The sequence below is a fragment of the Curtobacterium sp. 179-B 9B NHS genome, assembly GCF_045370965.1.
GTDB lineage: Bacteria > Actinomycetota > Actinomycetes > Actinomycetales > Microbacteriaceae > Curtobacterium.
The window spans coordinates 1-55427 of sequence record NZ_JBIQDQ010000019.1 but is presented as its reverse complement, the minus strand read 5'-3'; the positions used below and the strand labels follow the sequence as shown (position 1 = coordinate 55427).

Here is a 55427-nt window from a genome sequence, read left to right as displayed (position 1 = left end):
GGTGATCACCCCCACGACCGAGACCGACGACGAGGTCCGTGCCACCCTCGGGACCATGCACCGGCGGATGATGTCGATCGCCGAGGGGCTGTCCGCCTCCGACGCCCGCGTCGTCGCGACGTTCCTCGAGCGGATGCGCGACGCCGTCGACCAGGTGGACCCCGCGCTCGAGCACTGACCTCGGTGCCGTCCGCGCGTCCGACCACCCCGCGGGGGACGCCAGGGTGCACGCGCACTGGGAACGCCGAGCACGCGACCGCGTAGACCAGAAGGGTCACCGACCGCGAAAGGAGCCGATCATGCACGCATCGGACAAGCTCGCCGCCAACCTCCAGGCCGTCCTGGTGGACCTCGTCGACCTGCACCTGCAGGGCAAGCAGGCCCACTGGAACATCCTCGGACACAACTTCCGCGACCTGCACCTGCAGCTCGACGAGATCGTCGACGCCGCGCGTGAGTTCGCCGACGACACCGCGGAGCGCATGCGCGCCCTCTACGCGATCCCGGACGGCCGCTCGGCCACGGTCGCCGCGGGGACGCACCTCGACGCCTTCCCGGACGGGGAGATCGACACGCACGACGCCATCGACGCGATCACGCTCCGGCTCTACCAGGCCACCGGCACCATGCGCGACGTGCACGACGAGGTCGACGACGAGGACCCGACGACCGCGGACCTGCTCCACGGCTTCATCGAGCGCCTCGAGCAGCTCGCCTGGATGGTCTCGGCCGAGAACCGCGAGCCGCGCACGCCGCTCGCCGCCGCCACGACCCCGGCCGTCGCCGAGGCCTCCGAGCACGAGTAGGGGACGCGACGTGGACCTCGGCATCACCGGCAAGGTCGCGCTCGTCTTCGGTGGCGACTCCGGCATCGGCTGGAACACGGCTCGCATCCTCCTGGCGGAGGGTGCGACCGTGGTCGTCACCGACCTCGACCAGGGACGACTCGACACGAGCGCCGACCAGCTCGAGGCGCCGCACGGCAAGCTCTTCGCCTTCGCCGCGGACGTGACGGAGGCCGAGTCCCTCGCCGCGCTGCACGGCAAGGTGCGCGACGCCGTCGGCGAGATCGACATCCTCGTGCAGTCCTCGGGCATCACCGGTGCGCAGGGCATGTTCCACGAGATCGACGAGCAGGGCTGGCTCGACACCATCGACGTCGACCTGATGGGCCCGGTGCGGATCACGCGCGAGTTCATCGGCGACCTGCGCAAGGGCGGCTGGGGTCGCATCGTCTACCTCGTGTCCGAGGACGCCTCGCAGCCCTACGACGACGAGCTCCCCTACTGCGCCGCGAAGGCCGGTGTCCTGTCGTTCGCGAAGGGCCTGTCGCGGTCGTACGCGTCCGAGGGCCTGCTCGTGAACACCGTGAGCCCGGCCTTCATCCACACCCCGATGACCGACGCCATGATGGACAAGCGCGCGAAGGAGCAGGGGACCTCGTTCGACGAGGCGATCTCGAACTTCCTCGACGAGCAGCGTCCGTACATGGAGCTCGGCCGCCGCGGGGAGCCCGAGGAGGTCGCGAACGTCGTCGCCTTCCTCTGCTCCGACCTGGCGAGCTTCGTCAACGGGTCGAACTACCGGGTCGACTCCGGCTCGGTCGCCACCATCTAGGAGGACCATGAGCGACTTCCGCTACCTGATCGTCGGAGGCGGGATGGTCGCCGACGCTGCCGCCCGCGGGATCCGCGAGATCGACGCCGACGGCTCGATCGGCATCGTCAGCGAGGAGACCGACCGTCCGTACGCCCGTCCGGCCCTGTCGAAGAAGCTCTGGACCGACCCGGACTTCAGCTGGGACGAGAAGGTCGACCTGCACACCGAGGAGACCGGGGCGACGTTCGTGCTCGGGACCGTCGTGACGGCGATCGACCGCGAGGCGGGGACCGTCACGACGGACGACGGCCAGACCCACGGCTACGAGCGCCTGCTGCTCGCGACCGGTGGGAAACCGCGCAGCCTGCCCGGCCTGTCGCCCTCGTCGCGGGTCCTCGACTTCCGCAGCGCGGACGACTACCGCCGACTCCGCGCCCTCGCGGACGCCGGAGCGCACGTCGCCGTCGTCGGCGGCAGCTACATCGGCACCGAGATCGCCGCGGGCATCGTGCAGAACGGCGCCAGGGTGACCCTGGTGACGCCCGACGAGGTCCTCGGCGGGCACATGTTCCCGGACGACCTCGCCCGGGCCTTCCAGCAGCGCTTCGTCGACCACGGCGTCGAGCTCCGCACCGGACGACGGGTCGACCAGGGCACGGAGTCGGAGGGCGGCGTCAGCCTCACCCTCGACGACGGGTCGGTCCTCGAGGCCGACGCGGTCGTGGCCGGACTCGGCATCGAACCGCAGACGCAGCTCGCCGCCGACGCCGGTCTGACCGTGCGCGACGGCATCGTGGTGTCGTCGACGCTGGTGACGGACGACGAGTCGGTGTTCGCCGCCGGCGACGTCGCCGAGTACCCGGACCGCATCCTCGGCACGCGCCGGGTCGAGCACGTCGACAACGCGAAGCAGCAGGGCCGGCAGGCAGGCCGGAACCTCGCGGACGCGGACGAGACGTACGACCACACGCCGATGTTCTACTCGAACGTCTTCGACACGGGGTACGAGGCCGTCGGCCAGGTGTCCACCGAGCTGCAGACCGTCGAGGACTGGCAGGAGCCGCTCACCACCGGCGTCGTCTACTACCTGGACGACGACGACACGGTCCGCGGGGTCCTGCTCTGGAACGTCTCCGACAAGACGGACGAGGCCCGCGGGGTGCTCGCCGACGCCAACGGGCTCACCCGGGACATGCTGCCGGGCCGCATCACGCCGTGACCCGCGGATCCTGACGCCGGCGGCCTGGAGGCGCGGCCCGACCTGACGGGGTCGGGTCGCGCCTCCGGGCCGTCGCCGTGTTCGCGGTGCCCGGGTCAGGACCGGTCGCGCACCTCGGGTGCGACGTCGTCGACCACCTCGCGGCGGTCGTCCGGGTCCACGGGGATGCCGTCGCCGTCGGCCATCGCGACCGCGTGCGCGGACTTCGCCCGCTCCAGCTGCTCGTCGTCGCCCTTCGCCATGCCGAAGAGCTCGATGAAGCGCGACTTCACGACCAGCCAGGCATCCTTCGGACCCAGCCGGGCCAGGTCGGACGAGGTCGTGTCGTCGCGCACCCGCTGCAGCGAGCCGACGCCACGGTCGGTGATCTGCCCGTCGACGAGGGCCACCGCGAGGCGGGCCACCGCGTCCGCCTGCGCGTGCATGACCGAGTGGGCGCCGCCGACCACCTCGCGCAGGACCGCGTGCGGGAACACCCGGGCGAGGGACCGCACCCAGTCACGGGGCACCATCGCGTCGTGCTCACCGCGGACGATCAGGGTGCGCGCCCGCACCTCGGCGGCGCGGTCCTCGATCGGGAACGCGATCATCTCCGGCAGCACCTTCCGGAACCAGTGCCAGCCGCAGAGCGCGTAGGCGGTGACCCCGTGCCAGCGGACGGCCGCGGGCTCGTGCAGCGCCGACCGCAGGAAGCGGAGCGCCGAGATCGGGATGCTCCGGGCGCGGCTGTCGACGACCGGACTGATGAGCACGAGGTCGCGGATGTGCGGGTTGCGCGCGGCGACCTCGGTGACGACCTGGGTGCCCATCGAGTGCCCGACGAGCACCGGGTCCTCGAGCCGCAGCTCGCGGATGACCTGCTCGACCGCGTCGGCGTAGCGCTCGATCGACACGGCACCACGGAAGCGCGGGACCCCGGCGAAGCCCGGCAGGTCGAGGGCGTGCACCGGGCCGTTCTCGTTGAGGTGCGGCGCGAGCCGCTCGTAGTAGGTGGCGGCGATGCCCAGACCGGCGACGAGGACGAACGCACGGTCGCCCGGCTGCCCGATCGAGCTCACCCGGACGTAGGTGCCGTCGACGGCGATCCGGTCGACCTCGACCTGCACGTCGGCGTCCTCGGCACGCGCGAGCGCACCGGCGGGGTCGGGTGCGGGCGGCGGGGTCCGGTCGTCCTGGTCGTCCTGTTCGGTCACGGGGCCTCCTGGGATCGGCGACCTCCCACCGTACCCGCCGTTCAGCCGCCGAACGCGGAAGCGGGCGCGCCGTGCACCCGGGTGGGGACCGCGAACACCGCCCCGGAGTGCGGGTACTGCTCGAGCTGTTCCTCGGTGCTGTTCTCGCGCGCCGTGGCGACGAAGAGCGTCGACGCGTCCGGTCCGCCGAAGGCCACGGAGGTCACGTTCGGCGCGGGCACCTCGACGGTCTCGAGGTGTCGGCCCTCGGCGTCCCAGCGCTCCACCCGGCCGGCGCCGTAGACCGCCGTCCAGAAGCAGCCCTCGTCGTCGCGGACCAGCCCGTCGTGTGCGGCGCCGCTGACGAAGGGCTCGAGTTCGCCGAGCACGCCGTCGGGGCCGTACGAGCCGCGGTAGATCGTCGAGGTGCTCGTGTCCGTGACGTACATCACGCTGCCGTCCGCCGACCACTCGATGCCGTTGGTCACGCCGAAGCCCCCGCGGAGCACGCGCGTCGTACCGTCGGGCTCGACCGAGTACAGCGCTCCCGCCGGGTCCTGGTCGGAGAGGTCCATGCTGCCGACGAGGAACCGACCGAAGGGGTCGCACTTGCCCTCGTTGAACCGCATCTCGGTGGTCGCGTGCTGCACCCGCACCAGCTCGCGCTCGACGACGCCGCGCTCGTCGGTGAGCACGACCGTGTCGCCCAACGCCGCGACGAACCCGCCGGCGGCGCGTGGCTGGAAGCTCGCCAGGGGCGGCGGCAGTGCGACGCTCGACTCGACCGTGCCGTCCGCGCGGGCGGTGGTGAGCAGGCCCAGGGTGATGTCGGTCCAGCGGAGCCGTTCGGCGGTCGGGTCCCAGACGATGCTCTCGGCGAGGACCGCCTGCTCGTCGCAGAAGACGGTCACGGGCCCGGTCACGGCGTCGGTGTGCATGTCCTCCCGTCTACCGGGGCCGGCGTGCACGACCTGCCAGCGAGACGCGGCGGACTCGGTCGGACCGCGGGCGCCGGAGACCGCCCGAGACACCGGCGTCGGACGGAGACGCCTTCATCCCGGCGAGACGCCGTCGGATCCGGCGGCGCCTCGACGACTCGGGTGCGTCCGGTACCGACGCCGGCGTCTCACAGCGGTCCACACGGACCGATGCCGACGGCTCGCAGTGGTCCGCACCGACCGACGCGGGCTCGGGTCAGAGGCGCGCGAACCGGGCGCGGAAGAAGCTGTAGACGCCGTACGCCAGGAACCCGATGCCGACCGCGACGAGCACCACCGATCCGGCGGGCAGGTCGCGCAGCGCGTCGAACGCCCCGTCGAGCCCCGTCGCCTGGTCCGGGTCGCTCCGGACGCCGGCGACGACGATCAGCACCCCGACGACCGCGACGGCGATCCCCTTGCCGACGTACCCGACGGTCCCGAGCACGGTCACGGCACGGTCGAGGGGCTGCCGCGGCCGGACGAGCTGCTTCCAGAAGGAGCGACGGCACCCCTGCACGACCAGGGCCGCACCGATCGCGATCGCCACCGCACCGACGGCGATCAGCAGGAACACCCCGCCGGGCGTCGCGAGGGCCTGGGCCGCCGCGCTCCGGGTCGACCCGCTGGAGCTCGTGCCGGCCCCGAGCGCGAACGACCCGGCCGAGTACGAGACGACGCCGTAGACGACCGCCTTGCCGAGGTCCTTCGCCCGTGCCGCCCACCCGCGGGCGCTGTCGGACCGGCCGCCGACGACCGCCTCGAGCAGGAGCCGCAGGGCCAGCGCCGCGGTGCCGACGGCGACGACCCAGAGCAGGGCCACGCCTCCGGGGACCTCGGCGAGCTGCCGCAGCGCTCCGGACTGGTCCGTCTCGCTGCCCCCGGATGCGTTCCCGATCCCGAGGAGCACGACGAGGTACCCGATCAGCAGGTGGACCACACCGCTGCCGACGTACCCGGCCCGCGCCGTCAGCTCGAACCACCTGCTGTCGGCGACACGCTTCGCCTGTCGTCCGGTCTCGCGTGCTGCTCGTTCCGCCTGGTCGCTCATCCCTTCGAGCGTGCCCGACGCACGGACCGCTGTCCGCAGCGGAGCGCACCGCGTGTCGGGACGAAGGCCGGACGGGAGGCGCGTGGCGGACGGCCACGCGCCTCCCGTCCGATGTCAGTCACCCTTCACGTTGACGACCTGCCGCAGCGTGTGCCGGACCGTCACCAGGTCGACGGCATCCGCCATGACCTGGTCGATGGGCTTGTAGGCCGCGGGGATCTCGTCGAGGAACGCGTCCGTGTCGCGGAACTCGATCCCCGCCATCGCCTCGCGCAGCTGCTCGTGGGTGAAGGTCCGCCGGGCAGCGGACCGCGAGAACAGCCGACCGGCGCCGTGCGGCGAGGACTCGAGCGACGGCTTGTCACCGAGCCCCTCGACGACGTAGGAAGCGGTCCCCATCGATCCCGGGATGAGACCGGGCTGCCCCGCCTTCGCCTGGATGGCACCCTTCCGGGACACCCACACGCTCTTGCCCCAGTGCGTCTCACGCTGGGTGAAGTTGTGGTGGCAGTTGATCCGCTCCTGCTCGTCCACCGGCTGGCCGAGCACCTCGGACAGCTGCCGGACGACCCGGTCCATCATCTCCTCGCGGTTGAGGAGCGCGAAGTGCTGCGCCCACCGGAGCTCGGCGATGTAGCGGTCGAACTCCGGGGTGCCCTCGACGAGGTAGGCCAGGTCGGGGTCCGGCAGCTCGATCCACCAGCGCTGCATCATCCGCTTGGCGACGGCGATGTGCCGCTGGGCGAGCTTGTTGCCGACGCCGCGCGACCCGGAGTGCAGGAAGAGCCAGACCCGGTCCTGCTCGTCGAGCGAGACCTCGATGAAGTGGTTGCCCGAGCCGAGCGTGCCGAGCTGGTTCCGCCAGCCGCCGTGTGCTCCGGCCGGGTCGAACCCGGCGGCCGCGGCCATCGCCTCGAGCTCGGCGATCCGCGGCTCGGCGGTGGCGACGACCTTCCGGTTCGACGCCCCGGCGGACAGCGGGACCGCGCGCTCGATCTGCTCGCGGAGGGGCTGCAGGTCGGCGGGCAGGTCCGCGGCAGCGAACTGCGTGCGCACCGCGATCATGCCGCAGCCGATGTCGACGCCGACGGCCGCCGGCATGACGGCGCCGAGGGTCGGGATCACGGAGCCGACGGTGGCGCCGAGACCGAGGTGCGCGTCGGGCATCAGCGCGAGGTGCGGGAACACGAACGGCATCCGGGCCGTCGTGCGGGCCTGCTGCTCGGTGTTCTCCTCGAGCATCGAGGCCCAGCTGAGCAATCGGTCGTTGATCTTCTCCACGGTGTTCGTCCTTCGTCGTGACGGTCATCGACGGCCGGGCGGCCGTCGTGGTGACGGCCGGGCGGCCGTCGTGGTGACGGCCGGGTGGCCGTCGTGGTGACGGTCCGGGGCGGACGGATCCTGCGCCTCCGGCTCGGTGCAGTGCACCTGTGGAGGAACGGCGGGAGGGACGCCCCGGGCCGGGTGGGCACGGGACGTCGGGGACGGCGCGTGCCTACGCGGGTTCGCGGAGGGACGGGTTCGCGTACTGCACCGCGGGCAGCACGACGAGCGCATCGAGCTGGCGCTCGAGGCGGCTGCTGTGCTGCTGGGCGTGCATCGCGGTCCCTCCGTGGGCGCCCGGGGCGGGCGATCCTGCCCGACGGGCAGGAGGACCGACAGTAGTGCGACACGCCCGGGCCGCACAACTCACCCGGGCGTGTCGCGGTTCTCTCGGCCGTTCCTGCACGGTCGGGAGGCACACCACGACCGTCCACAGCGGGGTACGCCCGGCTGATGGTCGCCCCGCCGGGCCGGGCAGGCTGGTGGTATGACCGAACGGACCCGCGACACCCCCGACGCGAACGACAACGAGGAGCGCACCGACGGCTACGTGCCGCTCCGCTCCTACGGAGCCATCGGTGACGGCCGCACGGTCGCGCTCGTCGCACGCGACGGCCGGATCGACTGGCTGCCGATCCCCTCGATGGACTCCCCACCGGTCTTCGCGAGCATCCTCGACGCCGAGCACGGGGGGCACATCGCACTCCGTCCCACCGGCGACGCCAGCGTCGAGCGCGAGTACCTGCCGGGCACGAACGTGCTCGTCACGACGTGGACGACCGACAGCGGGTCCTGCACGGTCACGGACGCGATGGTCACCGGCGTCGCCGGTCGGCTGCCGTGGGCCGAGATCGGCCGCTGCGTACAGGGTGTCTCCGGCACCGTCGAGATGGAGTGGGCGGTCGTCCCCGGCACCCTGCTCAACACGGCGGAGCCGCGACGCATCGACACGGCCAACGGCACGGTGATCGGCATCGACGGCGTGACCATCGGCATCGTGCAGCACGGCTTCGAGCCCGTGCACGACGACGGGCCTCGGTTCTCCGGACGCTTCACCACGAACGAGGGGTCGAAGTCGATCCTGACGATCGTCGGTACCGAGAACGAGCCGATCTTCATGCCCGAGCCGGAGCGCACGCTCGACGCGGTCGACCGGACGATCGAGAACTGGTCGACCTGGTCGGAGACCTTCTCGTACGACGGCCCGTGGGCCGACGCCGTGCAGCGCAGTGCGCTCGCGCTGAAGCTGCTCATCTACTCGCCCACGGGTGCGATCGCGGCGGCGCCGACGACGAGCCTGCCCGAGGACCGCACGGGCGGCAAGAACTGGGACTACCGGTTCGCCTGGGTCCGCGACCTGTCGTACACCGTGCACGCCCTCACCCGCTTCGGGCTCCGCGAGGAGACGCACGCGGCGGTGTCCTGGGTGATGCGGACCATCGCCGAGCACGACGAGACCATGCCGATCTTCTACGACCTGAACGGCGAGAAGACCGACGGCGTCGAGGAGCGCGACGTCCCCGGGTGGAACGGCATCGGTCCGGTGACGATCGGCAACCGTGCGGGCGACCAGCTGCAGCTCGGTGTCTGGGGTGACGTCTTCGAGATCCTCCGTCAGTACGTCAAGGCGGGCAACGTGCTCGACCGCCAGACCGCGAGCGTGCTCGAGCGGCTCGCGGACGACGCCTGCCACCGATGGCCCGAGCAGGACTCCGGTATGTGGGAGCTCCAGGAGGCGCAGCACTACGTGTCGAGCAAGGTCGGGTGCTGGCAGGCGCTCGACGCTGCGGTGGAGCTCCACGACGCCGGCATGATCGACGGACCGCGCGAGAAGTGGATCGAGAACCGCGAGCTCATCGAGCAGTGGGTCGCCGAACACGGGTGGGACGAGGAGCGCGGGTACTACGTGATGTACCCGGGGTCCGACGCGATCGACACCTCGATCCTGCTGCACGCGATGTCGTCGTTCGACCGCGGCCCGCGCATGGCGTCGACCATCCGCGCGATCGAGGAACAGCTGCAGCACGGCCCCCTGGTCTACCGGTACTCCGGCATGGACCAGGAGGAGTCGCCCTTCGTCGCGTGCTCGTTCTGGCTCGCGGCCGCCATGGCGTGCACCGGTCGGGTGGACGATGCCCGTTCCCTGATGGACGACATGGTGGCGCAGGCGAACGACGTCGGCCTGTTCAGCGAGATGCTCAGCGCCGAGGACGGGGCGTTCATGGGCAACATCCCGCAGGGGCTGTCCCACCTCGCGCTCATCCAGGCGGCGCTGACGATCGAGGAGGTCGCCGCCGAGTCGTGAACCGGGCGCGGACCCGGTCGGGCGGGTCGGTGGTGCCCGCCCGACCGCGACGGTCGTACGCTGCTCAGCCCAGGGTGATCGCCACGAGACCGGCGACCCCGACCAGGTAGAGCACGACCACGACGAACGAGTCGACGCCCATGCCGATGATCCGCCGCCCCGGCCGGAACACCAGGCCGACCGCGTAGACCAGCGTCAGCAGCGCGGCGAGGGCCGTCAGGTACACGTCACTCGCGTTCGCCTGCGGCAGCACCGCCTTGCCGGACAGCACCGTGGCGACCAGGAACAGCACCGGCAGGAACGCGTTGCCGCCGAAGATGTCCGACATCGCGAGGTTGTCGTCGCCCTGCCGGACGGCCTGGATGCCGGTGGAGATCTCCGGCAGGCTCGTGGCGAGGGCCAGCACCGTGGCGCCGAAGAGCACCCCGGACAGCCCGATCTGCTCCGACGCCGCATCACCCGCACGTTCGAGGACGACACCGGCGACCAGCGTCGCGAGGGCCGACACCGTGAAGACGACCGCCGCCTTCCGGGTGCTCATCCGCGGTGGGTCCTGCTTCCGTGTCCGGTGCCCCGACGCGTGCGGTGACGCGTCGGGCGCCCGGCCGTCCTGGTGCCACGGCAACCCCTTGCCGGCGCGCTGCACGAGCAGGAGCCCGACGACCCAGATGGCTGCGATGAGCACCACGTCCGGTGTGAGTCGTGCGACCACGAGGTCGGGCGGGAGCTGACTGCCGGCCACGACCACGGCGAGCACCGCGACGACGACGACCGCCTCGAGCACGAGGGTCAGCGACGCAGCACGGTGGGTGAGCGGCCGCACCCCCTTGCCCCGTCGGCCGAAGGCGTCGAGGATCGCGATCACGACGGTCTGCAGGGCGATGCCACCGAGGATGTTGCCGGCAGCGACCTCGATGTTGCCGGACAGGCCCGCGCTGACCGTGATGGCGATCTCGGGCAGGTTCGTCGCGACGGCCAGGACGATGAGCCCGCCGAGCGCGCTCCCGAGGTGCAGTCGGTCGTCGAGGACGTCGGTGGCCTTCGAGAGCTGGATGCCTGCGACCCAGATCACCGCGGCACCGGCCACGAAGATCACGACGAGCATCCAGAGCGGCAGGGATCCCATGCCCTCACCGTGGCCCCCGGCGGCCGCGACCGCTCCGAGGTGTGCGCCGAACGGCTCGACGGCGACCGGCCAGCGTGGACGGCCGCTGAGCACACCGTCGGCGGTGCGGCGCATGATGGACGGGCGATGAACGACGTCGATGCACGGATGGACCGGCTGCGGCGAGCCGCCCGGTACCGGTACCAGCAGCTCGTGGACAGCGAGATCGAACGCGGCTCCCTCGACCCGGACGAGGTCCGCGAGGAACGACGCCTGCTCCGGCTGCAGGACGTCGAACGGCACGCTCGTGCCCGCATCGAGGAGGCCGAGCGCCGCGGGGTCTTCGAGGGGAACCCGTACCACGGCAAACCGCTGCCGGGGAACGACGGACGGCACGACCCCGACTGGTGGATCAAGGCGAAGATCGAGCGTGAGGACATCCGCGGCATCGCCCCGCCGGCGCTGGCGCTGCGGACCGAGGACGCCGAGCTCGACGACCACCTCGACGCGCTCACGACCGAGGACGACGTCCGCGCGGTCCTCGTCGACTTCAACGCCCGCGTCAAGGAGGCCCGACGGCAGCTGCTCGGCGGACCGCCGGTCGTCACGCCGATGCGCGACGTCGACGTCGAGGTGGAGCGGTGGCGCGAGCGGCGGGACGCCCGCCGCGCCGCGGACGAGCGGGCGGCCGCCGACCGTGCGGCTGCGGAGCAGGCGGCACGGCCGCGTCGGTGGTGGCGTCGGGCGTGACCTGGGCAGCACGAGGCGCGCACCGTGTCCTCGTCCGCCGTGCCGGACCGCGGCCGGTGTCGCGGCGCTGGGCCGTGCCTCCAGGCCGACCCGATCGACCGCACCCGCCTGCGCTGCCGGCCCGGACGTGCAGAAGGCGCCGCTCCCGTGGTGGGGAGCGGCGCCTTCTCGTGGTGGTGCCGGTGCGGTGGTGTGCCGCGGGGTGTTACTTGATCTGCGCGGTGATGGTCGCGGTGCCGACGAGCAGCCCGCCCTTGACGGCGTCGGTCTTGAAGGTGCTGTTGAGCAGCTTCGCGGCGTCGTCGGAGACGTGGACGGTGGTGCCGGTCAGGATGGCGTTGTCACCCTCGAGCTGCAGCGGCTTGAGCGTGCCACCGTGCAGCGAGAACAGGTAGGCGTTCGAAGCGGCGACCTCGCCGTTGACGAGGACGTCACCGTAGAGCTTGGACGAGCCCGGGTTCACGACGAAGTTCTCGAGCGTGACCGTGGTGTCGCCGGCCTTCAGGGTCAGACCCGAACCGTTGTGGTCCAGCAGGCCCTGCACGTAGGGGCGGTAGTTGCCGTCCGGGCTCCAGTAGGTGACCGAGCCAGCGGTGATCGGGAACGACACGGAGCCGTCCTCGAGCTTCGCGTCGCCGGAGACGCCCGGGGTCAGCCCGAGGGAGGTGAGGGCGTCGGTGAAGCCCTTGTCGAGTGCGACGGCGGTGTTGCCACCCTTGACCTCGGGGACCGATGCGACCGGGGCGGGGATCTTCGAGGCCTCGGACGAGGAGGAGACCGTCTGCACGTTCGGGGTCGCGGCGTTCGCCGTGCTGATGCCGAACGCGGCACCACCGAGGACGAGGGCGCCGGTGGTGGCGAGGGTGATCGAGGTCTTCATGGACTTGCGCATGAGTGGGTTCCTTCCGTTGTCGCGCTCGGCGCGATTCCCTGTGTGCGCGCCGAACACACCCCGAAGAGGGGTGGAGAACCAGCTACTTGCGGCTGGTGAGCGCTCCGGGTGTTTCCCGGCTGATGCAAGGGATTCGGGGCCCTCGCCCGATCGGATTGGACGAAGTTCCTGGGGAACTCCGGCCCCCTGCTCCGTAGCGTGGAGACATGGCCCCCGTACACATCCCGAGCACCGACCGGATCCGGGCGATCGACGCCTGGTGGCGCGCCGCGAACTACCTCACCGTCGGGCAGATCTACCTCCTCGACAACCCACTGCTCACCCGTCCCATCGACCCGGACGACGTGAAGCCGCGCCTGCTCGGGCACTGGGGCACCTCCCCCGCGCTGAACCTCGTCTACGCGCACTGCAACGCGCTCATCGCCGAGACCGACCGCGACCTCCTCTACGTGTGCGGGCCCGGGCACGGTGGCCCCGCGATGAACGCGAACGCCTGGCTCGAGGGGACCTGGGGCGAGCTGTACCCGGACATCACGCCGGACCCCGAGGGGCTCCGGAAGTTCTTCAAGCAGTTCTCGTTCCCGGGCGGCATCCCGTCCCACGCCGCCCCGGAGACGCCCGGATCCATCCACGAGGGCGGCGAGCTCGGCTACTCGCTCGCGCACGCGTACGGCGCGGCGCTCGACAACCCGGACCTCGTCGTGGCGTGCGTCGTCGGTGACGGCGAGGCCGAGACCGGTCCCCTGTCCGGCTCCTGGCAGGCGCACACCTTCCTCGACCCGGTGTCCGACGGGGCCGTGCTGCCGATCCTCAACCTCAACGGCTGGAAGATCGCGAACCCGACCGTCCTCGCGCGCATCCCCGACGAGGACCTCACCGCGTACTTCCGTGGCCTCGGGTACGAGCCGATCGTCGTCGACTCCGCACGCGTGGACCACGACCCGTTCGCGGTGCACGCGCTGTTCGACGGTGCCCTCCGCCGCGCGCTCGCGAGCATCGACGACATCCAGGCCGCCGCTCGGGCCCAGGCCGAACGGGCCGCAGCCGGACAGCCGGCAGGCGCAGCCGACCTGCGTCCGCGCTGGCCGATGATCGTGCTCCGTACCCCGAAGGGCTGGACCGGCCCGCAGGAGGTCGACGGCGAGCGCGTCGAGGGCACCTTCCGCGCCCACCAGGTCCCGCTGCCGGCCGTGCGCGAGGACGCCGGACACCGCGAGCAGCTCGAGGAGTGGATGCGGAGCTACCGCCCGGACGAGCTGTTCGACGCCGACGGCCAGCCGACCGGGATCCTCACGACCATCCGGCCGCAGGGCGACCTCCGCATGAGCGCCACGCCGCACGCCAACGGCGGGCGCATCCGCACCGCGCTCGACCGTCCGCCGCTCGAGCCGTACGCGGTCCCCGTCGGCGAGGACGCCAGCTCGACCGCGACCCTCGGGCCGTGGCTCGCTGAGCTGACCTCGCGGAACGGGTCGTCCTTCCGCCTGTTCGGTCCCGACGAGACGGTGTCGAACAAGCTCGACGCCGTGTTCGACGTGACCTCCCGGGTGTGGCGTGCCCGTCGCGCGGCCGGTGACGAGCACCTCGGCGCTCGTGGCCGGGTCATCGAGGTCCTGTCGGAGCACCTGCTCGAGGGAGTGCTCGAGGGCTACGTGCTCACCGGCCGCCACGGACTGCTCAACACCTACGAGGCGTTCGCGCACATCATCGACTCGATGGTCGGGCAGTACGCGAAGTGGCTCGAGTCGTCGACCGACATCGACTGGCGCGCGCCCGTGTCGAACCTGTCGATCCTGCTGTCGTCGCACGTGTGGCGGCAGGACCACAACGGCTTCTCGCACCAGGACCCGGGCTTCCTCGACGTCGTCGCCTCGAAGCAGCAGGACCTCGTGCGCATCAAGCTCCCGGCGGACGCGAACACCCTGCTCGCCGTGGCAGCGCACGCGTTCGAGACCACGGACCGCATCGAGGTGATCGTCGCCGGGAAGCACCCCGAGCCGGTCTTCCTGTCCCTCGAGGACGCCGTCGCGCACGCGGCTGCCGGGCTCGGCGTCTGGGACTGGGCCGGCACCGAGCAGACGGTCGGACGCGCCGACGTGCTCCTCGCGAGCGCCGGTGACGTGCCGACGGTCGAGGCCGTCGCCGCCGCGGACATCATCCGGAAGCACGCGCCCGAGGTCGGGGTCCGCTTCGTGAACGTCGTGGACCTGCTGTCCCTCGGCGACCCGCGGAAGCACGAGCACCCGGTCAGCGACGAGCGCTACGACGAGGTCTTCCTGCCCGGCACGCCGACGGTGTTCGCCTTCCACGGCTACCCGTCGCTCGTGCACCAGCTGACGTACCGCCGGAACGGCCACGACGACCTGCACGTGCACGGCTTCCTCGAGCAGGGCACCACCACGTCGCCGTTCGACATGCTCATGCTGAACGAGATGGACCGCTTCTCGCTGGCGCACGACGCACTGTCGCGGGTCGACGCCGACGCGCACGCTGACCTGCTCGCGAAGCTCACCGAGGCGCGGGACGCCGCGCGGACCTTCGCCTACTCGAAGGGCGAGGACCACCCGTCGCTGTCGGGCTGGGAGTTCCGAGGGTGGCCGCAGGACGAGCCGACCGACGGCGGGACCGGGGGCGACCCGGGCGCCGGCGAGACGGAGGGCGCGGCACCCGGCAACTGACGTCCCGCGTCTCCTGCACGCTCCTCCTGCACAGCCTGGAGGCGCTGCGAACCGTCCACAGGACCGGTCACGCCCGTCGCGTGGCCGGTCCTGTGCCGTGAGGCTCGGGGCACGGACGTCGGATGGGTGAGCGCGGTGTCACCGACGAACCCGACGACCTGGTCAAGCGACGGCTCGCCAGGGTCGAGCGCGCTGTCGAGATCCTGCTCGCGGACCCGCACTACGGCCCCCTCGTGGAGCCGGAGGGGCGGCTGGAGTTGCTCGAGGACCTCCGGCAGGAGTCGCGGGAGCGCCAGGAGCGGGCACGCGCGCGGGAGCGGCACGATCTCCACGAGGACGCCTCGCTCGCCGGGAGTCGACGTGCCAGGCTGGGCACGTGCAGGACCTCGTCATCTCCGCTCCGGACCAGCCCACGCTGCCGACCACGGCCGGCGGTCGGTTCCCCGTCCGTCGGGTGTACTGCGTCGGTCGCAACTACGCAGCCCACGCCCGGGAGATGGGCCACGACCCTGACCGCGAGCCGCCGTTCTTCTTCACGAAGCCGGCCAGCGCCCTGGTCACCGACGGCGCCGACACCCCCTACCCGCCGGGTACGGACCGTCTCGAGCACGAGGTCGAACTCGTCGTCGCGCTCGGTCGTGGCGGGTCGGACGTCGCCGTGACGGACGCCCTCGACCTGGTGTGGGGCTACGGCGTGGGCATCGACCTGACGCGTCGCGACGTGCAGGCCGAGGCCAAGCGGCTCGGTCGGCCGTGGGACCTGGCGAAGGGCTTCGACGCCTCGGCCCCGGTCGGGACGCTCGTCCCGGCCGCCGGGGTCGACCCGACCACCGGTGCGATCGGCCTCCGCGTGGACGACGCACTGCGACAGTCGGGCGACCTGGCCGACCAGGTCTGGTCGGTGGCCGAGACGATCGCCGAGCTCTCGCGGTGGGTGACCCTCGCCCCGGGTGACCTGCTGTTCACCGGGACCCCGGACGGCGTCGGGCCGCTGCAGCGCGGCCAGGTCGTCACCGGCTTCGTCGCCGAGGTCGGAACGGTGACGACCCGTATCGTCTGACCTCCGGGCGCGGTCGGACGGTGCGCGACCACGCACCGCTGGGAACGTCCGCAGGCCCGAGGCGTACACCGGTCGGTGACGCCGGGGGACCATCGGCGCCAGACCACGGGACACCGCGAGCGTGCTCGACGCCGAGCGCGCCGGGGACGGGTGCGTGTCCCGACCGAGGAGGTGCGCCGTGCAGGAACACGACCTGCTCGCGACGTCCTGGACCTGGGCGGGCGACGAGCCGATCGCCGACCGGGTCCGAGCCGTCGGGGATGCCGGGTTCTCCGGCCTGTCACTGTCGCTCGCCGACCTCCACGAGGTGCGGGCGACGACCGGGTTCACGGCACTGCGACGTGCCCTCGACCGAGCCGGGATCGTCTGGGTGCAGCTCGGCCCCCTCGACCGCTGGTGGAGCCACGGCGGACGCTCGACGGACGACGAGGCCGACCGTGGGGTCGTGCTCGAAGCGGCAGCGACCCTCGGCGCCTGGCAGGTCGTCGTCCGTGCCGACACCGGTGTCCACCCGGTCACGCCAGCGGCGATGACCGCTGACTTCGTCGACCTCGCCGCGCAGGCCGAGAAGGTCGGTGCCCGCCTGGTCCTCGAACCGGAGCCCTGGTCGAACCTGCCCACCGTCGAGCGGGCATCGCGCTTCGTCGCCGCGGCCGGCCACCCGAACGCCGGGCTGCTCCTGGACGCCATGCACACGCTGCGCGGCGGCTCCACACTCGCCTCGATCGCCCAGGGCGTCGCGCCGGAGGTGCTCGCCGCGGTGGAGCTCAGCGACGGCCTGCTGCACACCCCGTCCGGACTCACCCTCGCCGAGGAGTCCCGCAGTGCCCGACACCTGCCGGGATCGGGCGCATGGGACCTGCCCGGGCTCGTCCGCGTGCTCCGGGGCCTCGGACACGAGGAGCCCTGGGGTGTCGAGGTCCGGACGGCCGCGCACCGGGCGATGCCCCTGGCCGACGCGCTCCGGACCGCAGTGGCCGCGACCCGGGCCGTGCTCGACGCCGCGGACGCCGCGGACGAGCCCGCTGCCCCGGCGATGCCGACCACGCCTGCCCCGACCTCCGCCGTCGACTTCGACGCCGCCGCACCTCCGCTCGATCGACCGGCACCCCGGACCGACGCGGGTACAGGCGCACCCGCGTAGCGTCTTGCGCATGACGGATCACGCAGCAGACGACGACCTCCTCCGGCGCTCGCAGGAGTCCATCGACGAGGCCGAGGCGGCAGCCGCCGAGGTCGACCTGCCCGAGCAGGAGGACCTGATCGACGAGGACCTGCCCGCCGCGGACACCGCGAAGCCCGCCGACGGTCCCGCGCCGGCCGCCTGAACGGGCCCGCCGAGGACCACAGGAGACCGTCCGGGAGCCGAGCTCCCGGACGGTCTCCTCGTGTCCGCAGCGGCTCTGCAGGAAGAAATCCGACGAACGGCGTGACGAACCCCGGAGTCGACCCGTCACACCAGTGGGCCCCGGAACCGTGGGGGTTCCGGACGCCCGGGTTCTGGTGATCCCGGGCCGCGGACGCGCCGTGGTCGGCCACCCCTGATCGCCGACCGCGGTGCACCGGCGGCGGTCCGTGCGTCCCCTGATCCGGCGCACGGACCGCCTTCGCCCGCGATCGCCGAGGCCGACCGGTCAGGACTCGCGGACGACGTCCTCGGGCCCCTTGTCCGGCCGCCACCCGCGCCACGACGGCTGTCGGAGCCGACCGTCCGCCGTCCACTCGGCGAACTCGACCTCACCGACCCGACGAGGTGTGATCCAGTGGGCGTCGCGGGCATCCGGGCGAGGGACCTCGACGAACGGCGAGGTCTTCCGCTCCGTCTTCCCGAGGGCCTCCCCGATCTCGTCCAGGTCGCGGTCGCTGAACCCCGTCCCGACCCTGCCGACGTACTCGAGTCCGTCCGGGCCGGGTACGCCCAACAGCAGCGATCCGACGCCACCGGCCCGGCGCCCCCTGCCGGGTCGCCACCCACCGACGACGACCTCCTGCGTGGCGTGGTGCTTGATCTTCACCCAGGCCTCGGAGCGGCGGCCCTCGGCGTACCGCGACGACCGTTTCTTCGCGACGACGCCCTCGAGCCCCCGCTCACGCGACGCCGCCACGGCATGGTCCAGGTCACCGTCGACCGCCTGGGGCACGTCGATCACCCCACCCGGCTCGACGACGGTCAGGAGCGCCTCGCGCCGGGCGTCGTAGCCGAGCCGGGTCAGGTCGTGTCCGTCGGCCTCGAGCACGTCGAAGAGCAGCAGGCGCACGGGTGTCCGGCGCCGAGCAGCCTCGACGTCACGAGCCCCGGTCAGTCCCATGCGGTCCTGCAGCAGGCCGAACGACGGACGCCCGCGCTCGTCCAGCGCCACGACCTCGCCGTCGAAGACCCCGTCGACCCCGGCCCGCTCACCCAGCTCCTGCAGCTCCGGGTACTGCGCGGTCAGGTCGTTGTCGTTGCGGCTGCGCAGGGTGACCCGTCCGTCGCGCACGGTCGCCAGGGCACGGACGCCGTCCCACTTCATCTCGAACGCCCAGGCCGCCGGGTCGAGACGCGGCTCCCCCTGCACGGGGCTCGCGAGCATGGCCCGACGCTCGGCGGGCGACGTCCTCGCGGGCGCGGCACGTCCGATCCGCTGCCGCTCCGCAGCGCTCGGCGTCGGTGTCCGGGAGGCTCGACCCGCATCCGCCTCGCCACCCCCGTCGGCGAGACGGTCCGGTTGGTCCTTCGTGCGGTGGATGAGCCAGTTCTGCTCGTCGCCGTCCTTCCCGCGGCCCCGCCCTCGGGTGTGCAGGAGCGCCAGCCGACGGACGCCGTTCGTGCGGCCGTGCAGCGTGACGATCACCTCTTCGCCGTCGCGCCACTTCTCGAGCTCGTAGGTGCCGTCGTCCCAGATCGTGACGGTCCCCCCGCCGTACTCGGCCTGCGGGATCGTCCCCTCGAACGAGCCGTACTCGAGCGGGTGGTCCTCGGTCTGCACCGCCAGGTGGTTCTTCCCGGGGTCGGTCGGCTCGCCCTTCGGCAGCGCCCAGCTCACGAGCACACCCTCGTGCTCGAGCCGGAAGTCGTAGTGGTCCCGGGTCGCGTGGTGCTCCTGGATGACGAACGTCGGCGTGCCGTCCTTCCGCACGGTCGGTGCGCCCTCGGGCACCGGCTCCGGCGTCCGCGACGCATCGCGCTTCGCGCGGTAGGCCGCGAGGCGGTCGCGAGCCGGTTGCTCTGCCTCGTTCGCACGCTGGGTCCGGTCGCCGTCCCAGTGGCCGTGGTCGGTCCTGCCCACCGCCAGCGAGGCGGAGGCGACCGGGTGCAGGAGGTCGCCGTGGGCCTCCAGGCGGTCGAGGACCTCCTCGAACTCCAGCTGGGCGAACCCGCGCTCCTCGAGCTCCCGCCAGGTCCGCGGCGCGGCGACGGTCGGCCGGTCACGGCCGCGCAGGGAGTACGGCGCGATCGTCGTCTTGTTGCCGTTGTTCTGCGACCAGTCGACGAAGACCTTGCCCCGTCGCTCGGCGCGGCTCATCGAGGACAGCACCAGGTCGGGCAGGTCCTGCTCCAACGCCCGGGCGAGCTCGTGCGCGACGTCGGACACCTGTGCGGTCGTGGCGCGCCCGTCGAGCGCCGCGTACAGGTGGATGCCCTTCGAGCCGCTCGTCACCGGGTACGGGTCGAGCCCCATGCCGTGCAGGATCTCGCGTGCGGCGAGCGCCACCTCGACGCACTCCGGCAGCCCGACACCCTCGCCGGGGTCGAGGTCGAGCACGAGCCGGTCCGGACGTTGCTGCGCGCCGCGGGGACCGAACCGCCACTGCGGGACGTGCAGTTCGAGCGCCGCCTGCTGCGCCATCCAGACGAGCGTCGGCAGGTCGTCGACGATCGGGTACTCGGTGTCGTGCTCCTTGTGCGCGATCGTGTGGTGACGGACCCAGTCGGGCGCCGAGTCGGGCAGGTTCTTCTCGAAGAAGACCCCGCCGTCCACGCCGTTCGCCCAGCGCTTCCGCGTCACGGGGCGGTCCTTGACGTGCGGGATCATCCACGGGGCCACCCGCTCGTAGTACGCGATGACCTGGCCCTTGGTCGTCCCGGTCGTCGGGTAGAGCACCTTGTCGGTGTTCGTCAGGGCGATCCGACGGTCGCCGACCGTGACGGTGGTCTTCCGGGCGACCGGGCTCACAGCGCGACCCCGGTCGCTCCCGCCACGGTCAGGGTGCTGCCGGACGTGTACGAGGACTCCGGGCCGGCGAGGTGGACGTAGGCGCTGCCGAGCTCGACGGGCTGCGCCGGACGGCCGAAGGGGGTGTCCTGACCGTAGGCGGCGATCTCGTCACCGGGGTAGCTGATCGGCTGCAGCGGCGTCCACACCGGCCCCGGCACGACGCAGTTCGCCCGGATGCCCCTCGCCGCGAGCTGGCGGGCGAGACCGTTCGTGTAGGTGATGATGGCGGACTTCGTGGCGGCGTAGTCGATCATCCGGTCCTGCGGTTGGTACGCGGAGACCGAGCTCGTGGTGACGATCGCGCTGCCGGGCGCCATGTGCGGGACGGCCGCTCGCACCAACCAGAACATCGAGTAGAGGTTGACCTTCATGGTGCGGTCGAAGTCCTCGGTCGACTGCTCGGTCACGTCCTCGTGCACCTGCTGGTGTCCGGCGACGAGCACGAGCGCATCGAGGCCGCCGAGCTCGCTGACGGCGTCGCGCACGAGGGTGTCGCAGAACGCCTCGTCGGTCAGGTCGCCCGGCAGCAGCACGGCCCTGCGCCCGAGGTCGCCGACGACGTCGCGCACCTGTTCCAGGTCCTCGCGTTCCTCGGGCAGGGCGTTCAACGCGACGTCGGCCCCTTCCTTCGCCATCGCGATCGCGGCAGCTCGCCCGATGCCGGAGTCGGCTCCGGTCACGAGCACCCGGTACCCGGGCATCCGCCCCGTCCCGAGGTAGGTCGTCTCGCCGTGGTCGGGCGCCGGGTCCATCGCGCTGGCCAGCCCGGACCCCTGCTGGGTCTGCGGCGGGAACGGCGGCCGGGCGTACTGCGAACGCGGGTCCTGCTTGTCGAGCTGGCTCATGGGCCCATGGTGCTCGCCGTGGCGGCACGACGGTTCAGGACCGGGCTGTTCCGTGGACGGGTCGTCCTGACACAGGAGCTGTGCAGGGACCGGCGGCCGTCAGGCCGTCGTCCGCACCGGGGCGGCGAGCAGCTGCTCCGCGCCGACCCGGTCGCCGCGTCCCTGCACGAGGGTGCCGACCCCGAGTACGGCCCAGACGACCGCGACACCCCAGTCGCCCGCGGTCCCGGACGCCGCGAGGATCGCCCACAGCGCGGCCAGCCCGACGAACACGCACCCGCTGGTGCGTCGCTGCCGGGCGTCCGCCAGCCACCGTTGCACCCGCGGACGCCAGACCGCGTCCGGGACCTCGGCGGGGACGCGTCCGTCGTCCACCCACCGTCGCGTCGCGACGACGGCGGCACGACCGCCCCGTCGCGCCCAGGACCAGACCTGCAGCGCGGGGAGCACGACCGCCAGCGCGAGGCCGAGCACGACGACCGCGACCCAGGGGACCGGTCGCGGTTGCAGCGCGAAGAACACCGCCGGTGCGACCGCCCCGCCGACCGTCAGGGCGACGAGCTGCCACCACCCCGACGCGCCGATCCGATCGTCGTCCGTCGTCGCCTCGCTGGCCGTCGTCGTCTCGTGGTCCCCCGTCATGTGCGGCACGATACGCCCTCCGGTGTCGTGCGCGGCTGGCGATCCGCCCGGAACTGCGGGCCCGTCGCCGCACTCGCGGGCATCATGTGCCCATGAGGTCGATCTGGAAGGGCTCCATCGCGTTCGGGCTCGTCAACGTGCCCATCAAGGTGTACGCGGCGACCGAGACCCACGACGTCTCCCTGCACCAGGTGCACGACGAGGACAAGGGCCGCATCCGGTACAAGCGCGTGTGCGAGTTCGGCCACGAGGTCGAGTACGCCGACATCCAGCGCGCCTACGACGACGGCGACAAGACCGTCGTGCTGACGTCCGACGACTTCAAGCAGCTCCCCGAGGAGCAGTCGCACGAGATCGAGGTGCTCGAGTTCGTGCCCGTCGACCAGGTCGACCCCATGATGTTCGAGAAGTCGTACTACCTCGAGCCGGACTCCCGCTCGCCGAAGGCCTACGTGCTGCTCCGCGAGACGCTGTCGAAGACCGACCGGCTCGCGATCGTGCAGTTCACCCTGCGGCAGAAGACCCGGCTCGGCGTGCTGCGGGTGAACGAGGACGTCATCCTGCTGCAGGGGCTGCTCTGGGGCGACGAGGTCCGGGCTGCTGACTTCGCGGCCCTCGACGCGTCGGTGAAGGTCAGCGCGAACGAGCTGAAGATGTCGTCCTCGCTCGTCGAGAGCATGTCCGCCGACTTCGACCCGGACCGCTACACGGACTCCTACCAGGAGGAACTGCAGCAGCTCATCGACGCGAAGCTCGAGGCCGGCGACGACGTCGACACCGCGGAGACGTTCGGCGAGCGCTCCGAGGACGAGGAGGACGGCGACGGCGGGGACGTCATCGACCTGATGGCGGCCCTGCGGGCCTCGGTGGACAAGAAGCGGTCCGGCCCGTCGGGGTCGTCGCGGTCCTCGTCACGGTCATCGTCACGGTCCGGAGGCTCTGGGTCGCGCTCGTCGTCCGGCGCACGGTCGTCGTCCGGTTCCGCTGGTGCGGACGACGAGGGGGACGCGGAGGCGGCACCGGCCGAGAAGGCACCGGCAGGCAAGGCGCCGGCGAAGAAGACCCCCGCGAAGAAGGCCTCCGCAAAGGAGACCTCCACGAAGAAGGCCCCCGCGAAGGAGACCTCCACGAAGAAGGCCCCCGCGAAGGAGACCTCCACGAAGAAGGCCCCCGCGAAGAAGGCCCCCGCGAGGAAGCAGGCCAGCTAGCCGTCGCGTCGGGTCCGGCGGAGCGCGAGCGGGATCGAGACCCAGAGCGCAGCCGTGCCGAGGAACACGACCACCCCGCCGATGATCCCGCCGACGTCCCCGATCACGACGTCGAACACGAACAGCACGGTGCCCGAGAAGAGCAGCGCGCTCGCCGCGAGCGCCGCGATGAGCAGCGCGTTGCCGGCACGCACCAGATCGTGCTTCTGGCGCTGCCGGAACACCAGACGGTGCGCGGAGACAGCGGACAGCGCGACGACCGTGATCACCACGGCGAGCGCGACGAGCACGAGGTAGACGACCTCCTCGCTGGTGCTGAGCATCGTGAACCGCTGCTGGAACGGCAACGTCAGCAGGAACCCGGCCAGGATCTGCGTCCCGGTCTGCACGATCCGGAGCTCCTGCTGGATGTCCGACCAGTTCCGGTCCCAGCGCTCGGTCGGGGTCTCGTGCCGCCCGCGTTCGGTGTCCTGTGCTGCACCGCTGACGTCGCTCATGCGCCGAACCTACTGCGCCGGACCCACGGTGCCGTCACGAGCCGGAAACACGACTCCGCGAGACTGTCCGCATGACTCCACAAGAGCCAGGGAGCCTGCAGTCGTCATCAGTGACCGCAGGCCCGCCCGTCACCGTGTCCATCACCCGCCTGGTCGAACCCGACCGCATCCCCGACGCCACCGCGTGGGTGCAGTCCGGCGTCAACCTCGCGAACCGCTACCCGGGCTTCCTCGGCTCCGGGTGGGTCCGGTCGCACGCCACCAGTCGGGAGTGGCACATGCTCTACCGGTTCGCCGACCACGAGCAGCTCGCCACGTGGGAGAACTCCGACGACCGGCTCCGCTGGCTCGACCAGGGGCGTGACCTCGTGGTGGAGTCCCGGGTGGAGAAGCGCACCGGCATCGAGGGCTGGTTCGACGCCCCGCAGGACGCCCCCGCGTCGAGCGCCCCGCCCCGCTGGAAGCAGGCCGTGAGCATCTGGCTCGGGTTCTTCCCGGTCAACCTCGCCTTCACCTACCTGGTCGGCTGGCTCGTCCCGGCGTTCGGGCACCTGGCCGTGCTGCCCCGCGTGCTCGTCACGACGCTCGTGCTCACGCCGATCATGACGTTCTGGGTGCTGCCCGTCGTCACGGGACTGATCCGCCCGTGGCTGCTCGCTCCCCCGCGACCCGCCCGGCAGCGCTAGGCCCCGTCCGAGCCCGACCACCTGGCTGGGCCGGGTCTCATCCGAGCACGGAGAGCTGGTCGAGCCGCTCGAGGATCACGCCCTCGCGCAGCGCCCACGGGCAGATCTCGAGCGCCGGCAGGTCGAAGATGTCCAGGCAGGCCTCGGCGACGAGCGCTCCCGGGACGACCTGGTGCGCCCGGCTCGGCGAGACGCCCGGCAGCTCGGCCAGCTGGTCGAGCGACATCGTCAGGAGTGACGGCAGCCGCTCGCGGAGCACCGTACCGTCGAGGGACCGCGGCACGAGCGGTCCCGCGGCCGAGGGCGCGGCGCCGCAGATCCGGGCGATCGACCGGAAGGTCTTCGAGGTCGCCACCGCCCGGTCGGGCCGCCCGGCGCGCAGCAGCAGTCCGGCGTCGCGGGCGATCGCGACGCGGATCTCGTGGCGGATGCGGCGGACGTCGTCCTCCGAGGGCGTGCCCGCGGCGAAGTACCGGCGCGCGAGTCGGGCTGCTCCGATCGGCATCGACCACGCGACGTCGGGGGCCTCGTCGGCACCACCGGCGATCTCCAGGGAGCCACCGCCGATGTCGAACACCGCGAGGCGTCCGGCGGACCACCCGAACCAGCGTCGGACGGCCAGGAAGGTCAGCCGCGCCTCGTCCTCGCCGGACAGCACCGCGAGCTCGACGCCGGTCTCCCGCTCGACGTGCGCGAGCACCTCGTCGGAGTTCACGGCGTCGCGGACGGCCGAGGTCGCGAAGCCGAGCATGTCCTCGCAGCCGCGCTCCTCGGCGACGCGGACGGCGTCGGCGACGAAGGTCGTCAGCGCGTCGACCCCGACCGCGGTCACCGCACCCGACTCGTCGAGGTGCTCGGCGAGCCGGAGGGCCTGCTTGAACGACGACGCCGGCAGCGGCGCGGCCCCGCCGTGGGCGTCCACCACGAGCAGGTGGCCGGTGTTGGACCCGATGTCGAGGACTCCGACGCGCATGCACCAACGCTAGCGGCCGATGTCCCCCGTAGGACGCAACCCCGGCGACACCTCGCAACGGTACAGCGCTGCGAGCAGCCGCCAGGGTTGCGTTTCGCGGAACGGGACGGGACGGGCGGACGGGAGGCCCGGGCTACGGCCGCAGGAACGACTCCAGGTCCGACGTGGTCGGGTAGGAGGCCTGCGCACCCGGCTTCGTCGCGGCGTACGCGCCGACGCCGACGGCGAAGCGCGCGGCCTCGAGCAGGGAGTCCCCGGCGTCGAGTCGGAGCGCCACCGCCCCCATGAACGCGTCGCCGCAGCCCGTGGTGTCGACGGGCTCGACCAGCACGGCGTCGACGTCGACCGGCGCGGCATCCCCGTCGTGCACCGTGCAGCCCGCGCCGCCCCGGGTCACGATCGAGCGTGCGACGCCGTGGTCCCCGAGCTCGGCGGCCTCGTGCTCGTTCACGAGCAGCACGTCGGTCAGGTCGAGGAGCTCCTGCGGCACGGCGCCGAACGGCGACAGGTTCGTGAGCACCGTCGCTCCGGCGGCCCGACCGGCCCGCGCGGCGGCGAGCACGACGTCGATCGAGACCTCGAGGCAGAGACCGAGCACCCCGGCGCCGTCGAGGGCGTCGGCGGGTACGTCGTCCGGGGTCAGCGTGGCGTTCGCGCCGCCCGAGATCACGATGGTGTTCTCCCCCGCGGCGTCGACCGTGATGACGGCCGTCCCGGTGGCGACGCCCTGCCGGACCGCCACGTGCGTGGTGTCCACGCCGGCCGATGCGACGGACTCGCGCAGCAGTGTGCCGTTCCCGTCGTCGCCGACCGCACCGATCATGCGGACGGTGCCCCCGAGCCTCCCGGCTGCCACCGCCTGGTTGGCGGACTTGCCACCGGGCAGGATCGCGAGGTCGGACCCCTGCAGGGTCTCCCCGGGCTTCGGGAAACGCTCGGTGCGGACCACCAGGTCCGCGTTGAGGCTGCCCACGACGACGATGCCGCTCATGCGGTGGCTCCTGTCTCGGCCGAGGCCGGGCGCGGGATGAGGAAGGACGTGGCGAGTGCCGCGCAGGTGATCGCGGCACCGAGGAGCATGCCACCGGAGTAGCCGGCGGTGCCCGCTGACCCGCCGGTGCCGAGTGCGATCTGCAGCGCCGGGAGGACCGCGAAGCTGATGCCCGCACCGAGGTTGAACGCGCCCGCGTTGAGGCCCGGCAGGAAGCCGGGGTTCGAGTCCGGCGAGAGCACGATGCCGAGCCCGTTCAGCACGATGTTCGCGATGCCCGCGTAGGTGATGCCGATGAGCACGGTGGCGGCGACGAGCACGGGCAGCGAGTGGACGCCGACGAACGCCATGACGAGCGTCGCGACGATGCTGCCGACGAGGCCGACGCGGAGCACGGCGCGGTAGCCGAGTGTCGGTGCGAGGCGGCCGGAGAACGGTCCGACGACCCAGCCCACCAGCGCGTACGGCACGAGGAACGCGAGCGATGCGACGTCCGCCTCCATGCCGAAGCCGACCTCGTCGTTCTGGGCCAGGCTCGTGACCAGCCCGTTCACGACGGCGAAGACCCCCGTCATGGTGAGCAGCGTCGTCACGAGGAGCGCCCAGGTCCCGCGACGCCGCAGGTACCGGGTCTCGACGAGCGGCTCGCGGACCCGCGACTCGACCGCCCAGAAGACCGCGAACGCGACCAGGGCGACGACGATCCCGCCGACGACGAGCGCCCGGTCGGCCTGGGCGAGCTTGCCGGCCTCGTTGAACGCCGTGAGCAGTGCGCCGACGCTGACGACGAGCGGGAGCACGCCCCACCAGTCCATCCGGGTGCCGGCGGACGGCTTCGACTCGACGCCCCACACCGCCACCATGAGCGCGGCGAGGACCGTGACGACCGCGATCACCCAGAAGATGCCGCGGAAGCCGAAGTGGGTGGCGATCCAGCCGCCGGCCAGCGCGTCGACACCGGCGATGCCACCGTTCACGGCGGTGAGCAGGCCGAGGGCTGCGCCGTAGCGCTTGGGGTCGGCGATCTCGTTGCGCAGGATGAGCAGGCCGATCGGGACGACCGGCCCGGTGACGCCCTGGATCATGCGGCCGGCGAAGAGCATCGGCACGTTCACGGCGAGGGCGGCGACCACGCTGCCGACGAGCATCACGAGGAGCATGCCGAGCAGGACCCGCTTGCGGCCGACGATGTCGGACAGCCGGGGCAGGAACAGTGAGAACAGGGCGGCGATCGTGAAGAACAGCGTCTGCGAGAGCCCGATGGTCGCGTCGTCGGTGCGGAGTTCGTCCGCCATCGTCGCGAGCGCCGGGCTGAGCATGCTCGCGTTGAGCTGGAACGCGACGCACGCGGCGAGCAGGGCGGCGGTGAGGGCGCCGATCGACTTCTTCGTCGAGGTGGTGGTCACGGTGCTCAGGCCTCCGGGGTGACGGTGGTGTCGGCGGACTCGACGGCCCGGGCTGCGGCGCGCGGGGACCACCCGGTGTCGGGCGTCTCGCCGATCCGCTCGAGGGCGTCGACCACCAGGTCCCAGAAGCGCCCGTGGTCGAGCTCCATCGCCGCGGACGTGCGGCAGTCCTCGGGCGCGGGACCGCGGAGGTCGGCGACGGTCATGCCGAGCGTGTGGGTGCCCGTCGTCTCGATCGCGATCGGCATCCGCACCGCGCGGACGATCGTCGGGTCGATGACGTACGCGACGGCGCAGGGGTCGTGCACGGGCGGGGCGTCGAACCCCTGGGCGTCCTCGTAGGCCTTGCCGAAGAACTCGAGCAGCTCGCCGACGAACGCTGCGGGCCCGGTGCCGACGGCGGCGATGCGCGCGGCCGCCTCGGGGGTGGCGAGTGCCTGGTGGGTCAGGTCGAGCCCGACCATGACGACGTCCCACCCGGCGCGGAACACGATGTCCGCTGCCTCGGGGTCGATGACGATGTTGAACTCGGCGACCGGGCTCCAGTTGCCCACGTGCACGCCGCCGCCCATCAGGACGACCTGCTTGACGCGCTCGACGATGCGCGGTTCCTTGCGGACGGCGAGGGCGATGTTCGTCAGGCCCGCGGTCGGCACGATCGTCACGGTGCCGGGCTCGTGCGCCATCACGGTGTCGATGATGAGGTCGACCGCGTGCCGCTCGTCCAGGCCGAACGACGGCTCGGGGAGCATCGGCCCGTCCAGGCCGCTCTCGCCGTGGATCTCCGGGGCGACCTCGATCTCGCGCAGCAGCGGCCGGTCGGCGCCCGCAGCGAACGGCACGCCCGTGATGCCGGCGATGCGCGCCACGGCGAGGGCGTTGCGGGTGACCTTCGGCAGGGTCTGGTTGCCGACGACGGTGGTGACGGCGAGGAGCTCGATCGTCGGGTTGCCGTGTGCCAGCAGGATGGCGACGGCGTCGTCGTGGCCGGGGTCGCAGTCGAGGATGATCTTCTGCGTCGTTGCATCGGGCACCTTGGGCGCTCCACTTCGTCGGGGATCGGCGTCGGCGGGCCGCTCGCAGCCCGTCGTGTCCGGCAGCGCCGGACGGAGGTATGTGCTCGACGCGGTGGGGTCCGCACTGTGGAGGAACCAACTCCAGCGCGGCGCGTCAAGCGTTTGACATTCGAACACGTCAAACGCTTGACGTCAACTCCGAGCGATCCTCGTCCGACCGCGTGCCCTCGGCGGTCGGTAGGCTCGTCGGGTGCCCTCCCCCGCCACTCACGGCCGTCGCGTGACCGCGGCGATGGTGGCCGAACGCGCGGGGACGAGCATCGCGACGGTCTCCCTGGTCGTCAACGGCAAGGAGCGCGGGCGGGTGTCCCCGCCGATCGCGGAGCGGGTGCGCGACGCGGTGGAGGCCCTCGGGTACGTCGTCGACCACGCGGCGAGCACCCTCGCCCGCGGCACCGGCGACCTGGTCGTGCTCATCGCGCCCGACCTGTCGAACCCGTTCTTCGCCGAGGTGATCCGCGGCGTGCGCGACACCCTGGGCGACCGGTACCAGCTCGTGCTCTCGGTCACCGAGCGCGGCGCACAGCCCACCGCCGCCGACCTCCGGCGCTTCGAGCGGCTGCGGCCGGCGGGGATCCTGGTCGACGCCCCGGCAGCCGGCGAGTCGATGGACGCGAGCGTGCCCGTCGTGCTGCTCGACGCCCCCGACGCCGCCGAGGGCACCACCGCCGTCGACTACGACCTCGCTCCGGGCATCGACGCGCTCGTCGCCCACCTGCGGGACCGCGGACACGACCACGTGGCGTACCTCGACGGCACCGCCCGGGTCGCCACGTTCGGCATCCGCCACCGGATGTTCGACGAGGCCTGCGCCGCCGCCGGGATCACGGTCTCGGAGACCGGTGCCCGCGCGGACCTGACGGTGGACGCCGCCGCACTGGCGACCGAGCACGTGGTCGAGGCGTGGCACGAGGACGGCGTCACCGCGGTCGTGGCGGCGGCGGACACCCTGGCGTACGGCGTGCTCCGGGTGGCGGGCGCGATGGGGCTCCGGGTCCCCGAGGACCTGGCGGTCGCGGGCTTCGACGACCTGCCCTCGTCGTCGGTCACGGCGCCGGCCCTGACGAGCGTCGCCCTGCCGGGAGCCGAGCTCGGCCGCACCGCCGCCCTGCGCCTGCTCGCGACGATCGACGGCACCGCGGTGGAGCCCGTCGACCTGCCGGCCCGCCTGGTCCCCCGCGCCAGCACCGGCGCCTGACGGCGCCTCCGCACGATCCACCGGACGGGAGGCGCGGGACCGGCCGGCACCGCGCCTCCCGTCCGACACGGCGCACGTCCGGCGACGCGGCCCTGTTCCGGCGACACGGCCCCGTGCCGGCGGCGAGACGCGGTGTCGGACCGCGAGACGCCGGCGTCTGCCAGGGACGCACCGGAACACGCGAGACGCCCCCGGTTCCGGAGGCGTCTCGCACGCGCGGGGGCGTCTCAGACCGACGCCGGCGTCTCGGCGCGGGGAGCGCCAGCGGCAGGCGGAGGTGTCCCGCCCCGACGCCGGCGTCTCGGCGCACGGAACCCCTGTCACGGACGAGGCGTCTCGCACCGACGCCGGCGTCTCGGCGCGGGGAGCGCTCGCGTCAGGCGGAGGTGTCCCGCCCCGACACCGGCGTCTCGCCGCGCTCCGACGCCCGGCCGGGCGACGGGGCCGCGGCCGACCCGGCCGTCCCGGCCCGCTGCGCACGCTCGAGCTCGTCCGCCTCGGCGCCGCCGACCGCCTCGCCACGGGCGACCATGCCGGCCGTGTCCGACAGGCGGATCTGCGGCAGGAACAGTGCGAGCAGGAACGCGACCGCGATGAACGGCAGCAGGTACCAGAACACGGGCGCGAGCGAGTCGGCGTACGCGTTGACGATGCCGTCCTGCACCGCCTCGGGCAGCTTCGCGACGGTGGCCGGGTCGATGCTGCCCGCCGAGGACGCCGCGTCGGTGGCGGACCCGCCGGCCGAGGTGAAGACGTCGGTCAGCGCGCTCGTCAGCCGTGCCGTGAACAGCGCGCCGAAGACGGCGGTGCCCAGTGATGCGCCGACCTCGCGGAAGTAGTTGTTCGTCGACGTCGCGGTCCCCACCTGCTCCGCGGGCACGGCGTTCTGCGCGACGAGGACGACCACCTGCATGATGAGCCCGAGCCCCGCGCCGAACACGAACAGGTAGGCGCAGATGAGCCAGATCGGGGTGTCCGCGGCGAGCTGCGTCATGGCGAGCATGGCCAGCGCGACGAGCACCGTGCCGACGATCGGGAACGCCCGGTAGCGGCCGGTCTTGGTGATGAGGTTGCCGGACGCGATCGAGGTACCGATGAGGCCGACCATCATCGGCAGCATGAGCAGGCCGGACACCGCGGCCGAGGTGCCCGACGCCATCTGCAGGAACGTCGGGACGAACCCGATCGCGGCGAACATGCCGATGCCGAGCACGAGGCCGATGCCCGTCGCGAGCAGGAACGTGCGGTTGCGGAAGAAGGACATCGGCAGCACCGGGTCCTCGACGCGCGACTCGACGAGCACGAGCAGCGCGGCCGAGACGACGAGTCCGGCGAACCAGGCCCACGTCTCGGGGGCGTCCCAGCCGTGGTCCCTGCTGCCGCCGAACTCGGAGAAGAACACGAGGCAGGTGGTCGCGGCGGACATGAGCACGACGCCGAGCACGTCGATCCGCTTCTCGGCCTTCTTCGTCGGCAGGGTCAGCGCGAACCAGGCGACGAAGAACGCCGCGATGCCGACCGGGATGTTGATGTAGAACGCCCAGTTCCAGGTGAGGTGGTCGACGAAGAACCCGCCGAGCAGCGGGCCGCCGATCGCCGACAGGCCGAAGATCGCGCCGAGCGGGCCGAGGTACTTGCCGCGCTCCGAGGCGGGGACGATGTCGGCGATGATCGCCTGCGACAGGATCATCAGGCCACCGCCGCCCAGGCCCTGCATCGCGCGGAAGACGACGAGCTGCGTGAAGTCGCCCGCGAAGGCGCAGCCGGCGGACGCGATCGTGAACAGGGCGATCGCGACGAGGAACAGGTTGCGACGCCCGAGGACGTCGCCGAACTTGCCGTAGATCGGCATCACGATGGTCGATGCGAGCAGGTAGCCGGTGGTGAGCCAGGCCTGGTGCGCGACGCCGCCGAGTTCACCCACGATGGTGGGCATCGCCGTCGACACGATCGTCTGGTCGAGGCTCGACAGGAGCATGCCGGCGATGAGGGCGGAGAAGATGATCCAGATGCGCCGCTGCGTCAGCAGCAGCGGTCCGTCGGATCCGGGTCGGGCACGCTTCGTGCCCTGCGCGGTGGCGCTCATGCGGTGTGGTCCTGTCCGGTGGTGGTGATGGCCGCCCTGAGCTGGCGGAGGTTGTCGGTGAGCAGCGCGTCGAACGACGGCCCGGTCGACTCGTCGAAGGCGTCGTCGAAGTAGGTGCCGGCGGTGACCTTGAGCAGGCCCGCGGCCGCCTCGGCGACGAGCTGGGCCCGTCGATCGTCCGGGTCGGTCCACCCGAAGCGCTCCCGCACGGCCTGTCCGACCGCGGCGAGCTGGACGTCCGCGGCCGCCAGGAACTTCGCGACCATCAGTGGCTCGGCGTCGAACACCCGACGGACCAGTGCCTCGTCGGCGCGGTCGAGCCCGACGACGTGCATCTGCTCGATCGCGAGCGCGACGATCGACCCGAGCGGGTCGAGGTCCGTCGGCACGAGCGAGCCGTCGGCGTACGCCGCGAGCAGTTCCGACATCGCGCCCTGCTCGATGCCGAGCACGGCGTCGTCCTTCGACGCGAAGTGGTTGAAGAACGTCCGCCGTGAGACGCCGACCGTCTCGCAGAGCTGCTCGATGGTGAAGCCGTGCAGACCGTGCTCGATCGTGGCCCGGCGTGCCTCGACGACCATGCGTCGGCGCAGCGTGCGGGTGCGTTCGGTGGGGCTCACCGAGCAAGAATTGCACTCTGATGCTGAGAGTGCAACAGGAGGACGGGTTACAGCGCCTTCGCGAAGCAGAACGACCAGGGCATGGTCGCGGCGTACGGCTCGTAGACGTCGATCTGCTGCCACCCCGTCTTGCGGTACAGCGCGACGGCCTCGGGCTGCTTGTCGCCGGTCTGCAGGATCACGCGGGACACGCCCTGCTCGCGTGCGACCTGCTCGCCCTCGGTGAGCAGCGCGGTGGCGGCGCCCTTGCCGCGGGCGGCGGCGAGGACGATCAGGCGCTTCAGCTCGACCTCGTCGCCGAGGTGCCGGACGGCGATGTGCCCGAGGGCGGAACCGTCCTCGTCGATCGCGAGCAACGAGGTGATCACGGTCGCCGGGTCGACGGCCAGCACACGGTTCCGCTCGGCAGTGACGGCCGGGTCCTCGTCCGCGTGCCCGTCACCGTAGCGCTCGTGCATCTCGTCGTCCATGGTGGCGCGGAGGGCAACTCCACGAGGGTCGTCCCAGGCAACGCGCTCGATCGTGATCACGATCGTCCATCCTCGCACGCACCGGGGCGGGACTCAGGCCAGCGCGGCGATCGGCCCCTCGCCCGCCCGGAACGCGGCGAGCACGGCGGCTGCGTCGTCGTACACGGCCGCGGCTCCCGCTCCACGGAGTTCGTCGCCGCCGATCCCGCCGGTCATGACACCGACGCAGGGCAGCCCGACCTTCCCCGACGACTCGACGTCCCACATGGCGTCACCGACCATCACCGCGCGATCCGCAGCGACGCCGACCTTGTCGAGCGCGACCTGGATGATCCCGGGGTCCGGCTTCGCCTGCTCGACGTCCTCCGAGCTCGTCTCGGCCGTCACCCACGCGGACGCGTCGAGCAGCTCGCGCAGCACCGACAGCTCCGACTCGGGCGCACTCGTCGCCAGCACGACCGCGTGGCCGGCGTCGGCGACCGCCTCGAGCAGTTCCCGCGCCCCGGGCAGCAGCCGCAGCTGCGGCATGTGCTCCGAGTAGTAGGCGGTGTGGAACTGCTTCGCGGTGTCACGGACCTCGTCGGAGGCGTCGGGCAGCAGCTCCTCGAGCAGGCGCCCGGAGTCCATGCCGATCGCGCGGTGGATCCGCCACGCGTCGACGGACTCGCCGGCGGCGCGGAACGCTCGCCACCATGCGTCGACGTGCGCGTAGTTCGAGTCGGCGAGGGTGCCGTCGATGTCGAAGAGGACGGCGGTCGAGGGAGCATCAGGCATCCACCCAGCCTGCTCCCACGACCACCGGTTCGACCCAGGGTCGCGCGATCAGACCTCGATCGACGAACCGACGGGCAGGATCGACGCCGGGACGCCACCGAGGCCCTCGGTGCCGAACATCCGGACGTTCATCTCCTGACCACCCTCGCTGAGGAGCAGCTCGTGGATCTGCACCACGTGCTCCGGTGCGACCGCGCGGACGTAGTCGACACCTTCGCCGGTCTTCGCCCACGGCCCGCTCGTCGGGACGAGCAGGGTCCGGACCGGGACGTCCGGCACGAGGTAGGCGTCGCCCGGGTGGAAGACGGCGTCGTTCACCAGGTAGCCCACGTTCGCGATGGTGGGGATGTCGCGGTGGATGACCGCGTGCTCCTCCCCGAAGACCCGGGCACGGAAGGGCCCGACCTCGACCGTGTCGCCCGCGGCGACCGCGCGGACGCGGCCGTCGTGGTCGCCGAGCTGCTCGACGACCGACGCCGGACCGTGGACGACGACGTCGGCGCTGCGCTCCAGACCCGCACGGATCGCGTCGACGGCGAAGTGGTCGGCGTGCTCGTGGGTGACGAGGACGACCGTGGCCCGGGCGACGAGGTCGGCGGACTCGGGCGTGAACGAGCCCGGGTCGATGACGAGCGAGGCGCCGTCCTGCTCGAGGACGACGGTGGCGTGGTTGTACTTCGTCAGCTGCATGTCGTCAACTGTACAACACTGTTGTACAAATGGGACCGGTTGTCGGAGGGACCCTCAGCCAGCCCGGCGCGCCAGACGCTCGAGGATGTCGGGCAACCGGGCGAGGAGCGCGCGCTCGTCGTCGTCGAGCTCCGCACGCACGGCCGTCGCGAGCCAGTCCGCGCGCCCGTCCATGTCCCGCTGCAGCGCGGCGCGGCCGGCATCGGTGATGCGGATCACCGACGCCCGTCGGTCCGTCTCGGACACGGTCCGCTCGACGTACTCCTGGCTCGTCAGCTCCGCAACGGTCCGGGACTGCCCCTGGTGCTTCACGCCGCGTCGCCGGGCGAGCTCCGCGATCGTCATCGGCCCCTCGCGTCCGAGGAACCCCAGCGTCGTCGAGTGCGCCGGCGGCAGGCTGTCGCCCTCGCGCCGGGCCGCCCGCACGACGCGGCCGATCGACTGGCGCAACTCGGCGGCGAGTTCGTCGATCGGGTCCATGGGCCCCGACGCTACCGCGGAACGGACGGGAGGCCCGTGGCGGCGTCGCCACGGGCCTCCCGTCCGTCACGGGGTGACGTCAGCTGCTGCGCACGTCGTCCGCAGCACCCTTCGCGTGCTCCTGGACGTCGGACGCGGCGCCCTGCGCCTCGTCCTTGACGGTCTGCGCGGCATCCTGCGCGGTCCCCTTGAGGTCCTGCGCGTGCTCCTTCGCCACGTCGCCCAGCTGCGAACTGACGTCCTTCGCCTGGGACTTGACGTCCTCGACGAGGGGCGCCGCCTTGTCCTTGAGCTCACCGGCGAGCTGCTCCTCCTTGTCGGACGTCGGGATGAGCGACGAGGCGAGCCACCCGGCGCCGAACGCGATGAGCCCGACCGCGAGCGGGTTGCCCTTGGCCTTCTCGACACCCTTGTGCGCAACGTCCTTCGCCTGGTCGGCCGTCCCGGACGCCGACCCCGAGACGCTCGAGCCGGCGGAGTGCGCCGAGCCCATCACCGAGTCGCGGACGCCCTGGAAACGGTTCTTCACCCGGTCGGTCTGGCGGTGCGCGATCGACGACGGGTTGACCTTGTCGGCCAGGGCGTCGACGTCGGACCCGAGGGCACCGCGGGTGCGCTCGATGTCGGCACGGATCTCTTCTGGGGTGCTCATGGCTTCCTCCCGGTGTTCGGCTTCAGTGCTTCGGGGACTTCCTTGACGGTCTCGACCGTCTGCGGGGCGCCCTGGATCTCCTTGATCTCCTTGCGCCCCCGGACGGCGAGGATCGCGGCGACGATCGCGTAGACCACGGCGATCACGACGGCGGACCACGCGTTGCCGATGAGGTACCCGAGACCCCACCACGCGGCGATCGACAGGAACAACAGGGCGAACAGGGCGGTGAGCCCGGCGCCGCCGAACATGCCGCCGGCCTTGCCCGCCTTCTTGGCGGACTCGGTGAGCTCCGCCTTGGCGAGGGCGACCTCCTGGCGGAACAGCGACGACAGGTCCTTGGACACGTCGGTCAGCAGTTCACCCAGGGGCGTCGTGGCGGCGCGTTCCTCGGGCGTCGGCTCACCGAGCGGGGTCGCGCCCGGGACCGTGTGGCTCATACGCCGCTCCCCGTGCCGGTCGAGGTCTCGCCGGCCTCCTTCTCGTGCTTGACCTCGGTGGCGAGGGCCTTCGTCAGGCGTCCGGCGAGGATGCCGGCGCCCGCGGCGAGCGCGATGAACGTGCCGGGACGCTTCGCGGCGAAGGACTTCACCTCGTCGAGGAGCGAGCCGGGGTCGCGGTTCTCGAGGTACCCGGCTGCGGAGCCCGCGCGGTTCGACAGGTCGCGGACGACCTTCGCGGCGATGCCCTGCTCGTCGTCCTTGTCGGCCATGCGGCCGAGCTGCTCGCCGAGGCTGCGGAGCCCTCCGGCGGCGCGCTCCTGCTGCCCGGCCGCCTGCTCCTTGAGCGTGTCGGAGGCCTGGGAGTAGAGCTGCTTGGCGTGGTCGGTCGCCTCGGAGGCGACGTTCGACGCCTGCTCCTTCGCGGTGCCGGCCACGTCCGCGGCCTTGTCCTTCGCGTCACCGGCGACGTCCTGCGCGGCACCCTTGGCTGCGTCGGCCTTGCCGCCGTCGCTGCTGCTGCCGCCGCCGGCGCCGGCACCGGTGCTCGTGGCGGTGGCCCCGCCGACGGGCGGGACGGAGCCGGTGGAGGTGCCGGTGCCCGTGCTCGTCGTCGTGGAGTCGTGCAGCGGTGCCGACGCGCCGGCGGCGGACGGCGTCGCCGGGAGCTGCTCGTCGGCGGGCAGCGCGTCGAGCGGCTCGACGTCGTCGAAGCCGTCGGGCCGGAGGACGTCGTCGAAGTCGCGGTCGGTGTCGCGCGGCGCGGGGACGCCGGTGCCGAAGGAGGGCACCGTCACGCCCGGGTGCACCTCGTGTCCCTCGGCAGCCGCGGTGCGGTCGTGGATGGGCGTCCCGGAGTCGTTCCCGGGTGGGTTCGTGGTCATGGTCGGCCTTCCGGTTCGGTCGCGGCGGGTACGGCACCCGTCGCGCTGGCCCCGACCGTGCGCGACCGGCGCTGCGTTGCAGCACAGGAACGTCGATCTGCGCGGTCGGTCCGTCCACGGAACGCGGAGGGGCTGCCGTGGTCGACCGCGGCAGCGGGGCCGACGGTCCGCCCAGCGCGCCTCCGGCAGGATCGGCAGGGTGCCGCAGGTCTCCGTCGTCGTCCCCGTGCTCGACGATGCCGAGCACCTCGCACGCTGCCTGGACGCACTGGCCGCGCAGACGCACCCCGTGCACGAGGTCCTCGTCGTCGACAACGGCAGCACCGACGACAGCGTCGAGGTCGCCCGGGCCGCGGGCGCGACCGTGTTGCACGAACCCGTACGAGGCATCGCCTCGGCCTCGGCCCGTGGGTACGACCGCGCCTCGGGGGACGTCATCGCGCGGCTCGACGCCGACTCGGTGCCGCCGCCGGGATGGATTGCCGAGTCGGTGCGCCTGCTCGAACGGCCGGGCGTCGTGGCGGTCACCGGCCCCGGTCGACCGCGCGAGGGCGGCCGGGTCCTGCGCCGCCTGTGGGACGGGCTCTACATGGGTCCGTACTTCGTGCTGATGTGGTCGGCGCTCGGACGTCCTCCGCTGTTCGGCTCGGCGATGGCGATGCATCGTGCCACGTGGCTCGCGGCTCGTTGCCGGGCACACCGTGACGACCCGGAGGTGCACGACGACGTCGACCTCTCGATGCAGCTCGACCCCGCCTGGCGCGTCCTGGTCGATCGTGCGCTGACCGTCGAGGTGTCCGCGAGGCCGTTGTCCGGTGCGGCCTCCGTCGCGCGGCGGACCCGGCGCGCGTTCCACACCTTCCGGGTCAACGGCCGGCGGGCGAACCCGGTGCGGCGGTGGGCGCGACGGGGCCGCGTGGCGCTCCGGGCCCGCGTCCCCGCTCGCTGGACCCTCCGGCGCTGACCGGCGCACCGAGCGGCGTCGACGACTACCGTCGGCAGCACGAGGTCGGGTGGACACCTGACGACGCACCCGGGGGCGGAACGATGCGGCACACACGCACCACGACGCTGCTCGCCACGATCGGACTCGGGGTGGGCCTCGCGCTCACCCTGTCGGGGTGCACCGGCGACGGCGGTGACGGCGCCACCCCGACCGCGAGCACGTCCTCGTCGTCGACGACGTCGGGTGCGCCGACCCCGACCGACGGCGCCGCCCCGGCACGGACGCCCGGCACCGGGGCGACGCACACGTCGTCACCGCCGTCGAGCACCGCACCGGCCTCCGCGACGGGCACGGTGCCGGAGACGTGCGACGACCTCGTGACACCGGGCGCGTTCGAGTACACCGACGAGGCAGCTCTGAACGACCCCGCCGTCGTCGGTGACCTCGAGGTCCCCCGCACCGCACTGACCCCGGCACGGCAGTCGAGCGGGCAACGGTTGTACTGCGTCTGGCGTGACCCCGAGGCCGACCTCACGAACCTCACCATCCAGGTCGAGAACGTCGTCCCGTCGCGTGCCACGGAGGCGCTCCGCGGACTGTCCGACTTCGACTGCGCGTCCGTCGACGACGGGCTCCGGTGCCAGAAGGTCACGCAGAACCCGCAGTACCCCGTGACCGACGGCGACACCTACTTCACCCGCGGCGACATCGGCATCCGCATCGCCCAGTCGAACGTGCCGACGGACGGGCTCCTCGAGGACGTCGTCGGGCACGTGTTCGGCTGAGCCTCAGCCCGTCGGCCGTGACCGCACGTGGGCCCGCTCCCCCTGCGGCCCGTACAGGCAGAGCACCTCGGTGACCTCGTCCGTGGTGTTGCCGACCCAGTGCGGGGTGTGCGTGTCGAACTCGACGACCTCGCCCGGCCCGAGGTCGAAGTCGCGGTCGCCGAGCAGCAGGCGCAGACGTCCCGACAGCACGTAGAGCCACTCGTAGCCCTCGTGCGTCTTCAGGCTCCGGTCGCCGTTCGCCGGCATCGGCGGGATGAGCTGCTTGAACGACCGCACGCCCCCGGTGCGCTTCGTCAGCGGGATCACCACGCGACCGCCGTGCCGCTCGGGCTGCAGGTGGACGCGTGGGTCGCCGGTCTGCGGTGCGCCGACGAGGTCGTCGAGCGGCACCTGGTACGCCCGGGCGAGGGGCAGCAGCAGCTCGAGGGTCGGTCGACGCTGCCCCGACTCGAGCCGCGAGAGCGTCGACACCGAGATGCCGGTCTCCGCGGCGAGCGCCGCGAGCGTGACCTGTCGTCGCTCCCGCAGCGACCGCAGCCGCGGGCCGACCGCGTCGACGACCTGCGCCGTCGTCGGTGGGGTGATCCGTTCCTCCCGGCCGTGCACCATGCAGCCATGTTGCCACACCGGCAAGATTCGTTGCCGTTGTTGCCGGCCACTGTCCATGATGCGGTCATGCGTGATCACTACGACGTCATCGTCATCGGCGGCTCGGCCGCCGGCCTGTCCGCCGCACTCATCACGGGGCGGTCGCGCCGTTCCGTCCTCGTCGTCGACGCGGGTGAGCCCCGGAACGCGCCCGCCGAGGGCGCCCACAACTACCTCGGGCGCGAGGGCGTCGCACCCGCGGAACTGACCCGGATCGGCCGTGAGGAGGTCGCCGCGTACGGCGTCGAGGTCGCGGCCGGGAGGGTCGTGGCCACGTCCGCCACCGAGGGCACCGGTGTCGACCCCGTCGGCTTCTCGGTCACCCTCGACTCCGGAGCGGTCGTCACGTCGCGCCGGCTGGTCGTCGCCTCCGGCGCCGTCGACGTGCTGCCGGACGTCCCCGGCCTCGCCGAGCAGTGGGGACGCGGCGTCGTGCACTGCCCGTTCTGCCACGGGTGGGAGGTCCGCGACGCCCGCATCGGTGTCCTCGTCACCACACCGAACGGTGCGCACCACGCCCAGATGTTCCGCGCGCTGAGCGACCGGGTCACGGCGTTCGTCACGGACCCCGCACTGGTCGACGACACCGCGCTCGCCGGTCTCCGGGCCCGCGGCGTCGAGGTGGTCGAGGCGTCGATCACGCGGGTCCGCTCCTCGGACGGCGTCCTGACCGGTGTCGAGCTCGACTCCGGGGAGGTCGTCGCGCTCGACGCGCTCGCGGCGTCGAGCACGGCGGAGCCACGCGTCGGGTTCCTCGAGGGGCTCGGGCTGCACGCGGAGGACGTCGTCGTGAACGGCTTCCGGTTCGGCGGTGGGCTCACCGTCGACGCGGTCGGCCAGACGGGCGTCCGCGGGGTGTACGCCGCGGGCAACGTCACGTCACCGATGGCCACCGTCATCGCGGCGGCGGCTGCGGGGACCCAGGCCGGTGCCGCGGTGCACGGCGACCTCGTCCAGGCCGACATCGCGGCGGCGCTGGCCGCCGACGCGGAGCCCGCCGGTCACTCCACGCGGTAGCCGGCCTGCGCTGCCAGGAGCGGCGCGAGGGCGAACAGCTGGTCGGTGCCGATCGTCGCCCCGCGGAGGCCCTCGAGCCGCTCCACCCGGTCGAGGTCGGCGTCGCGCAGGTCCACGTGCTCGATGCGGGTGCCCGAGCCCTCCACGGAGCGGATCCGGGTGCCGGGGAAGGCCACGCGCAGCAGCCGGGCGTCGGCGACGTCGAGCTCGTCGACCACGCAGTCGCGGAACACGACGTCGGTGAGCGTCGAGCCGCGCAGGTTGACGAACCCGAGCTTCATGCCGACGAACTCGACCCCGTTCAGCGTCGCGTCGTACAGCTCGGCGGAGCCGACCCGGCCACCGGCGACCCGGACCTCGCGCCAGGCGCTGCTCGAGGCGCGGAACACCGGCGCGTCGAGCGTCTCGACCACCGAGTCGCGGATGCGCAGTCCGCGCAGGTCGGTGCCGTCCGCCCGGAGCGTGTCGACCACGCACTCCTCGAGCTCGAGGTCGGGCAGGCGCTCGCCCGCGAGGTCGAGCACGTCGATGCGCCTGCCGTCGATCCGGTCCCCGGTCAGGACGTCACCGGGCGCCGGTGCCCAGTCGTCGAGGTCCCGCGGGTCGATCGGGGTGATCCGTGGGGCGGCGGTACCGGTCGAGGAGCGTGCCATGCGCTCAGTCTGCCGTGGTGGACCGACGCTGCAGGACGCTGTCGAGCCGGTGGTCCTTCGCCGGGCCGCGTGCCCGCCACCGGACGGTCCAGCGCTCGGCGTCCCCGTCGAGCACGCCCGTGTAGTCGTCGGGCGCGCACGCGTGCTCGACCGTGGTGCCCCACACCCAGTCGTGGAAGACCCGGCCGTCGGCGAAGTGCACCGTCCACCGGCCGTCAGGGCCACGGCGCACGACGAGGGTCCGGGACACCGGCACCACGCGGCCGTCGAACGTCATGGTGCCGGACTCGTCCCAGCGCACCTCGTCCGGGGTCGTCAGCGTCAGGGTCGTCGACCCGGTGACGGTGCCGGTCACACCCGCGAGGCGGTCGTCGACCGTCCGGCGGAGCGTCCAGTCGCCCAGCAGGTCCGTCGGCAGCAGCGGGCTCCTCGGCAGCACCCGGCCAGGTTACGCGCGGAGCGCCTCGGCCCGGGCGTCCCGGCGCTCGTCGTCGGTGATGAGGCCGCGGCGGTGCAGGTCGTCGAGCTCGGCGAGCCGGTGCTCTCGGGAGACCGCCGGAGCGAACGCTGCGCTCTGCATCGCCCGGTACGCCAGGTCCTCCTGCAGGGTCAGGGGGTCCTGTCCACGAGCGGCCATCCGTCGGGACCGGTGCACGACGAGGACGATCACCGCGACGACGCCGAGGAGCGTGACGATGCCGCCGACGGCCACGAGGGTCCAGACCAGGTCGTACACGGGCGGGATCAGCGGGTTGTGGGTCTCCCCGCCCGGGACCCCGAAGTCGTCGATCGCCATGTCAGCTCCTCCCCCGTCGGGCACGGTCGCGCCCTGGGCTGGAGCGTAGCGCGCCCGGTGCTTCCCAGAACAGGTGCCATGGCAGGGTTTTCCGGGCGTACCTGGTGGAACCGTCCCACCAGGGACGCCCGATTCCACCAGGGACGCCCGGTCCCACCAGGCACCCCGGGCCCCGCCACGGGCCGGGCCCAGCGCCCCTCAGCCGCGCAGCGGCCCCGACGCCTCGACGTTCGCCCCGTCCGCGAACCCGCCGACGAGCTCGCGCAGCGCGTCCTCCGCCGTGTGCTGCGGCACCCACCCGAGCTCGCGCCGAGCCCGGTCGGTCCGCATGATCGGCACCCCGGCGGCAATGTCGAGCCACCCGGCGTCCGTCGGTTGGAGCCGGAGCCGCCAGGTCAGCGTGACGATCGCGCGCAGCAGCCGGAGCGGTACCCGCACCGCCCCGAGCATCCCCGCTGCCCGGACCATGCGTGGCGGGGTGAGCACCGGCGTCGCCGCGATGTTGAACGCCCCGGCCGCACGTCGGTCGATCGTCCGCCAGAACGCGTCCGCCAGGTCGTCGGCGTGCACGGCCTGGAACACGAACGGTAGCGGCAGCGGCAGCACCGCGAACCGAGCCGCCCGGACGATCGACATCGGCACGAGGTGCCCGAGGAACAGCCCCCGGAGCTCGGCCGCGACCCCGCGCTGGAACACCAGTCCAGGTCGGAGCCGCGTGACGACGACCCCGGGGTGCTGCGACGCGAACACGTCGAGAGCGGCTTCGTTCTCGGCCTTGTGGATCGAGTAGGTGGCGGTCTGGATGCCGGTGGCGGGGAACGACTCGTCCACCGGGGTCCGCTTGCCCTCGACGTCGACGCCGCGGTAAGCGCCGACCGACGAGGACACGACGACCTGCCCGACGCCGGCCCGGGCGACCGCCGCGAGCACGTTCGCCGTCCCGGTGACGTTCGTCCGGTGCTGCGCCGGGATGTCGTGCGTCGGCTGCAGTGCCCACGCCAGGTGCACCACGGCGTCGGCACCCTGGAACACCGCCGTCAGCTCGTCCACGGCGCGCGGACCACCGACGTCGACCGCGTGCCACACAGCGACGTCGTACGGCGCGACCCGGGCGTCCGGCACCCGGCGGGCGACGCCGACGACCTGCAGGCCGTCCTCGTCGCCCGCGCGGCCGTCACCGGTGAGCCGCGCAGCCGCGAGCCGTCGCAGCACCGCGGTCCCGACGTTGCCGGTCGCCCCGACCACGACGACGCGCATCAGCGCACCCGCAGCGGACGGGCGGTCATCAGGCCGCGGCCATCGACGGGTCGAGCACGACCTTGATGCAGCCGTCCTCCTTCTTCTGGAAGACCGAGTACATCTCCGGGGCGTCCTCGAGCGAGACCCGGTGCGTGGTGAGGTCGAGGGTGCCGAGCGGGTCCGAGGGGTCGGACACGAGCGGCATGAGGTCGTCGACCCAGCGGCGGACGTTGCACTGTCCCTCGCGGATCGTGATCTGCTTGTCGAAGAGGGTCATCATCGGCATCGGGTCGGCCATGCCGCCGTAGACACCGGACAGCGAGACCGTGCCGCCGCGGCGGACGAGGTCGATCGCCGCGTGCACCGCCGCCAGGCGATCGACGCCCGCGGTCTCGATGGCCTTCTGCGCGAGCTTGTCGGGCAGCAGCCCGGCCGCGCGCTGGGCGAACCCGGCGACGGGGTTGCCGTGCGCCTCCATGCCGACCGCGTCGACGACACCGTCCGGGCCGCGCCCGTCGGTGAGGTCGATCAGCTTCGACACCATGTCGTCGTCGAGGTCGAACACCTCGATGCCGTGCTTCGCACCGAGGTCGCGGCGGACCTGCTCGGGGTCGACGGCGAGGACCCGGTACCCGAGGTGCTTGCCGATGCGTGCGGCGAACTGGCCGACCGGACCGAGACCGAGCACCGCGAGCGTGCCGCCCTCGGGGACCTCGGCGTACTGCACGGCCTGCCACGCGGTCGGGATGATGTCGCTCATGAAGAGCCACTGGTCGTCGGCGCCGGTGTCCGGCACCTTGATGGGCCCGTAGTCGGCGTGCGGCACGCGGAGGTACTCGGCCTGGCCGCCGGGGACCTGGCCGTACATCTTCGTGTACCCGAAGAGCGAGGCGCCGGTGCCGTACTCCTTGACCTGGGTGGTCTCGCACTGCGACTGGAAGCCGTGCTGGCACATCCAGCAGTGCCCGCAGGAGATGTTGAACGGCACGACGACGCGGTCGCCGACCTTGAGGTTCGTGACGGCGGAGCCGACCTCCTCGACGATGCCCATGGGCTCGTGGCCGAGGACGTCGCCCTTGTCGATGTACGGGCCGAGGACCCGGTACAGGTGCAGGTCGGAGCCGCAGATCGCCGTCGAGGTGATCCGCACGATCGCGTCGGTCGGCTCCTGGATCGTCGGGTCGGGGACGGTCTCGACGGACACCTTCTCGGTGCCCTGCCAGGTGAGTGCGCGCACGTCGCGTTCCTCTCGTCGTTGCTTCGGGCCGGCCGGGAGGCACGGCTCACGTGACCTCCTCGGTACGCGCCCGCCCCGTGGTGGCCTCCCAGCCCCGTCCTCCACGCGCGCTGCGGGCGGCGGTGGGGCGGGCCTCCCGTCCGCACCGGTGGCCGGTCGGCCACCGCGACTCCTCCCGCGTGCGGATGCGCCGGCGCCCGGCCGGTCGGCAGGCTGGGGCCGATGGACCACAGCACCACCCGCCGGACGATCCTCGCCGGGGCGACCGGCACCCTGGCGGCCGCGGTCCTTGCTGCCTGCTCCGGTGGTGACCGGCCCGCGGCGCCGACGCCCTCCGCCCCCACGCACACGACGGCCACGCCGACACCCACGCCGACCCCGACCCCGACCCCGACGAGGCCGGCACTGACGCGGGTCCCCCTGCCCGGCGGCACGATCACGGGCCTGCCGGAGGGCACGCCGGGGATCGCGTGGACCGTGGACGACGGGGCATCACCCGAGGTCGTCGAGGCCTACGCCCGCTTCGCCGCCGAGACCGGGACGCGAATGACGTTCTTCGTGAACGGGGACCGACCGTCGTGGACCGAGCACGCCGACCTGCTGCGGCCGCTCGTCGACTCCGGGCAGGTGCAGCTCGGCAACCACACGTGGAGCCACCCCGCGCTGACGAAGCTCGGCGACCAGGCGATCCAGGACGAACTGATGCGCAACCACGCGTTCCTCGAGCGGACGTTCGGCGTCGACGCCCGCCCGTACTTCCGACCGCCCTTCGGGTACCACGACGCGCGGGTGGACCGTGCCGCGGCGGCCGTCGGCTACTCGACCCCGCTCCTCTGGTACGGGACGCTCGCGGACTCGGGCGACATCACGGCGGAGCAGATCGTCGGCTTCGCGGAGCAGTGGTTCCAGCCGGCACACATCGTCATCGGACACGCGAACTTCCCCGGCACGATCGGGGCACTCCCGAGGCTGCACGAGCTGCTCGAGGAGCGCGGCCTGGCGACCTGGACGCTGGACGACGTCTTCGCGCACTGAGGCCCGGCGACCCGGCGGCCCGGCCGGGTTCCGCCGGTTCCGCCGGTTCCGCAAGACGCAACGTCGGCGGCTGCTCGCAACGGTACAGCGCTGCGAGCAGTCGCCGTCGTTGCGTTTCGCGAGGGTGCGTCGTCAGCCGCGCAGGCGGTCCCGTTCGGCCGGCGGCAGGTGCTCGGTCGCGGTCGCCCGGGCCGCCGTCGACAGGAAGCGGCCGTTCCGCTCGAGGAAGGCCACGAGCGCCGACTCCGAGGCGCGCTTCCCCGTCTCGCGGAGGACCCACCCGAGCGCGGACTGCACGGTGTCGCTGCGCTCCCGGACCAGCCGACCGGCGATCGCGAGCGGCACCTCGGCGTCCCCCTGCTTGACGAAGGCGAGCGTCGCGACGACGGCGATCCGGCGGACCGTCGCCACGTCGGACTTCGCGAGCGCGAACAGCGGGCCGGTCGAGGTGCCGACGAGCGGGACGCCGACGAGCTCCTCGGCCGCGACGTCCACCAGGACCGTGTCCTCGAACCGCTCGGCCTTCGCCGCGGCGAGGTACTCGTCGGTCAGCTCGGGGTCGGGGCGCGCGCGCATCGCCTGCACCAGCAGCAGCACGGCGACCAGCCGCGCTCCCGCGTCCTCGCTCCACAGCAGCGCCGAGCGCTCCCCGGCGTCGACGTCGGCGAACCGTCGGGCGACGCGCCGGGCACCCGCGACGTCGCCCGGGGTCCTGGCGAGGGCGGCGAGGACCGACTCGGCGTCGTGGCGCTGCATCCGCCCAGCCTAGGTCCGCGCAGAGCGGGGATCAGCGGAACGACAGCAACGACAGCGGGTCCTTCAGCGTGCCGTTCACGCGGGTCTCGACGTGCACGTGCGGGCCGGTCGACTGGCCGGTGTTGCCGGACTTCCCGATCTGCTTGCCGTTCCCGACCACCTGCCCCTTGGTGACCGAGATCTCGCTGAGGTGCGCCGTCAGGACGGTGGTCAGCCCGTAGGTGACCACGACGTAGTTGCCGTAGCTGGCGTTGTCCCGCACGACCGTCGTCACCGTTCCCGGGCCGGACGAGTACACGGGGGTCCCCACCTTCACCGGTGCGTCGGTGCCCTGGTGGTAGCGCGGGACGTGCCCGGCCCCGCGGTCGTCGCCGTACCGTCCGGAGATGGTCGTGCCGGTCACGGGCCAGAGCAGCCCGGTCACCGGTCGTGACGACCAGGTGCGGGTGCCGGAGCTGCCGTAGAGCACGACGTTCTGGTCCACCTGCACGAGCAGCTGACCGGCGCCGCGGCCGAACGTCCCGGACGACCACAGTGCGCGGCCTCCGTCGGGGCTGTAGACCACGAGGTTGCCGTCCGTCTGCACCGCCGCGGTCGCTCCGGGGTTGCCGAAGGTCTGCGACGACCAGACGGGCTTGCTGCTGACGTGCTGGACGAGGTTGCCGTCCGCCTGCATGGTGAAGGTCGTGGTCGAGCCCGCGCCGGCGCGCAGGACCGTCCCCGGCAGGAGGACGTTGCCCGAGACGACCCGCGACTGTGCGACCTTGGTGCGCCAGAGCGGACCGTTCGTCGGCGTCCGCATCCGCAGCTCGCCGTCCAGCCGGACACCGAAGTCCTTCGCCGTCCCGGCAGTGCCCCACCGGGCGACGAGCCGACCGCTCCGGACGAGCGCGAGGTACCCGTCCTTCTGCACGACGGCAGCGGCTCCGGGCTGGTTCGCCGTGTTCGACGCCCAGAGCACGACGTTCCCGATGCCGTACTCGACGAGGTTGCCGTCGCCCTGCATGACGAGCCGGAACTGCCCGTTCGTGGACGTGACGGTGTCGCCCGGCTGCAGCGTGGTGCCGGCCTTGACCGTCCCCTTGTAGGTGGTCGCGGCCTGCGCCGGCGACGCGGTGGCGACGAGTCCCGCGGCCGCGATGACGACGGCGGTGACGGCCGCGGCGAACTTCGCCCGTGCCCTGATCATGTGGTGGAACCCCTGCTCGTGGTGCCGCGGGCGTCGGATGCCGGCGCGGTGCGTGTCTCGGAACGGCGGGCCCCTGAAACCCACCGAGGGTCGATGTTCGCAGGAGGCCCTCGGTCGGGACAGCCCCCGGACCGGGGGCATGACACCGGGCGGGAATCGTGCAGACGAGCGCCGGCGATCGACGGAACTGTTACACGCCGGAAACACACTGTGTACAAACGAGCGCTGTCAGTCGTGATTGTATGCAATCACCGCACTCCTGAGCGTGACCCCACAAGAGTCACCACGCACACCAGCAGCTCCAGGAACACGATGTCCCAGACCCCCGCTCGACGCCGCCGGACACTCCTCGCCGTGCCCGCAGTCGCCCTGGCCGCCTCGCTCGCGCTCACCGCGTGCGTGCCGGTCCAACGCTCGAAGGCCGGTGGCGCCACCGCCGGTACCGTCACCACCGTCGCGATCGGCGACCAGCAGGTCCGCGAGGGCGGTGACCTCGTCATGGCGCTCTCCGCCGAACCGGACCGGCTCGACCCGACCACCTCGTCGTCGCTGTACACCCGGTACGTCATGGAGACGATGTGCCAGAAGCTCTTCGACATCGACGCCGAGGGTGCGATCGTCCCGATGCTCGCGACCGAGCTGCCGACGGTGTCGGACGGCGGGAAGACCGTCACGTTCCCGGTGCACACCGGCTACCGCTTCGCCGACGGCACCCCGTTCGACGCGGACGCCGTCGTGACGACGCTCGAGCGGAACCTGACGAAGGACGACTCGAGCCGGAAGAGCGAGATGGGTCCGGTCTCGGGCATCGACGCGGTGGACGACCACACCGTCCGCATCCGCTACTCGACCCCGTTCGCCCCGATCACCGCGGCGCTCGGCGACCGTGCGGGCATGGTCATGTCGCCGACGGCACTGGAGCAGGAGGGCGACGGGTTCGGGGACGCCCCGGTCTGCATCGGCCCCTACAAGTTCGTCGAGCGCGTGCCGCAGACCTCGATCACCGTCGAGCGCGACCCGATGTACCACGACCCGGCGAGCGCCCACTTCGACCGGATCACCTACCGGATCATCACCGACGCCAGCATCCGCGCACAGAACCTGAAGTCCGGGGACGTCCAGGTCGCCGACACGATCTCCACGCAGGACGTCGACGACCTGATGGAGCGGAAGGACCTGGAGGTCCTCCGCACCGGCTCCCTCGGCTACCAGGGCATCACGATCAACCTCGCCAACCAGGACGGCGTCGGCACCGACCCGGAGCCGCTCGACACCCCGCTCGCCACCGAGCGGAAGGTCCGGCAGGCCCTGTCCATGTCGATCAACCGCGGCGAGCTCGTGCAGAGCGTGTTCCGCGGGTGGGCGGACGTCGCGTGCTCCCCGATCCCGGACACGAGCGCCTTCGCGACCGACGCGAGCACGGCGTGCCCCGAGTACGACCCCGACCGCGCGAAGGAGCTCCTCGAGGAAGCGGGGGTCGAGCAGCCGTTCCCGATCGAGATGGAGGTGACGAACACCCCCGACACCGTCCGGTTCGCCCAGGCGCTCCAGGCCCAGGCCCGCGCCGGGGGCTTCGCGATCACGATCACCCCGGTCGAGTACACGACGCTGCTCGACGACCAGACCCGCGGCGACTTCCAGGCGCTGCAGCTGGGCTGGTCGGGCCGTGTCGACCCGCACGGCAACATCGGCTCGTTCCTCGGCACCGGCGGCGGCAACAACTACCCGGGCTACAGCGACCCCGAGGTCGACGACCTCATCGCCCGGGCGGCGCAGGCCACCGACCAGCAGGAACGCGCCGACCTGTACGGCCAGCTGGTCACGAAGGTGCAGCAGGACGACCCGATCATCTACCTCTACCGGACCCGCAGCATCACCGGCGTCAGCTCCGACGTCGCCGGGGTGTCCACCTACGCCGACGGCGTGGTCCGGCTCAGTCAGGCGGCGTTCGTGGAAGGCAGCGACAAGTGACCCGGTACGTCCTGACACGGCTCTGGCAGGCGGCGCTCACGCTCGTCCTCGCCTCGATCGTGGTCTTCTTCGGGGTCCGGCAGCTGCCGGGCGACCCGGCCCTGGCCCTGGCCGGCGAGGAGGCGAGCCCCGAGCGGCTCGCCGCCGTCCGCGCCGACCTCGGCCTCGACGACTCCCTGCTCGTGCAGTACTGGCGCTTCGTCGTCAACGCACTGCAGGGCGACCTCGGACAGTCCACCCGCACCGGCACCCCGGTCACGGACCTGCTCGGCTCGACGCTCCCCGTCACGCTGTGGCTCGCGCTCTACGCGATCGTGGTCGCGGTCGTCGTGGGGGTCGCCCTCGGCACCCTCGCCGAGCGCTACCGCGGCCGGTGGCCCGAGTGGATGGCGAACGCCGCCGCGCTCGTCGGCCTGAGCGTGCCGAACTTCTGGCTCGGCATCCTCGCGATCGTCTGGCTCGCGGCGGGCCTCGGCTGGTTCCCCGCCTCGGGCTACGTCCCGGTGACGCGGGACCCGCTCGGCGCGCTGCACCACCTGACGCTCCCGGCGCTCATCCTCGGCACGTCGCTCGCGGCCGTCATCATGCGCCAGACCCGCGCGTCGATGATCGAGACGATGAAGACCGACTTCGTCCGGACCGCCCGCGCGAAGGGGCTCAGCCGCCCGCGGGTGCTCTTCCGCTACGGCCTGCGCAACTCGATGATCGTCGTCGTCACGATCGTCGGCCTGCAGCTCGGTGGCCTCATCTCGGGCGCGGTCGTCACGGAGCGCATCTTCGCCCTGCCCGGGTTCGGCAAGCTCACGCTCGACGCCGTGTTCACCCGCGACTACCCGGTCATCCAGGCCGTCGTGCTCGTGATCACCCTGGGCTACGTCCTCATCAACTTCGCCGTGGACGTCCTGTACTCCGTCATCAACCCGAAGATCCGCGTCGGAGGCACCGCATGACCACCATCACCGCTCCCTTCGACCTGGGCTCGAGCCGCGGTCGCATCTGGAAGCAGGTCCGGACGAACCGGCTCGGCATGACGGGCGGCATCATGCTCGCCGTCGTCGTGCTCGCCGGGATCACCGCACCGCTCGTCGCACCGCACGACCCGACCGCGACGCACTTCGACCTGCCGTTCCAGGTGCCCTTCACCGTGGGCTTCGGGTTCGGCACCGACGACCTCGGCCGAGACATCCTGTCCCGCACGCTGTACGGGATCCAGGTCTCGCTCGTCGTCGGCGTGCTGTCGGTGCTGCTCGCCGTCGTGGTCGGCACCCCGCTCGGTCTGCTCGCCGGGTACTGGCGCTGGCTCGACGCGATCATCTCCCGCCTGACCGACGTCGCCCTCGCGTTCCCGTTCCTCATCATCGCGGTCGGGCTCGCGGCGATCAGCGGGCCGAGCCTGTCGAACGCCGTGATCGCGATCGGCATCTCGCACGTGCCGGCGATGATCCGCATCGTCCGCGGTGAGACCCTGCGGATCACGAGCGCCGACTTCGTGACGAGCGCGAGGACGCTGGACGCCGGCGGCGCGCGCATCATCGCGCAGCACGTCCTGCCGAACTGCGTCTCGGCGATCATCGTGCAGGCCACCGTGATCATGCCGGTCGCGGTGATCGGCGAGGCACTGCTGTCCTTCCTCGGGCTCGGCATCCAGCCGCCCACGCCGAGCCTCGGCATCATGCTCTCGGACGCGCAGCAGTACCTCGGCCAGGCGCCGTGGGCCGCCGTCGTGCCGGGGGTCGCGATCGCCGTCATCTGCCTCGGCTTCAACCTGTTCGGGGACGCCCTGCGCGACGCCCTCGACCCCACCGCCTCGGACCGGAAGTAGCACCAGCACCATGAGCACCAACCCCGCCTTCACCACCCCGCCGACGGAGACCACCCGTCCGGACCTGCAGGGCACCTTCGGGATGGCCGCGTCGACGCACTGGATCGCGACCGCGACGGCGCAGTCGGTCCTCGAGCGCGGCGGCAACGCCTTCGACGCCGCCGTCGCCGGCGCCTTCGTCCTGCACGTCGTCGAACCGCACCTGAACGGACCCGGTGGCGACGTGACCGCGATCTTCGCGACGGCGTCCGACAGGGCACCGACCGTCCTCGTGGGCCAGGGACCGGCCCCGGCCGGCGCGACGCCGGAGCACTTCCGGTCCGAGGGCCTGGACCTGGTCCCGGGGGCGGGCGCGCTGGCGGCCGCCGTCCCCGGTGCCGTCGACGCGTGGCTGCTGCTCCTCGCCGAGCACGGCACGTGGGAGCTCGCCGACGTCCTCGCCCCCGCGATCGGGTACGCCCGTGACGGCCACCCGGTCGCGCCCCGCGTGGTCGCAACCATCGCGACCGTGCAGGACCTGTTCCGCGACCACTGGCCGTCCTCCGCCGAGCGGTGGCTGCCGGGAGGCTCGGTGCCGGCCGCCGGGTCGATGGTGCGCAACGAGACCTGGGCCTCGGTCCTGGAACGGCTCGTGCAGGCAGGGTCCGGCACCGTGGAGGGCGAGGGCGCGCGCGTCGCGCGCATCGAGGCCGCCCGCACCGAGTGGGCCGAGGGCTTCGTCGCGCAGGCAGTCGACGCCTTCGTCCGCGCCCCGCACCGCCACGCGTCCGGCACCGACCACGCCGGGGTGGTCCGCGCGAGCGACCTCGCGGCGTTCCGCGCGTCGACCGAGCCCGCGACGACCGCGGAGTTCCGGGGCCACACGATCGCGAAGACCGGGCCGTGGGGCCAGGGTCCGGCGCTCCTGCAGACCCTCCGCCTGCTCGACCCACTGGACGACGAGCGGCTCGACCCGTCGACCGTCCTCGGCGCGCACACGATCGCCGAGGCGCAGAAGCTCGCGCTCGCCGACCGCGAGGCGTACTACGGCGACGGCGACGTCCCGATGGCCGAGCTGCTCTCCGACGCGTACTCCGACGCGCGTCGCGCCCTGATCGGTGACCGTGCGTCGCACGAGCTGCGACCGGGGTCGGTCTCGGTGCCCGCGGGTGCGATGCCCCCGCTGCGTGAGACGTACACACCGCGCGGCGAGTCGATCGCCGGTGTCGGCGAGCCCACCGTCCCCGGCGCCCGCGGCAACGCGGTGGCCGCACCGGCCGAGGATGCCCCCGTGCACGAGGACCGCGGTGAGCCGATCGTGATGGAGACGGGCGAGACCCGCGGCGACACGTGCCACATCGACGTCGTCGACCGCTGGGGCAACATCGTCAGCGCGACGCCCTCCGGCGGGTGGCTGCAGTCGTCGCCGACGATCCCGGAGCTCGGGTTCTGCCTCGGCACCCGCATGCAGATGACCTGGCTCGAGGAGGGCACGGCGTCCACGCTCACCCCGGGCGCCCGACCCCGCACGACGCTCACCCCGACGCTCGTGCTCCGGGACGGCGAGCCGGTGGTCGCGATGGGCAGCCCGGGCGGCGACCAGCAGGACCAGTGGCAGCTGCTCTTCCTGCTCCGCACGATCGTCGGCGGGTGGTCCCCGCAGCAGGCGATCGACGCACCCGCACTGCACACGACGTCGTTCCCGGGGTCGTTCTGGCCCCGCACCTGGACCCCGGGCGGCCTCGTCGTCGAGGACCGCCTCGGTGACGACGTCATCGCCGGGCTCGAGGAGCTCGGCCACGTCGTCACCCGCGCCGGCGACTGGTCGCTCGGCCGTCTGTCGTGCGTGACGCGCGACCCCGACACCGGCGTCATGGGCGCCGCCGCCAACCCGCGAGGAGCACAGGGCTATGCCGCAGGACGCTGAGGACCGGACCATGCACGACGGCGACACGACCACCGGGGCCGCACCGCGCCTCCAGACCGACCAGACCGACCGGACCGACACCCTGCTGTCCGTCCGCGACCTGCGGGTCGCCTTCGGTGACCGCGAGGTCCTGCACGGCGTCGACCTCGACGTCCGCCGCGGCGAGCGCGTCGCGATCGTCGGCCAGTCCGGCTCGGGCAAGTCGACGCTCATCGCGGCCCTGCTCCGGCTCCTGCCGGGGGCCGGGCACATCACCGGTGGTGGGATCCGCCTCGGCGACGACGACATCGCCCACGCCGACGAGGCGCTCATGCGACGCGTCCGTGGCGCACGGATCGGGCTCGTGCCGCAGGACCCGTCGACGAACCTCAACCCGTCGATGCGGGTCGGCGCGCAGATCGCCGACGCGCTGCGGGCCGGCGGGCTGCGGGGACGCGCGGCGATCCGGCAGCGGGTGGTGGCGCTGATGACCGAGGCCGGGATCCCCGAGGCGTCGCGGCGGGCGGACCAGTTCCCGCACGAGTTCTCCGGCGGGATGCGGCAGCGCATCCTCATCGCCGTCGCACTCGCCCGCCAGCCCGAGCTGCTCATCGCCGACGAGCCGACCAGCGCGCTCGACGTGACCGTGCAGCGGCAGATCCTCGACCACCTGCAGACCCTCGTCGACCAGCACGGCACGACGCTGCTGTTCGTGACGCACGACCTCGGGGTCGCGGCGGACCGGACCGACCGCGTCGTCGTGATGCTCGACGGCGAGATCGTCGAGCAGGGTGCGCCCGAGGCGATCCTCCGCGACCCGCAGCACGAGTACACGAAGCGGCTCATCGCGGCGGCGCCCGCGCTGTCCGGGGTCGCGCCGGAGCCCGTGGCCGCGGGCGAGCCGATCCTCGTCGTGTCCGACCTGGTGAAGGAGTACCGGCTCCGCGGTCGTGGTGCCGGAACGCTGAAGGCTGCCGACGGGGTGTCGTTCGCGGTGCGTCGCGGCACGACCACCGCGGTCGTCGGTGAGTCCGGCTCGGGCAAGACGACGGTCGCGCGGATCGTGCTCGGACTCGAGACGCCGACGTCGGGCACCGCCCTGGTCGACGGGAAGTCCATCGGGACCGCCCGTGGCGCCGAGCGGCGGGAGATCCGACGCCGCGTGCAACCGGTGTTCCAGGACCCGTACGGGTCGCTCGACCCGACCTCGACGATCGAGCGGATCATCGACGAGCCCCTGCGCGTCTTCGGCATCGGTGACCGGGCGTCGCGCACCGAGCGGGTCGCGACGCTCCTCGACCAGGTGGCGCTCCCCCGCGAGGTCGCGCAGCTCCGGCCGAACGAGCTGTCCGGCGGGCAGCGGCAGCGCGTCGCGATCGCCCGGGCGCTGGCGCTCGAACCCGAGCTGATCATCCTCGACGAGGCGGTCTCGGCGCTCGACGTCCTGGTGCAGGAGCAGATCCTGGCGCTGCTCGAGGAGCTCCAGGACCGGCTCGGGCTGAGCTACCTCTTCATCACGCACGACCTCGGGGTGGTCCGGCGGATCGCCGACGACGTCGTGGTGATGCGCCGGGGTGAGGTCGTCGAGCGGGGCAGCGTCGCAGCGGTGTTCGACGACCCGCAGGAGCAGTACACGAAGGACCTGCTCGACGCCATCCCGGGCAGGGCCCTCGCCGAGGCGGCTGCGTGACGGCGTCCCGGGTGAGCGACCGGCGCGGTGTGGCACGATCGGCACCGTGCTGAACGGGACGAGCGTCATCGACGCCATCCGCCACGACATCGTGACCGGCGCCCTGCAACCGGGCACCCGGGTGACCGAGGCGTTCCTCGCGGAGCGGCACGGGGTCTCCCGGGTGCCGGTCCGCGAGGCACTCCGCGGGCTCGAGGGCGAGGGCTTCGTGGTGTCGCGCCCGAACGTGGGCTCGCGCATCGCCGACATCCCGTTCGACGAGGCCGACGACCTGTTCGCGGTCCGCGAGTCGCTCGAGACCGCCACCGCCCGCCGCGCCGCGACCCGGGCGCGCACGCTCTTCGACGCGGAGGCCCCGCCCGAGGACTGGTGGCGCGTGCGCCGCGAACTCGGGGCCGTCCTCGACGAGGGTGACGCGGCCGTCGAGCGGGACGAGCTCGACCTGCTCGTCGACCTGAACGAGCGCTTCCACCTGCTGGTCGCCGAGCTCTCCGGCAGCACGACGCTCGCGACCCTGCTCCGGCAGCTCTCGCGGAAGATCGAGTGGCTCTACGCGCTCGACACCTCGTCGCGCGGCAAGCGGCTGTGGCCCGACCACCGGCGCATCCTGGCCGCGATCGACGCGGGGGACGTCGAGCAGGCCGCCGAGCGGATGGCCTGGCACGTCCGCGAGAGCCGCATCGGGTACGCGGCGCGCTCCTCCCCGGAGCAGGCCGACGCCCTGCGGACCGCGGGCCCCGCGGTCTGACCGGTCGGGCCGGCCCGGCCGGCGCGGCCCGCGCGGCCGAGGCTCGCGCATGCGGACAC

54 protein-coding genes (1 of these 54 running past the window's edge) are annotated in these 55427 nt (G+C 72.6%); 23 read left to right on the top strand and 31 right to left on the bottom strand.

From position 1 onward, the window contains the following. From ACH0A8_RS14210 to ACH0A8_RS14195, 4 genes are all read left to right on the top strand, one after another. Nucleotides 1-178 carry the final stretch of a MarR family winged helix-turn-helix transcriptional regulator gene (locus ACH0A8_RS14210; protein ID WP_066651725.1) on the top strand. 335 nt of this gene lie to the left of the window's left edge, so 178 of the gene's 513 nt are visible here — the last part of the coding sequence; its start codon lies beyond the left edge, outside the window; the stop codon is at nt 176-178. 121 nt (nt 179-299) lie between these two features. Then, nucleotides 300-806, top strand: coding sequence for a Dps family protein (locus ACH0A8_RS14205; RefSeq protein ID WP_126891959.1), 507 nt, complete (start codon nt 300-302; stop codon nt 804-806). 10 nt (nt 807-816) lie between these two features. Further along, nucleotides 817-1617, top strand: coding sequence for an SDR family oxidoreductase (locus tag ACH0A8_RS14200; protein ID WP_251154202.1), 801 nt, complete (start codon nt 817-819; stop codon nt 1615-1617). A gap of 7 nt (nt 1618-1624) precedes the next feature. Further along, nucleotides 1625-2818: an NAD(P)/FAD-dependent oxidoreductase gene (locus ACH0A8_RS14195; protein WP_251154203.1), complete on the top strand. Its 1194-nt coding sequence runs from the start codon at nt 1625-1627 to the stop codon at nt 2816-2818. 95 nt (nt 2819-2913) lie between these two features. Here ACH0A8_RS14195 and ACH0A8_RS14190 read toward each other — a convergent pair whose 3' ends face one another. The 4 genes from ACH0A8_RS14190 to ACH0A8_RS14175 form a co-directional block, all read right to left on the bottom strand. After that, the gene (locus ACH0A8_RS14190) at nt 2914-4011 is read right to left on the bottom strand and encodes an alpha/beta fold hydrolase (RefSeq protein WP_251154204.1); all 1098 of its coding nucleotides are present in this window, start codon (nt 4009-4011) and stop codon (nt 2914-2916) included. A 41-nt stretch (nt 4012-4052) separates the two neighbouring features. Beyond that, nucleotides 4053-4928, bottom strand: a complete 876-nt coding sequence (locus ACH0A8_RS14185) for an SMP-30/gluconolactonase/LRE family protein (protein ID WP_406907412.1) — start codon at nt 4926-4928, stop codon at nt 4053-4055. Between the two features lie 256 nt (nt 4929-5184). Further along, entirely contained in the window at nt 5185-6018 is an 834-nt protein-coding gene (locus ACH0A8_RS14180) for a DUF1206 domain-containing protein (protein WP_271826974.1), read from the bottom strand. Between the two features lie 114 nt (nt 6019-6132). Further along, nucleotides 6133-7299, bottom strand: a complete 1167-nt coding sequence (locus tag ACH0A8_RS14175; protein WP_406907411.1) for an RtcB family protein — start codon at nt 7297-7299, stop codon at nt 6133-6135. 529 nt (nt 7300-7828) lie between these two features. On the opposite strand from ACH0A8_RS14175, the gene ACH0A8_RS14170 reads away from it, so the two are divergent. Next, the gene (locus ACH0A8_RS14170) at nt 7829-9646 is read left to right on the top strand and encodes a glycoside hydrolase family 15 protein (protein ID WP_066651704.1); all 1818 of its coding nucleotides are present in this window, start codon (nt 7829-7831) and stop codon (nt 9644-9646) included. A gap of 64 nt (nt 9647-9710) precedes the next feature. Here ACH0A8_RS14170 and ACH0A8_RS14165 read toward each other — a convergent pair whose 3' ends face one another. Beyond that, the gene (locus ACH0A8_RS14165; protein ID WP_406907410.1) at nt 9711-10886 is read right to left on the bottom strand and encodes a sodium:calcium antiporter; all 1176 of its coding nucleotides are present in this window, start codon (nt 10884-10886) and stop codon (nt 9711-9713) included. Between the two features lie 12 nt (nt 10887-10898). Here ACH0A8_RS14165 and ACH0A8_RS14160 point away from each other — a divergent pair, with 12 nt between their 5' ends. Then, nucleotides 10899-11501 (top strand): DUF1992 domain-containing protein, encoded by a 603-nt coding sequence (locus ACH0A8_RS14160; RefSeq protein WP_209684288.1) that lies wholly within the window; start codon nt 10899-10901, stop codon nt 11499-11501. A 205-nt stretch (nt 11502-11706) separates the two neighbouring features. Here the strand turns inward: ACH0A8_RS14160 and ACH0A8_RS14155 are convergent, their stop codons facing one another. Further along, complete coding sequence (locus ACH0A8_RS14155) at nt 11707-12393, bottom strand: hypothetical protein (protein WP_066651700.1); 687 nt, start codon at nt 12391-12393, stop codon at nt 11707-11709. Between the two features lie 206 nt (nt 12394-12599). Here ACH0A8_RS14155 and ACH0A8_RS14150 point away from each other — a divergent pair, with 206 nt between their 5' ends. From ACH0A8_RS14150 to ACH0A8_RS14135, 4 genes are all read left to right on the top strand, one after another. Next, nucleotides 12600-15071: a phosphoketolase gene (locus tag ACH0A8_RS14150; protein WP_406907409.1), complete on the top strand. Its 2472-nt coding sequence runs from the start codon at nt 12600-12602 to the stop codon at nt 15069-15071. A gap of 376 nt (nt 15072-15447) precedes the next feature. Next, on the top strand, nt 15448-16131 hold the full coding sequence (locus ACH0A8_RS14145) for a fumarylacetoacetate hydrolase family protein (protein WP_406907408.1): 684 nt from the start codon (nt 15448-15450) through the stop codon (nt 16129-16131). 178 nt (nt 16132-16309) lie between these two features. Beyond that, nucleotides 16310-17275 carry a sugar phosphate isomerase/epimerase family protein gene (locus tag ACH0A8_RS14140; protein ID WP_406907407.1) on the top strand — a complete coding sequence of 322 codons (966 nt, stop codon included), beginning with the start codon at nt 16310-16312 and terminating at the stop codon, nt 17273-17275. A gap of 10 nt (nt 17276-17285) precedes the next feature. Further along, nucleotides 17286-17459 (top strand): hypothetical protein, encoded by a 174-nt coding sequence (locus ACH0A8_RS14135; RefSeq protein WP_406907406.1) that lies wholly within the window; start codon nt 17286-17288, stop codon nt 17457-17459. A 306-nt stretch (nt 17460-17765) separates the two neighbouring features. Here ACH0A8_RS14135 and ACH0A8_RS14130 read toward each other — a convergent pair whose 3' ends face one another. From ACH0A8_RS14130 to ACH0A8_RS14120, 3 genes are all read right to left on the bottom strand, one after another. After that, nucleotides 17766-20288, bottom strand: a complete 2523-nt coding sequence (locus ACH0A8_RS14130; RefSeq protein WP_406907405.1) for an ATP-dependent DNA ligase — start codon at nt 20286-20288, stop codon at nt 17766-17768. Beyond that, nucleotides 20285-21175: an SDR family oxidoreductase gene (locus ACH0A8_RS14125; RefSeq protein WP_209684306.1), complete on the bottom strand. Its 891-nt coding sequence runs from the start codon at nt 21173-21175 to the stop codon at nt 20285-20287. The genes ACH0A8_RS14130 and ACH0A8_RS14125 overlap by 4 nt, the downstream gene beginning before the upstream one ends. A gap of 99 nt (nt 21176-21274) precedes the next feature. Further along, nucleotides 21275-21817, bottom strand: coding sequence for a hypothetical protein (locus ACH0A8_RS14120; RefSeq protein WP_271826982.1), 543 nt, complete (start codon nt 21815-21817; stop codon nt 21275-21277). A gap of 92 nt (nt 21818-21909) precedes the next feature. Here ACH0A8_RS14120 and ACH0A8_RS14115 point away from each other — a divergent pair, with 92 nt between their 5' ends. Next, nucleotides 21910-23025, top strand: coding sequence for a Ku protein (locus tag ACH0A8_RS14115; protein WP_406907404.1), 1116 nt, complete (start codon nt 21910-21912; stop codon nt 23023-23025). On the opposite strand, the gene ACH0A8_RS14110 is transcribed toward ACH0A8_RS14115, so the two are convergent. Next, on the bottom strand, nt 23022-23522 hold the full coding sequence (locus ACH0A8_RS14110) for a DUF6328 family protein (protein WP_251154216.1): 501 nt from the start codon (nt 23520-23522) through the stop codon (nt 23022-23024). The genes ACH0A8_RS14115 and ACH0A8_RS14110 overlap by 4 nt on opposite strands. Before the next feature lie 71 nt (nt 23523-23593). Here ACH0A8_RS14110 and ACH0A8_RS14105 point away from each other — a divergent pair, with 71 nt between their 5' ends. Next, complete coding sequence (locus ACH0A8_RS14105; protein WP_066651677.1) at nt 23594-24208, top strand: antibiotic biosynthesis monooxygenase; 615 nt, start codon at nt 23594-23596, stop codon at nt 24206-24208. A 37-nt stretch (nt 24209-24245) separates the two neighbouring features. On the opposite strand, the gene ACH0A8_RS14100 is transcribed toward ACH0A8_RS14105, so the two are convergent. From ACH0A8_RS14100 to ACH0A8_RS14085, 4 genes are all read right to left on the bottom strand, one after another. Beyond that, nucleotides 24246-25181, bottom strand: coding sequence for a Ppx/GppA phosphatase family protein (locus tag ACH0A8_RS14100; protein ID WP_066651676.1), 936 nt, complete (start codon nt 25179-25181; stop codon nt 24246-24248). A 133-nt stretch (nt 25182-25314) separates the two neighbouring features. Then, complete coding sequence (locus ACH0A8_RS14095; RefSeq protein ID WP_406907403.1) at nt 25315-26172, bottom strand: ribokinase; 858 nt, start codon at nt 26170-26172, stop codon at nt 25315-25317. Continuing rightward, nucleotides 26169-27587 carry an MFS transporter gene (locus tag ACH0A8_RS14090; RefSeq protein ID WP_066657634.1) on the bottom strand — a complete coding sequence of 473 codons (1419 nt, stop codon included), beginning with the start codon at nt 27585-27587 and terminating at the stop codon, nt 26169-26171. The genes ACH0A8_RS14095 and ACH0A8_RS14090 overlap by 4 nt, the downstream gene beginning before the upstream one ends. Continuing rightward, entirely contained in the window at nt 27584-28612 is a 1029-nt protein-coding gene (locus ACH0A8_RS14085) for a nucleoside hydrolase (protein WP_406907402.1), read from the bottom strand. The genes ACH0A8_RS14090 and ACH0A8_RS14085 overlap by 4 nt, the downstream gene beginning before the upstream one ends. Nucleotides 28613-28844: 232 nt before the next feature. Here ACH0A8_RS14085 and ACH0A8_RS14080 point away from each other — a divergent pair, with 232 nt between their 5' ends. Further along, on the top strand, nt 28845-29852 hold the full coding sequence (locus tag ACH0A8_RS14080) for a LacI family DNA-binding transcriptional regulator (RefSeq protein ID WP_271826987.1): 1008 nt from the start codon (nt 28845-28847) through the stop codon (nt 29850-29852). Between the two features lie 376 nt (nt 29853-30228). Here ACH0A8_RS14080 and ACH0A8_RS14075 read toward each other — a convergent pair whose 3' ends face one another. The 9 genes from ACH0A8_RS14075 to ACH0A8_RS14035 all read right to left on the bottom strand — a co-directional run bounded on the left by ACH0A8_RS14075 (nt 30229) and on the right by ACH0A8_RS14035 (nt 36948). Beyond that, complete coding sequence (locus ACH0A8_RS14075) at nt 30229-31938, bottom strand: MDR family MFS transporter (protein ID WP_406907401.1); 1710 nt, start codon at nt 31936-31938, stop codon at nt 30229-30231. After that, a complete protein-coding gene (locus ACH0A8_RS14070) occupies nt 31935-32558 on the bottom strand; it encodes a TetR/AcrR family transcriptional regulator (protein ID WP_235426427.1) in 624 nt (207 codons plus the stop codon). The genes ACH0A8_RS14075 and ACH0A8_RS14070 overlap by 4 nt, the downstream gene beginning before the upstream one ends. A gap of 47 nt (nt 32559-32605) precedes the next feature. After that, nucleotides 32606-33088 (bottom strand): GNAT family N-acetyltransferase, encoded by a 483-nt coding sequence (locus ACH0A8_RS14065; protein ID WP_235426426.1) that lies wholly within the window; start codon nt 33086-33088, stop codon nt 32606-32608. A gap of 33 nt (nt 33089-33121) precedes the next feature. Next, nucleotides 33122-33802, bottom strand: a complete 681-nt coding sequence (locus tag ACH0A8_RS14060) for an HAD family hydrolase (RefSeq protein ID WP_066651668.1) — start codon at nt 33800-33802, stop codon at nt 33122-33124. A gap of 48 nt (nt 33803-33850) precedes the next feature. Beyond that, nucleotides 33851-34492: an MBL fold metallo-hydrolase gene (locus tag ACH0A8_RS14055; RefSeq protein ID WP_400428410.1), complete on the bottom strand. Its 642-nt coding sequence runs from the start codon at nt 34490-34492 to the stop codon at nt 33851-33853. A 54-nt stretch (nt 34493-34546) separates the two neighbouring features. Beyond that, entirely contained in the window at nt 34547-34972 is a 426-nt protein-coding gene (locus ACH0A8_RS14050; RefSeq protein WP_066651665.1) for a MarR family winged helix-turn-helix transcriptional regulator, read from the bottom strand. Nucleotides 34973-35051: 79 nt separating this feature from the next. After that, nucleotides 35052-35624: a DUF3618 domain-containing protein gene (locus ACH0A8_RS14045; RefSeq protein WP_066651663.1), complete on the bottom strand. Its 573-nt coding sequence runs from the start codon at nt 35622-35624 to the stop codon at nt 35052-35054. Next, nucleotides 35621-36064, bottom strand: a complete 444-nt coding sequence (locus ACH0A8_RS14040; protein ID WP_066651661.1) for a phage holin family protein — start codon at nt 36062-36064, stop codon at nt 35621-35623. Before ACH0A8_RS14040 ends, ACH0A8_RS14045 begins: the two co-directional genes overlap by 4 nt. Continuing rightward, nucleotides 36061-36948 carry a hypothetical protein gene (locus ACH0A8_RS14035; protein WP_251159973.1) on the bottom strand — a complete coding sequence of 296 codons (888 nt, stop codon included), beginning with the start codon at nt 36946-36948 and terminating at the stop codon, nt 36061-36063. The genes ACH0A8_RS14040 and ACH0A8_RS14035 overlap by 4 nt, the downstream gene beginning before the upstream one ends. Nucleotides 36949-37147: 199 nt before the next feature. Between ACH0A8_RS14035 and ACH0A8_RS14030 the strand changes: the two genes are divergently transcribed. Further along, on the top strand, nt 37148-37912 hold the full coding sequence (locus tag ACH0A8_RS14030; protein WP_251154224.1) for a glycosyltransferase family 2 protein: 765 nt from the start codon (nt 37148-37150) through the stop codon (nt 37910-37912). Nucleotides 37913-37995: 83 nt separating this feature from the next. Continuing rightward, the gene (locus tag ACH0A8_RS14025; protein WP_406907400.1) at nt 37996-38679 is read left to right on the top strand and encodes a hypothetical protein; all 684 of its coding nucleotides are present in this window, start codon (nt 37996-37998) and stop codon (nt 38677-38679) included. A 3-nt stretch (nt 38680-38682) separates the two neighbouring features. Here the strand turns inward: ACH0A8_RS14025 and ACH0A8_RS14020 are convergent, their stop codons facing one another. After that, nucleotides 38683-39291: a helix-turn-helix domain-containing protein gene (locus ACH0A8_RS14020; RefSeq protein ID WP_209684325.1), complete on the bottom strand. Its 609-nt coding sequence runs from the start codon at nt 39289-39291 to the stop codon at nt 38683-38685. A gap of 66 nt (nt 39292-39357) precedes the next feature. Between ACH0A8_RS14020 and ACH0A8_RS14015 the strand changes: the two genes are divergently transcribed. Then, nucleotides 39358-40347 carry an NAD(P)/FAD-dependent oxidoreductase gene (locus ACH0A8_RS14015; protein ID WP_406907399.1) on the top strand — a complete coding sequence of 330 codons (990 nt, stop codon included), beginning with the start codon at nt 39358-39360 and terminating at the stop codon, nt 40345-40347. Here ACH0A8_RS14015 and ACH0A8_RS14010 read toward each other — a convergent pair. The 5 genes from ACH0A8_RS14010 to ACH0A8_RS13990 all read right to left on the bottom strand — a co-directional run bounded on the left by ACH0A8_RS14010 (nt 40332) and on the right by ACH0A8_RS13990 (nt 44272). Continuing rightward, entirely contained in the window at nt 40332-41000 is a 669-nt protein-coding gene (locus ACH0A8_RS14010) for a pentapeptide repeat-containing protein (RefSeq protein ID WP_066651649.1), read from the bottom strand. The genes ACH0A8_RS14015 and ACH0A8_RS14010 overlap by 16 nt on opposite strands. Nucleotides 41001-41004: 4 nt before the next feature. After that, on the bottom strand, nt 41005-41439 hold the full coding sequence (locus ACH0A8_RS14005; RefSeq protein WP_406907398.1) for a DUF6314 family protein: 435 nt from the start codon (nt 41437-41439) through the stop codon (nt 41005-41007). 9 nt (nt 41440-41448) lie between these two features. Then, nucleotides 41449-41796, bottom strand: coding sequence for a hypothetical protein (locus ACH0A8_RS14000; RefSeq protein ID WP_400428425.1), 348 nt, complete (start codon nt 41794-41796; stop codon nt 41449-41451). A gap of 198 nt (nt 41797-41994) precedes the next feature. Continuing rightward, on the bottom strand, nt 41995-43053 hold the full coding sequence (locus tag ACH0A8_RS13995) for an NAD-dependent epimerase/dehydratase family protein (protein WP_406907397.1): 1059 nt from the start codon (nt 43051-43053) through the stop codon (nt 41995-41997). Nucleotides 43054-43081: 28 nt separating this feature from the next. Then, nucleotides 43082-44272 carry a zinc-dependent alcohol dehydrogenase gene (locus ACH0A8_RS13990; protein ID WP_066651641.1) on the bottom strand — a complete coding sequence of 397 codons (1191 nt, stop codon included), beginning with the start codon at nt 44270-44272 and terminating at the stop codon, nt 43082-43084. A 222-nt stretch (nt 44273-44494) separates the two neighbouring features. On the opposite strand from ACH0A8_RS13990, the gene ACH0A8_RS13985 reads away from it, so the two are divergent. After that, nucleotides 44495-45307: a polysaccharide deacetylase family protein gene (locus tag ACH0A8_RS13985; protein ID WP_406907396.1), complete on the top strand. Its 813-nt coding sequence runs from the start codon at nt 44495-44497 to the stop codon at nt 45305-45307. Between the two features lie 132 nt (nt 45308-45439). On the opposite strand, the gene ACH0A8_RS13980 is transcribed toward ACH0A8_RS13985, so the two are convergent. Together ACH0A8_RS13980 and ACH0A8_RS13975 are read right to left on the bottom strand one after the other, a co-directional pair. After that, nucleotides 45440-46063, bottom strand: a complete 624-nt coding sequence (locus ACH0A8_RS13980; protein ID WP_251159980.1) for a DNA alkylation repair protein — start codon at nt 46061-46063, stop codon at nt 45440-45442. A 31-nt stretch (nt 46064-46094) separates the two neighbouring features. Next, nucleotides 46095-47252: a peptidoglycan DD-metalloendopeptidase family protein gene (locus ACH0A8_RS13975; RefSeq protein WP_406907395.1), complete on the bottom strand. Its 1158-nt coding sequence runs from the start codon at nt 47250-47252 to the stop codon at nt 46095-46097. Between the two features lie 354 nt (nt 47253-47606). On the opposite strand from ACH0A8_RS13975, the gene ACH0A8_RS13970 reads away from it, so the two are divergent. Genes ACH0A8_RS13970 through ACH0A8_RS13945 form a run of 6 tightly spaced genes read left to right on the top strand, consistent with a single transcriptional unit; the run spans nt 47607 to nt 55368 of the window. Continuing rightward, complete coding sequence (locus ACH0A8_RS13970) at nt 47607-49223, top strand: ABC transporter substrate-binding protein (protein ID WP_406907394.1); 1617 nt, start codon at nt 47607-47609, stop codon at nt 49221-49223. Beyond that, entirely contained in the window at nt 49220-50173 is a 954-nt protein-coding gene (locus ACH0A8_RS13965) for an ABC transporter permease (RefSeq protein ID WP_066651635.1), read from the top strand. The genes ACH0A8_RS13970 and ACH0A8_RS13965 overlap by 4 nt, the downstream gene beginning before the upstream one ends. After that, nucleotides 50170-51045, top strand: a complete 876-nt coding sequence (locus ACH0A8_RS13960) for an ABC transporter permease (protein WP_066651633.1) — start codon at nt 50170-50172, stop codon at nt 51043-51045. Before ACH0A8_RS13965 ends, ACH0A8_RS13960 begins: the two co-directional genes overlap by 4 nt. Before the next feature lie 10 nt (nt 51046-51055). Next, complete coding sequence (locus ACH0A8_RS13955) at nt 51056-52951, top strand: gamma-glutamyltransferase family protein (protein WP_245171631.1); 1896 nt, start codon at nt 51056-51058, stop codon at nt 52949-52951. 10 nt (nt 52952-52961) lie between these two features. After that, entirely contained in the window at nt 52962-54620 is a 1659-nt protein-coding gene (locus ACH0A8_RS13950) for an ABC transporter ATP-binding protein (RefSeq protein ID WP_209684337.1), read from the top strand. Nucleotides 54621-54666: 46 nt separating this feature from the next. Then, complete coding sequence (locus ACH0A8_RS13945) at nt 54667-55368, top strand: GntR family transcriptional regulator (RefSeq protein ID WP_235426420.1); 702 nt, start codon at nt 54667-54669, stop codon at nt 55366-55368. Nucleotides 55369-55427: the final 59 nt, after the last annotated feature.

Bases quoted from the DNA above. Each gene is read 5' to 3' on its own strand.
- ACH0A8_RS14205 (WP_126891959.1), top strand. From the start codon at position 300: ATGCACGCATCGGACAAGCTCGCCGCCAACCTCCAGGCCGTCCTGGTG.
- ACH0A8_RS14195 (WP_251154203.1), top strand. From the start codon at position 1,625: ATGAGCGACTTCCGCTACCTGATCGTCGGAGGCGGGATGGTCGCCGAC.
- ACH0A8_RS14185 (WP_406907412.1), bottom strand. From the start codon at position 4,928: ATGCACACCGACGCCGTGACCGGGCCCGTGACCGTCTTCTGCGACGAG.
- ACH0A8_RS14180 (WP_271826974.1), bottom strand. From the start codon at position 6,018: ATGAGCGACCAGGCGGAACGAGCAGCACGCGAGACCGGACGACAGGCG.
- ACH0A8_RS14170 (WP_066651704.1), top strand. From the start codon at position 7,829: ATGACCGAACGGACCCGCGACACCCCCGACGCGAACGACAACGAGGAG.
- ACH0A8_RS14165 (WP_406907410.1), bottom strand. From the start codon at position 10,886: ATGCGCCGCACCGCCGACGGTGTGCTCAGCGGCCGTCCACGCTGGCCG.
- ACH0A8_RS14160 (WP_209684288.1), top strand. From the start codon at position 10,899: ATGAACGACGTCGATGCACGGATGGACCGGCTGCGGCGAGCCGCCCGG.
- ACH0A8_RS14155 (WP_066651700.1), bottom strand. From the start codon at position 12,393: ATGCGCAAGTCCATGAAGACCTCGATCACCCTCGCCACCACCGGCGCC.
- ACH0A8_RS14150 (WP_406907409.1), top strand. From the start codon at position 12,600: ATGGCCCCCGTACACATCCCGAGCACCGACCGGATCCGGGCGATCGAC.
- ACH0A8_RS14135 (WP_406907406.1), top strand. From the start codon at position 17,286: ATGACGGATCACGCAGCAGACGACGACCTCCTCCGGCGCTCGCAGGAG.
- ACH0A8_RS14125 (WP_209684306.1), bottom strand. From the start codon at position 21,175: ATGAGCCAGCTCGACAAGCAGGACCCGCGTTCGCAGTACGCCCGGCCG.
- ACH0A8_RS14120 (WP_271826982.1), bottom strand. From the start codon at position 21,817: ATGACGGGGGACCACGAGACGACGACGGCCAGCGAGGCGACGACGGAC.
- ACH0A8_RS14115 (WP_406907404.1), top strand. From the start codon at position 21,910: ATGAGGTCGATCTGGAAGGGCTCCATCGCGTTCGGGCTCGTCAACGTG.
- ACH0A8_RS14110 (WP_251154216.1), bottom strand. From the start codon at position 23,522: ATGAGCGACGTCAGCGGTGCAGCACAGGACACCGAACGCGGGCGGCAC.
- ACH0A8_RS14105 (WP_066651677.1), top strand. From the start codon at position 23,594: ATGACTCCACAAGAGCCAGGGAGCCTGCAGTCGTCATCAGTGACCGCA.
- ACH0A8_RS14100 (WP_066651676.1), bottom strand. From the start codon at position 25,181: ATGCGCGTCGGAGTCCTCGACATCGGGTCCAACACCGGCCACCTGCTC.
- ACH0A8_RS14095 (WP_406907403.1), bottom strand. From the start codon at position 26,172: ATGAGCGGCATCGTCGTCGTGGGCAGCCTCAACGCGGACCTGGTGGTC.
- ACH0A8_RS14075 (WP_406907401.1), bottom strand. From the start codon at position 31,938: ATGAGCGCCACCGCGCAGGGCACGAAGCGTGCCCGACCCGGATCCGAC.
- ACH0A8_RS14060 (WP_066651668.1), bottom strand. From the start codon at position 33,802: ATGCCTGATGCTCCCTCGACCGCCGTCCTCTTCGACATCGACGGCACC.
- ACH0A8_RS14055 (WP_400428410.1), bottom strand. From the start codon at position 34,492: ATGCAGCTGACGAAGTACAACCACGCCACCGTCGTCCTCGAGCAGGAC.
- ACH0A8_RS14050 (WP_066651665.1), bottom strand. From the start codon at position 34,972: ATGGACCCGATCGACGAACTCGCCGCCGAGTTGCGCCAGTCGATCGGC.
- ACH0A8_RS14045 (WP_066651663.1), bottom strand. From the start codon at position 35,624: ATGAGCACCCCAGAAGAGATCCGTGCCGACATCGAGCGCACCCGCGGT.
- ACH0A8_RS14040 (WP_066651661.1), bottom strand. From the start codon at position 36,064: ATGAGCCACACGGTCCCGGGCGCGACCCCGCTCGGTGAGCCGACGCCC.
- ACH0A8_RS14035 (WP_251159973.1), bottom strand. From the start codon at position 36,948: ATGACCACGAACCCACCCGGGAACGACTCCGGGACGCCCATCCACGAC.
- ACH0A8_RS14025 (WP_406907400.1), top strand. From the start codon at position 37,996: ATGCGGCACACACGCACCACGACGCTGCTCGCCACGATCGGACTCGGG.
- ACH0A8_RS14020 (WP_209684325.1), bottom strand. From the start codon at position 39,291: ATGGTGCACGGCCGGGAGGAACGGATCACCCCACCGACGACGGCGCAG.
- ACH0A8_RS14015 (WP_406907399.1), top strand. From the start codon at position 39,358: ATGCGTGATCACTACGACGTCATCGTCATCGGCGGCTCGGCCGCCGGC.
- ACH0A8_RS14010 (WP_066651649.1), bottom strand. From the start codon at position 41,000: ATGGCACGCTCCTCGACCGGTACCGCCGCCCCACGGATCACCCCGATC.
- ACH0A8_RS14000 (WP_400428425.1), bottom strand. From the start codon at position 41,796: ATGGCGATCGACGACTTCGGGGTCCCGGGCGGGGAGACCCACAACCCG.
- ACH0A8_RS13995 (WP_406907397.1), bottom strand. From the start codon at position 43,053: ATGCGCGTCGTCGTGGTCGGGGCGACCGGCAACGTCGGGACCGCGGTG.
- ACH0A8_RS13985 (WP_406907396.1), top strand. From the start codon at position 44,495: ATGGACCACAGCACCACCCGCCGGACGATCCTCGCCGGGGCGACCGGC.
- ACH0A8_RS13980 (WP_251159980.1), bottom strand. From the start codon at position 46,063: ATGCAGCGCCACGACGCCGAGTCGGTCCTCGCCGCCCTCGCCAGGACC.
- ACH0A8_RS13975 (WP_406907395.1), bottom strand. From the start codon at position 47,252: ATGATCAGGGCACGGGCGAAGTTCGCCGCGGCCGTCACCGCCGTCGTC.
- ACH0A8_RS13960 (WP_066651633.1), top strand. From the start codon at position 50,170: ATGACCACCATCACCGCTCCCTTCGACCTGGGCTCGAGCCGCGGTCGC.
- ACH0A8_RS13955 (WP_245171631.1), top strand. From the start codon at position 51,056: ATGAGCACCAACCCCGCCTTCACCACCCCGCCGACGGAGACCACCCGT.
- ACH0A8_RS13950 (WP_209684337.1), top strand. From the start codon at position 52,962: ATGCACGACGGCGACACGACCACCGGGGCCGCACCGCGCCTCCAGACC.